The sequence below is a fragment of the Halobacillus sp. Nhm2S1 genome, assembly GCF_019599545.1.
Taxonomy (GTDB): Bacteria; Bacillota; Bacilli; order Bacillales; family Halobacillaceae; genus Halobacillus.
Genome location: NZ_JAIEZV010000005.1, coordinates 1 through 57,671, shown reverse-complemented (window position 1 = coordinate 57,671; position 57,671 = coordinate 1). Strand labels below are relative to the sequence as shown.

Genomic DNA, 57,671 nt, shown 5'->3' with positions numbered 1-57,671 from the left:
TCGACGTACCGACAATGCCTCGGAACGACCTTCTCTGATCAATCATGTTCAGCCCGGCGATTTGCCCTTGTTTATTGGCATGGGTGCCTAATGGAATATAGTCATCCTTTTTCTTGATCCGGTGATATTGGGTTGCACAATCCCCGGCAGCAAAGATATCCAATATGCTTGTCTCCATAAAAGCATTCACGGCGATTGCATCGTTCATCCCTTTGTACACACCCGTATTTTTCATGAAGGATGTATTGGGTGTTACTCCTACGGCGACAAGGACTAGATCTGATTCATATTCTCCTTTATCCGTGATGACCGATTGTACATGTTGATCCCCTTTGAATCCTTCGACTGACTCTCCAAGATGTAGTTCCACACCGTTTCGTTCGGCTTCCTCATGGACCAGCTCTCCCATCTCCTCATCGAAAATTTTCGCCAACTGAGGACCGCGGTCGATCAATCGTACGTTCTTTCCAATCGACACAAAGCTTTCGGCCATTTCAAGCCCTATGTAACCACCGCCGATGATGGTCACACGTTCCTTATCCTTGGTAGTTGCTGCAATAATCTCCTTAATGTCAGGAATGGTCTTCAGCGTATAAATCCCTTCAAGCTCACGTCCTTGCCACGGAGGCATGACTGGTGCTGCACCGGAAGCGACAAGCAGACGATCATAGGACAATTCAAACCCCACGCCCTGGTCATCTTTTCCGTAAACAACTTTATGATCACAATCTACTTCCGTTACCGTGTGATAGGTTCGCACATCGATGCCGTATTTTTCACGAAAGGTTTCAGGATCGCGCGCGATGAGGTCTTCTGTAGACTCGACATCCCCACTTAATACATAGGGCAGGCCACATTGTCCATAAGATGTGATCCCCCCCTGTTCCAACACAGTAATGGAATGCCCTTCACTGTTCCTTACAATTTGCATGGCTGCACTCATCCCGGCAGCATCTCCTCCAATAATAACGAAATCCATCCGAGTCACTCCTTTTACATGCCTTCTATTCTCTTATTCTTTGCCTATATGGTTCCCACTCAAACTTCTCTCATGTTAAACTAACCATATTATCCTTTTGTACGACTTTTCAAAAAAATCACTCGAGGTGAAGGACATGAAGCATTTCCAAACGTCCAAAGCCATCCAGCGGCTTCCGGACCAATTTTTCGCAACTATGATTGATAAGTTAAATCTATACAAAAAACGTGGATATGACACCTTGAACTTAGGCCAGGGAAACCCTGACCAACCTACCCCCTCCCACATCGTGCAGTCCCTACAAGAGGCGGCAGAAAATCCAGACTTCCACAAGTATCCTCCCTTCCACGGTTATGAGTTTTTGAAGGAAGCGGTAGCTGAATTCTATAAGCGTGAATATGACGTGGACATTGACCCTGAAACAGAAGTCGCTATTATGCCCGGAAGCAAAACAGGTCTCGTTGAGCTTAGCCAATGTTTCCTTGACCCAGGAGATGTCGCGCTTGTCCCCGATCCTGGTTACCCCGATTACTGGTCCGGCATTGAAATGGTCGGCGCAGATATGAAGTCGATGCCACTCCGGGAAGAGAATGGCTTTTTGCCTGATTATGCAGAAATTGATGAAGAGAGCTGGGAGAAAGCCAAGCTCATGTTCTTAAACTACCCCAACAATCCGACAGGGGCTATGGCTGATGCGGACTTTTTTGAAGAAACCATCCAAGAAGCAGAAAAAAACGATGTTTGTGTCGTTCATGACTTCGCCTATGGGGCCATTGGGTTTGATGGGAACAAACCGCTCAGCTTCATGCAATTCGATGGTGCGAAAAATGTGGGTGTTGAGGTTTATACGATGTCCAAGACATACAATATGGCCGGATGGCGGGTCGCTTTTGCTGTCGGCAATCCAAGCGTTATTCATGCGTTAGAAGTCATACAGGACCACTATTTCTGCAGCATTTTCGGCGGATTGCAAAAAGCATCAGCCACCGCCTTACTAAGCTCACAACAATGCGTCACAGAGCTTGCCGAAACCTATGAAAAAAGACGTGATCTTCTCGTCCGTGGGCTGGAAGAAGCGGGCTATCATGTCGCTCCCTGCCAAGGTTCTTTCTTCGCATGGCTGCAAGTACCTGAGGGCTATACGTCTCAAGGTTTTGCGGATGATCTATTGGAAGCGACAGGATTGTTTGTCGCCCCTGGGATCGGCTTTGGTAAGTATGGAGAGGGCTATGTGCGCATCGGATTGAACAATTCGGAAGAAGCATTGCAGGATGCAGTGAAACGATTTAAAACATTTAAGCAGAAGTAAAATGAAGGGCAGCATTTCCAACTCGGAAGTGCTGCCCTTTTTATTTTTTCACTATAACACCTACTCGCTTGATCAAGATGAGCACCGCAACCGTATATCCATATCCTTTCCTGTCGAAACAAGTCTGTTTGTTGGACAATTTTTATGAAAATAACCATTGAATACTTATTCAAAATGTATTTTAATTATCTTATACAAATATCCTACAATGACTATACAGGAGGGGTTCATAATGTATGCACTTATTAGGAAAGATGATCGTTTATTAGAAGTTTTAAAAGACCCTATTGATCGTCGAGACAGGGTTTTCCCCCAAAGAAAAGATGCTGTGAAATATGCGGAGAAATTAAATGGATATATACAATCCGGCCCGAAATGGGAAGTACAGGAATATTTAATAAATAAAAGCAGAAGCTCTATTTCTTGAGCTTCTGCTTTTTCCTATTCTTAATTAAAATGGAAACTCTCGATAACCGTTCATCACGCCGATCCATTTGACGGTCGTAAATTTATCCAACGCCCATTGGCCACCGAAACGTCCAAGGCCGGATTCTTTTTCACCACCAAAAGCGACGTGTGCTTCATCATTAACGGACTGATCATTCACGTGAATCATCCCCGTCTCTACACGTTTGGCTACTTCCACTCCACGATGGACATCACGAGTGAATACAGATCCACTTAGTCCATATGGAGAGCTGTTCGCCGCTTCGATCGCTTCTTGTTCTGATGAAACTTTGATTACGGAAGCAACTGGGCCGAAAACTTCATTTTTCGCTATCGGCATCTCGCTCGTTACACCCGTCAAAACAGTGGGCTGCATGACACTTCCATCTGTTTCCCCGCCGGTGAGGATTTCAGCGCCCTGACCAACGCTTTCTTTCACATCCTCCTGAATCCGTTCAATGGCATCCTTATTGATAAGAGGTCCAATGACGGTATCTCTCTCCGAAGGATCCCCGGCTTTCAGACTTTCAACCTTCTGTTTGAATTTCTCGATGAATGAATCATGGACCTGTTCGTCGACGATGATTCTGTTCAAAGACATACAGATCTGCCCTTGGTGAAGGAACTTTCCGAAAGCAGCCGCTTCCACGGCTTGATCGATATCCGCATCTTCAAGGACGATCATAGCGTTGTTCCCGCCAAGCTCTAGAGCTGTCTCCTTAATATACTTCCCGGCAAGTTCACCAATATGGCTTCCGACTTCGGTTGAGCCAGTAAATGAAATCAGTTTCGCTGCCGGGTGTTTCACAAAAGCATCTCCAATTTCTGATCCTCGACCGACCACCACATTGATAACTCCCTCAGGGAATCCGGCTTCTTCGAACAGATCAGCGATTAACAAACCTGAAGTGACCGGGGCATCAGACGCAGGCTTTACGACAACCGTATTCCCTGTCGCCACCGCAGGAGCGATGGATCTCATCGCTAAATGGAAAGGAAAATTCCAAGGTCCGATAACACCGATGACACCTTTTGGAGAACGATACACCCGGTTTTCCTTTCCTGGCGTGTTGGACGGTAAAATCTGCCCGCTCATCCGTGTCGGAAAACTGGCAGATTCCCGGATGATGCCGACAGCCGCCTGAAATTCAACCTCCGCTTTGACAAGCGTACTTCCCGCTTCTTTCACGAGCCAATCAATAATTTCATCTTTCCTCTCTTGGACCACTTTCAACAGTTGGTCAAAAGACGCCTGCTTTTTAGCAGGGAGAGTCGTCATCCACGACTCCTGAGCATTTACGGCTGCCTCATACGCTTCGTTTAAATCATCCTCATTTGCAGAAGGGATGGAAGCAATCGTTTGCTGTGTATAAGGATTGACGTTATCTACATATTTCTCACTGGAACCGTTTTTCCACTGACCATTGATGTATTGTTTAGTAAATGTTTGCGGACTCATTTTAAAACCTCCATTCGGAAACTTTTCACAAAGCTATCATTCCCGGTTACAGAGGAAACGAAACGATTCAGATTTCCATGAGCATATCCACGTGCGGAATTCCATCCTCAAGGTAAACCTCTGATACCTCTTTGAATCCAAAAGAACCATAGAAATGACGCAAGTGCTCCTGACCGTGCAGCCAGATGTGGTTGACCTTATACTCTTCTTTCAACACTTTGATTGCCCGTTCCATCACCTGACGGGCATAGCCCGAACCTCGATGCCCTTCTTTGACGAGCACGCGACCGATACTGTGGTATTGTTCCCCATTCTCTGGCGGGACGATGCGGCAGTAGGCCACCATTTCCTCTTCTTCTTCCATCCATATATGTAAGCAATCTTCATCTCTGCCGTCGACTTCAGGGTAAGGACATTCCTGTTCAACGACAAAAACCCCGACCCTTGTCTGCAAAATCTCATACAATTCCTTTTTGGAAAGTTCAGCGAACGTTTTATGTACCCACACCATGATGAATCCCCCTTTTCAACGATTATCTTCTCAATATACCTCACCATTCTTAAACTGACAAAGACTCCGTTCAATATGAACAAAACCCGACTTCCTGATGACATCTCATTCGATGGATTGTTCGTAATATGAGAGTTTTTGTAGAAAAATATCTTATTCTCGTTTTATTGATTCGAACGAAGGGGAAACTACGATTACAATTCTTGCAAGAAAGGGGGATTCTTATGTTCTTAAAATTGTTACCTGTATCTATACAGAAATATGTAAAGATGTCTAAACGGCAAAGAAAGCACGAAATGCAAATGACCTTATGGTACATGCCATTTTTCTATATATTATTGTCCATATTCTTTGTTGTAGTCACCCTGTTGTTGGATATCGTTTTCCAAATCGAGCAGTACACATTCGAATTTTTCCGAATCAATGCAGAAATCACCCGTATGCTGGTCAGTACACTCATCGGTGGTATTCTGACACTGAGCGCTTTCACGTTGAACTCCTTACTGGTCGTGTTGACGACATTCAGCGGTCAATTTTCTCCGCGGATGCTCCTCAACTTTGTTTCGGACCGCAGGACGCAGCACGCGCTGGGGATATTCAATGGGAATTTTGTCTATGTGCTGCTCGTCTTCTTATTTATTGGAAACACGCGGCACGAATTTTTCGTAGCCGTGCCGATCGTCACGATATTCCTTGCCTTTACGTCCTCTGTAACATTCATTTATTTTATCAACCATGCAACTACATGGATGCAAGTGCACAACATCACCGATACTATGAAACACTCGTCTGAGCAAATCATCAACCAGACCCTTAGGAAAGACCTTGAACAGTACCGGACTGAAGAACCGGGAGACTTAATGGAAGAAAAGCGCTCCAAGGCGCAACCGATTGGGGCCATTAAATCCGGATACATCCAGCTTGTGGATTATAGGAAGATGATTGAAGAAGCAAGAAAAGATGACATCATCATCCAATTTCATGCCCAAGTGGGAGATTATATTTTGAAAAACAACAATCTGATCAGCTACTGGGGGCCCGGGTCTTCAGACATTGATGAAGAGAAGTATTGCAAGATGATCATTATTGATTACAAAGAAACAGAACTGCAGGACATCCAAATGGGAATGCACAAGCTCGCAGAAATTGCGATTAAATCTCTCGGAAATGATGACCCGAAAACCGCAACCAACACCATCCACCAGATGGCCGAGTTGATGCTTACTGTAGAGGACTACATTACATTCACTCCTTACTTGATGGACAGCGATGAACAGGTCCGAGTAGTTCTTCTCTCCGAATCCTTCGAGTCCTATATTTACCGGGGATTTGGCTATATCCGGCACTACGCCCGCGACAACCACTTGATAATTACGGAGCTCGTTGATTCCATTGCCATGGTAGCCGAATCCATCGACAGCTCTAAGCACCAGATGCTATGGGAATTTGCATGCAATACGATCGACCATATTGAAACAAAAGTCATCTATCAGTTGGACAAGACCTTCCTGTTAGAGGCTCTGGAAAGATTATCTAAAGTGACAGGCAATCAGCTTGATTATTACTCGATTTATCGTAGGTTCTATCCGATCAACTAAATCAATGCATGGGGAAAGTTCAGGAATCATGTTCCTGAACTTACTCATGAGCTTCAATGGACGGGAACAGGGATCCTTAATCAGGTAACACTAAAAAGGTTTGACAATGCTCTTCATATTTCCTATGTTATATATATGAACATATAATCATATAAAGAAAAAGAGGTGAGCATATGGGACACCATCACCACCATCATATTGATTCAACAACTGGTAAAATTAAAACCGCTTTTTTCCTGAATCTCTTTTTTACGATTATTGAATTGATTGGTGGACTCCTGACCAATAGCATGGCCATTCTTTCTGATGCTTTACACGACCTTGGGGACTCCCTTTCTCTCGGACTCGCCTGGTTTTTACAAAAGTTTTCCCGTAAAGAACAATCAGATCATTTTTCATTTGGATATCGGCGTTTCTCGCTTTTAGCTGCTTTGATCAACAGCGTGGTTTTGATTGTCGGGTCTGTTTTCATTTTGACAGAGGCCGTACCCCGCCTCTTGAACCCTGAGCAGCCCAACGCAGGAGGAATGATTGCTCTATCCATCTTAGGAATACTCGTTAACGGTGCAGCGGTCTTCCGGCTTAAAGGCGGAGACTCCATGAACCAAAAGGTCATGACCTGGCACCTGCTTGAGGATGTCCTTGGCTGGGTAGCCGTCCTTGCCGTCAGTATTGTTATGCTGTTTTTTAATGTGCCGATTTTGGATCCGATCGCATCCATCGGGATTACCTTATTCATCTTATATAATGTTGTGAAAAACCTCATACAGACCATGCGTCTCTTCCTCGAGGCTGTACCGTCCGGGGTTGACCTTGAGGATCTTTCCCAACAAATTAATTATTTGCAGGATGTTCAATCCACACATCACACCCACCTCTGGTCTATGGATGGTGAAAATCATGCCTTTTCGACTCATATCGTTGTGCGTGCAGAAGCGACAAAGGAAGAGATATGTAAAGTCAAAGAAGAGGTGAAAGAAATCTTACACCCGATTTCACTCGAGCACATTACTATTGAGATTGAATATGAAGATGAACCTTGTTCCCTTCAATAAAAAAGTGGTCAGCCTCAGCAGCTGACCACTTTTTATTTTACATATCAAGACGTTCCGGGGTGTCTTGCCCTTGATTCATATAGCGTATACTTTCCGGGAGGATTTCAAGCACGACATATTCCGGATCTTCCTTGCCATCAAACCAGCGGTCCATATGATCGTTCCATAACTTATCCTTGATCTCCTGGTCTTCACGGATTTTCGCCTGTCCCTCGACTTCTAAATACGTATCCCCATAGCCTTCTCCTTCATACCCGAGGAGGATATGGACATGTGGATTTGCATCGATTTCATCCGCTTTATGTGTCTCTCTGTTCGTCGGTGTATAGAAAGTGAACTCATCATCATTCCAAAACGTCATATAGCGCGTGTGGGGCTTATTGTCTTTCACCGTGGCAAGTGTTCCAACTTTATGCTGCTCCATGACTTCGTGAATTTTCTTCTTTAATTCTTCTTGATTCAATGGAAAGCTCCTTTCCGTAATCCAATCTTTTTACAATTTCAGTTTTCCCCGAAAAATGGGAGATAAACCCTTCGATGTCCATTGACAGGTCCGGGTATGCTAATGATATGTTCGACACATTGTCATTCTTTTTTCATAAATATACCAGGAAGCGCCACGCGTTACCCGTTACACTATTCATAGATCTGTTTTTCAGGAGGAAAACGTTATGCTATGGAAAAAATGGGCACCGATCTTGATGGGCTCCCTTCTGATCGGGCTGCTCTTTTTTATGATCAACTCAAGACCCGGAAGTTCTGAACCCGTCGATCGTGAAGACCTTGTACCCACACTGTTTGTGCATGGCTACAAAGGCGGACCGCGAAGTTTTGAAACGATGATGGACCGGATGCAGAACCTGCAGTGGGGACAGAAACATATGACGGTTTATGTCTCAAGCCGCGGGCATGTCACCATTCGAGGTGGCTTTGCTGAAACGCACAACCCATTCATTCAAGTGCTTTTCGAAAACAATCGCGCAAGCATCTATAACCAGACTCATTGGCTTTCTGAGATCATGAGGCGGTTAAAAGCCGATTACAACATCCAACAGGTAAATCTCGTCGGCCACTCGATGGGAGGTCTGGCTTCGGTGAATTACATGCTGAGTGAACATCACTATTCTGTTCCCCGAGTAGAGAAGCTATCGGTCATTGCAAGCCCCTTTAAGGGCATTGAAAAAGAAGGCTACTTCGCATCCAATTACGGAGAGGCGACGACTGACCTGCGACCGAGATCTGAAGCTTTAAAGCAAATGGTACAAAACAAAGATCAATTCCCGAATGATGTGGAAGTGTTGGCTATAGCTGGTGTGATTAATGGCGATGACCCTGAAACCGCGCATTGGGACGGACTTGTCCATGCCTCGAGTGTGAGTGGATTGGAAGCCATTGTCCCCTTTGGCCAATATGAGGAAAAGCGCCTCTACAACCCTTTGGCCACCCACTCCGGCCTCCACGAACTCGAAGAAGTCGACCAACTAATCAAAGAATTCCTCTGGTCCGATAATGGGAAATAACGGATGACCTTGCCATACATTTATTTCCAAATATGTGTTTATCCGGTGTACCAGGTCATACATTTATTCCCAAAACAACAAAAGCACCCGCATAACGGGTGCTTTTGTTGTTTATTGTTTTTCGAAGATGAAAATCCACATAAAGGTTAAGGCTTGTTTTAATTCTTCATCCAGCTCCGCGATATGGTGTTCTTCCACCCCGCGTTTATATACTCCTTGCCCTTCTACATAGGCCCAGCCAGTTTCCTCTGCCATTTTTTGCAGTTCCCATGGCATCATCGTATTACAAATGACCTCTTCTCCATATACCCTGCGATAACTATTGATGCGTGGCATCGCTGTAGGTCCAAGTAGGCCCACACATAACCGGCCTCCCGGTTTCAAGATCCGCTTCATCTCTTCCAGGCCCTTGTACGGGACTTCTGTCCATTCGAGTGAATTGATCGCCATCGCGGCGTCAAAAGATTCATCCTCAAACGGCAGGTCTGTCAAATCCCCTTGAACAAATGAGATGCGCTCATCATTCACTCGCTCATTTGCGCGCATAACCATGTCCTCAGACAAATCAAGTCCCGTGACGTCAAAACCTGCTTTGTAAAGCAGATACGATCCATAACCATCTCCGCATCCTAGATCAGCCACCTTCCCTTTCGATATATGCTTCGTCATAAAAGGAATGATTGTGCACCTGCTTCCATCATCCCACATCTCTCTACTTTTTGAATTCCACATTTCAGCACGATCATTCCATTGCTTCTCCGCTTCTTTATGCCAATTAAACGTTTGTGCCACACCATCATCCCTTTCAAATTTATTTCCTACCCTCCATTATAGCGGATCATAACAGAGAGGATAGCTCTATTCTTGTCGAACTCTAATAAAAAAGAGTTGCATGATTCCTCCTTCAGCGTTATGATAGAAACACAAGATAAGCTAATTTAAATTAAAATAAACACTATATATAGTATCTACGAACAGAAGATGCCACAAGGCTTAATAGGGAATCCGGTTAGAATCCGGAGCTGCCCCCGCAACTGTCATCACTCGCGAAATGGACATTCCACTGTGCTTTGCACGGGAAGGACCAGAGTAAGATCGAGTGTCAGCCAGGAGACCTGTCTTCGTTCGTCGCAGTTTCAACTTCTTCGGGGATTGAGAAGATGAAGCGATGGAACGAAGGCCCACGTGTCTTCTCTTCGTTTCATGGTTTCATCCGCTCAATTTTCGTTGAGCGGATTTTTTTATTTTTCCGAATACTGACTTTTAATGAACATACACCTTCATTTTCAAGGAGTGAAAAAGAATGGAAACCATAAGAAGAAACACGTGCTGGCAAAAGAGAATTCAAGAATGGGAAGCAGCCTTTCCTCATTTGGATGTACAACGACTCATCCAAAAGTCTCCCAGCTTTATGAATGATAAACATGCATTCATCCTGGGGTGCCTTGCAGAAATCGACGAAACAAGCCCGGATTGGACGTATGTTGCGAGCCGCATCCACCTGGAAGACCTGTATGAAAAGTCCTCGTACAACCGATCCACATCTGCAGCTTATGAGGACTTCTACGGACTGATTGAAACATTGATTGAGAAGAACATCTACAGCAGGAAGCTCCTTACATACTACACAAAGAAAGAAATAGAAGAATTAGAGGAATCTCTCGTCCCTCATCGCGATCAACTCTTCACCTATATAGGTTTGAAGACGTTAAGCGACCGCTATCTTGCGAAGAGCAAAGAGAAGAAAGTCTATGAACTTCCACAAGAACGTTTCATGATCATTGCCATGGTGTTGATGGCTGAGGAAAAAACATCGAAGCGTCTTTCTCTCGTTAAAGAAGCGTATTGGGCACTGAGTCACTTGTATATGACGGTCGCTACTCCTACCCTCGCCAATGCAGGAAAACGGTATGGGCAGCTGAGCTCCTGTTTCATCGAAACCATTGATGATTCCTTACAGTCCATCTACGACAGTAATACAGATATCGCCAACTTGAGTAAGCATGGTGGGGGTATCGGAGTCTACTTAGGTAAAATCAGAAGCCGCGGCAGTGACATCCGTGGATTCAAAGGTGTCTCGTCAGGAATCCTCCCATGGATGAAACAGCTTAACAACACGGCCGTCAGCGTAGACCAACTGGGTCAACGGCAAGGAGCTGTGGCCGTATATTTAGATGTATGGCATAAAGATATCTTCCCTTTCCTCGACAGCCGTTTGAATAACGGGGACGAACGCCAGCGAACTCATGATCTTTTCATAGGCGTATCCATCCCCGACCTCTTTATGGAGGCGGTAGAAAAACGTGAGGACTGGTACTTGTTCGATCCTCATGAAGTCCGTAGGATCATGGGCTATTCACTGGAAGACCACTTTGATGAAAAAAAAGGATCGGGATCCTTCCGGGAGAAATATGCCGAGTGTGTCTCCCACCCCCACCTTTCTAAAGAAAAAGTGCCGGCTATTGAAATTATGAAGCGCATCATGATCGGTCAGCTGGAAACAGGAACACCTTATATGTTTTACAGAGATGAAGTCAATCGTATGAACCCAAATAGTCACGCAGGGATGGTTTATTGCAGCAATCTTTGCACAGAAATTACCCAGAACCAAAAGCCGACCATTCAGGATGAACAATACGTGGAAGACGGTAAAATCATTTCCGTGAAGACACCAGGTGATTTTGTCGTTTGTAACTTGTCGAGCATTAATCTCGGACGTGCTGTTCCAAGTGGTGTTCTGAAGCGCTTGATCTCCATTCAAGTTCGCATGCTCGATAACGTCATCGACCGGAATACCATCCCTGTTTTACAAGCACAACTCACGAACCAAACTTATCGCGGCGTTGGGCTTGGCACTTTCGGTTGGGCACACCTTCTTGCTAAGAAAAAAATCGATTGGGAATCTGAGGAAGCACTCGACTATACCAAGGAAGTTTATGAAGCCGTTGCCTATCATGCCATTGAGGCAAGTTCTGATTTGGCTGTTGAAAAAGGGAGTTACCCTCTATTCGAAGGATCAGACTGGCAGACAGGAGATTTCTTCATTAAACGAACGTTTGACCAAGAAGGCACATGGAACTGGGAAGCCTTGCAAGATAAGGTTTCCAAGAGTGGAATGAGAAATGGATATTTGATGGCCGTAGCACCGAACTCAAGCACCTCCCTCATCGCGGGAAGTACAGCCAGTATTGATCCGATTTTCAAAAAGTTTTATTCCGAAGAGAAGAAAGATTACAAGATTCCTGTCACCGCCCCTGACTTAACCTATGAAACCTATGGATACTATCCATCCGCCTATGATGTCGATCAACACGCATCCATCAGGCAGAACAGCATCAGACAAAAGTATATCGATCAATCCGTCTCATTTAACCTGTATGTACGGAACAACATACAAGCAAAAGAACTGTTAGATATCCACTTGACAGCCTGGAAACATGGATTGAAAACGACCTACTATACGCGGTCGACATCCAGTCAGGGAGAGTTTGACGAATGTGAAGTCTGCTCATCATAAATAAGGAGGAAGGTAACGATGCCAGCATCCATACAAAAAAGAAAGCTCGTCGATTATGAAGCACCGAATGCCTCGACAGGCATAGTCAACGGTAAAAGTTCGAACATCTTAAATTGGGATGACACCCGCTATTCCTGGGCATACCCGATGAATAAGACCATGCTTGCAAATTTTTGGATACCCAATGAGATCAACATGAGCAACGACTTGAAGCAGTGGCCGGGTCTTTCAGAAGAAGAACAGACGGCCTTCAAAAAAATTATTGGGCTGCTGGCATTTTTGGATTCTATACAGACTGATTATTCAGGAAAAGTCGCAGACTATTTGACCGACTCAAGTCTCTCTGCCTTGATGCAAGTCCTCGCTTTTCAGGAAGTTGTCCATAACCAATCTTACTCCTATGTTCTATCCACGCTCGTGGATCAAGGAGAACAGGAAAAGATTTTTGATTATTGGAAGCATGATGAAGTCCTTAAAGAACGCAACACGTTTATTACCGATGGATATCAGGCATTCGCTGATGATCCTTCGTTAGATAGCTTTCTGAAGTCCATTGTTTATGATGTCGTTCTTGAAGGTCTCTTCTTCTATGCCGGATTCGCTTTTTTCTATAACCTTGCGAGGAATCAGAAGATGGTCTCTACAAGTACGATGATCAACTACATTAACCGTGATGAACAAATCCATGTCAGCTTGTTCGGGCATATCTTCAACGAAACACTAAAAGAAAACCCTGAGTTGGATCATGAATCCTACCGGGCGTTTGTAACCGATACATTCCAACAAGCAGCTGAACTTGAAATCAAATGGGCAAACCATCTGATCGGCAACCAATTCCCAGGGATTCCAATTCAAGACCTTGAAGACTATATCCGTTATATCTCTAACAAACGATGCAGGCTCCTTGGAGCAGAAAAGCCATTCCCTTCCTATACAGAAAATCCATTAAAATGGATCAGGGCTTACCAAGAAGTCGATGAAGGAAAGTCCGACTTCTTCGAACAAAAATCACGCCAGTACACCAAAGTATCCGAAACTAACGGCTTTGACGATCTTTAACGTATCTATCGATCAAATATCACCGATCACCCGACCAGGTCATCCATATTCTGGATGACCTGGTCTTCCTTTTTATTAAAGAAAGCGCTTTTATGTCAAGTTATCTGACATATTATCAAAAAGTGTATTGATTTTTCAGAATATTTATTTTATAGTTAGGTTTAATTACTTACTCAATGTGTAAGGAAACCTAACACATAGGTAAAAGGAGGACTATAGTCATGAAAAAGGTGGAGGCAATCATCCGTCCTGAAGCATTTCAGGAATTGAGGCAGAGCCTTGACGAGCTAGGCGTGAAAGGACTAACGGTGTCCGAAGTGGCCGGGTGTGGTCAACAAAAAGGTCAGGAAGGAATATTCAGAGGCAGCCGTTTCGAAATTAAGCTTTATCCAAAGGTAAAGGTAGAAATGGTCGTGGAGAACAGTGAATTAGGGTCAGTGGTTGACGTCATCATCAATACATGCGCTACAAATGAAGTCGGGGACGGAAAGATCTTTGTTTCTACGATTGATGAAGTGTTCCGTATCCGAACAGGCGAAACTGGCAAAGAAGCACTAATCTAATACTTTATTTCGAAAGGAAGAATTCATTTATGAAAAAAGTCGTTCCTTTGTTCTTATTCGCTCTCCTAGGATTTCCAGTTGTTGCGAGCGCTGAAACCGCAATATCTGCAGAAACTGTTCTGCAATCTGTCGACATGGTCTGGGTCATGATTGCCGCTTTCTTAGTATTCTTCATGCACGCAGGGTTCGCTATGGTCGAATCCGGTTTTACTCGTTCGAAAAATGCACTGAACATCTTAATGAAGAACTTCATGACGATGTCCATCGCTGCCGTCCTTTATTTTGTCGTTGGGTACGGTATTATGTTTGGTACTTCCGGCGGGGGCATCATCGGAATTGATGGTTTCCTTTTAAGCGGCCAGGAAGACCAGATCGGATTCTTCGTGTTCCAAGCAGTATTCGCAGCCACGTGTGCAACGATCATTTCCGGAGCCGTCGCTGAACGTATGAAACTAGGCTCTTATCTGCTTCTTACTGTTGTTATGACAGGTTTCATTTATCCAGTCGTTGGTCACTGGGTTTGGGGCGGAGGATGGCTTTCCGAGCTTGGATTTGTTGATTTTGCCGGTTCAACTGTCGTCCACTTAACAGGTGCGCTCGGCGCCATTGTCACAGTCATGTTCTTAGGCCCCCGCCTTGGTAAATACAGTGGCAAGAAAGTGAATGTTATCCCAGGTCATAACATTCCTTTAGGTGCACTTGGTGTCTTCATTTTATGGTTCGGCTGGTTCGGTTTTAACGGCGGAAGTACGCTTGCTGCTGACCCATCTCTTGTTCCTTCTGTTATCGCGACAACTCTATTATCTGCATCCGCAGGAATTATAAGCTCCGCTTTTTATTCTTACGCTAAATTCAAGCGTATTGACGCTTCCCTTACATTGAATGGCGCTCTTGCAGGATTAGTGGGAATCACCGCAGGAACAGCCAACGTTTCCTTAGTTGGTGCACTGGCCATCGGTTTGATCGCAGGTATCATTTTAGTAGAATCTGTTCAGTTTCTTGATCGAGTTGTTCGCATTGATGATCCTGTCGGCGCTATCGCTGTTCATGGAATTTGCGGCATCTGGGGCACGCTCGCTGTAGGGCTTTTCGCCGTTGAAGGTGGTCTCTTCTACGGTGGTGGCGCAAGCCTTCTAGGTATTCAGGCGATCGGCGTCTTGTCTGTCATTGCATGGACGATGCTGACCACAGCAGTCGTTGTCTTTATTGTCAAAAGCACTGTCGGCATCCGAGTTTCTAGACAAGAAGAAATATCCGGCCTTGATTTCTCCGAGCATGGTTCTCAAGCTTACGAAACAAGCCGTGGAATTTTCAATGAGAACATCAACCCAAGTACAGGTGGCGATTTCGGAGTCGGTTTGCTCCACCGCCTGGACGGTTTGAATTCTGATTCTGAAACAAAAACACCTACCGAAACGAAGACAGCGCAATAAAATATCACTCGTGGATTCACCTTGGTTCCCCCTATTAACCCAAGGTCAATCATATAAAAAAACTCCGGCTTACCATCTCGGGTAAGCCGGAGTTTTTTAGTTCCTTCTGTCTATTTTACGAACACACGTTCTTATTTTTCGCAAAATATGGTATCCTTATAGATAGATACCGTTCCCTATTATAAAAAAGATTGTGATAGAAAGGGTGTGAGGCCATCGATGAGCACATATGAATCTCTTATGATCATGTTCGCGTTTGGAACGTTCATCATTACGCTCCTTGCGCTCATCATAAAAATGAACAATAAAAAATAGACCTCCACACGTAGTGAAGGCCAGAATCCATGATATGCGAACGGTATCCTGGCGACAGTTGCAGCTGTCGCCGTTTCATTTTTATTATAGCATAAATCCGTAATAACTGAAGAGGAAGCTTCTGCTATTCTATATAGTAGAATTCTGTTCAAAGATCGACAGGAAGATCCAAGTTCCACGTGAAACATTTCCCAGCAAGCTAATCGCTCTCAGGCACCATTCGACGGGGCTTACTTACACCTCTCCATGCAAAAACAATCAACCACGAAAAGAGCAAGGCAGAAAAGAATCCATACGGTGGAATGGTGGCAAGCATCCCTACACTACTCAAACGACCGATACTCAATCCCTTCCACAACGCACTGCCAACGATACTGAACCCCATGAGGCTCGTCAAAATCAACGCCGTCTGTACCCATGGCTTAAACTCAACCGATAACCAGAACCACCACAAGCACATCCAAACAAGTAAAAATGAAAAGATGACGACTGAAAGAATGATTGCTTCCGTTCCATACAAGAGACTGAAGAAACCAATTACGGGACTGATGAGAACCATAATAACTAAAAAACGGTAAGGTCGATCGACTTGCTTTTTCGACTTAACCACCATCTCTTTTCGGTACCGACCGAAGAACCCAGTGATCACGGCCAATAAAAAAACAACTCCGTGAAAAAACAACGCCAAAACAATCCATTCCCGTGTCGAAAATGAGCCGAAATTTTTTATAGGCAGACGGGAGAAGAAGAGGAAGAGACCGGCGAAGGATAAATATAGAAAACCGGCATCGATACTTAACTCTTCCACCCTCGTCCCTTGACGCAATCGAAAACGCCAGACGCCTCCCACTGCCACGGATAATGTATAAATGAACCAAATGAACCCCCACGCGGCTGCTTCCCAACCCGCCTCCATGGATAAAGACAAGACCCCTGATATAGAAAATGGGAGCAGGCATACCAGACACTGCCACAACCAATGTTCCGCTCGATCTTCCCGAAAATCTTTGACTGCTTCTTCAAGTAAAAGTGGAACAAGAACAAATAAACTGAAACCTATCGAAAATTCCAGCCATTCAATAGAAAAGGAAATTTTCCATATCAGCCATAAGAAAAATCCCGCAACAGCAAGCCAACGCCCAGGTCTTTGCATTCCATACCCCTCCGATAATCATAGAGGACCGCATACATCCACGACCCTCCCTCTTTTTTAAAAAGGAAAACGGTGATTTCTATCGAATACATAGATATGCTCATAAGAAATAAAGCAAAGTAAAAACTTATTCTCGGGGAGTGTCGTCTAAACAGATGAGGTGGGAAAAATTGATACGCAACCAACGCTCACAATCTACATATGAACCCGAAGAACATGATGAGGAACAGCTGGAAGAGTGGATTCAAGAATACGGCCATGATTTAAAATGGCTCGCTTATTCATATGTAAAAGATTATGCGCTAGCTGAAGATATTACTCAAGAAACGTTTATTAAAGCATACCAGAAATATGCCAGTTTCAAAAAAGAATCTACGATAAAAACATGGTTATACAAGATTACCATTAACTTGTGTAAAGACCATTTAAAAAGCTCATACATGAAAAGAGTCGTTAAAAAAGGTACGGAACTATTTCGTTCCATCCCTTCAACAAAGGAGACTCCGGAAGAATTCGTGCTGCAGCAGGATGAAGATGAGACCCTGCTGACTCATGTGCTGAAGCTTGAAGATAAATACAGAGAAATCATCATTTTATATTACTTTGAAGAGTTCGACATCAATGAATTGGCGAATGTGCTGAACACAAGTCCGAACACAGTGAAGACTCGTTTAAGACGCGCACGTCAACTACTGCAAGAAAGGTTAACATCGGAAGGGAGTTCCCAGAGTGAGTGATTTGATTGATCGTAAACTAAAAAAAATGGACCAGAACGTGAAATATGACCAGGTCCCATTTGATGAAAGACATATGAAGAAGATGGTCTTGAAATCTTCCCACATAAAGAAACAAAAGAAATCACACGCGGGCAGGAAGTCCCTCCTCCTCCCAACAGCAACCCTCCTCCTGTTTACAGGATGGCAACTCTCACAAAACCACCAGCCACCGGAAACAGCGGGTTTGCTGATGACCAAAGACACCGTACCTGAGCTGAAGACAGCAGCTGTAGAGCCACCTTCCACATTTGTTAAAGCCGATAACTCACAGAAGCACAAAACGTCGATGATGGTCAGGGAAACGTACGTCATTCATGAGGATGAGCAGTTTTTCCAAACAGCAAAAAGAGTCTCACCCAAGGAGCTCGGAGATGTCATTGGAACCATCAACCACAAAGAACCAGGCGAGGGTTCTGACGCATTGGAGAGTGTGACCGCTTTTCTCCCTGAAACGAAAATTTACAGAATCAAAGGAGATGACGACGAAAATCGAATCGCCATCCGTAGCTGGAGAAGCACAGGCTTAGGAGCTGCAACGGCCAGTACACAGGGCTACTTTGTCTTTGAAAAGGTTCAGATGAACCAAAATGGAGACAGTTAACTCCTTAGACGGAGAACCACCTCTCATGGTGGATCTCCTTTTTATTTAAAATATATGTCCGCTGAAGGTAACAATAGCCTTACTCCTCTTCACGCTCTAAATAATCTTTCAACCGATCAAGTGAATGATAGATATCTTCCTTGATTTTTGGATTATAGAAAATAGCCGCTGGATGATAGAGAGGAACGACCGTATATTCTTTCTCCGTCTCCCCATATCCTCCACCCTCTTCCCTTTGTATACGGGTGCGGATGGCTTCACCAATAACATCACTAATTTTCCCCTTATCACCGGTCAGCCGCTCATATGCGACTCCCCCAAGAGCGATAATGATCTCAGGTTTCATTTGTTCGATTTGGTAATCGAGCAGCTTGGCATGAGCATAAATTTCTTTTTGGTTTGGTTTACGGTTGGCTTTCCGCTTCCCTCCTGATCCCTTCTTGTTCGTATTCACCCATTTGTAGGGACGACTTCTGACTACACTGGTGATGTACACATCTTCCCTTGATAAACCGAGATAGTCGAGTTGTTTGTCCAGTTCATCGCCTGCCCTTCCAATAAAGGGCTCACCTTTAACCGCCTCATTTTCACCAGGTGCCTCACCGACGATCATGACTCTGCCACGATGGTCGCCTTTCCCTAGAACGAAACCTTCCACATCATAGGGTTCTATCCTTTTTTTCGCTTCGTTCACTAAACGTTCCGGCCAATCCATCCACTCACCTCCTTCACTTCCTTCACCCAGTACCAAGAAACTTCAATCCGCTGGATATCAACCACTCCCCGACTTTTAAATGGGAGAGCATGCTTTTCATTTCATCTGGAACGCTATATAAGTAGTGACAAAATAGCTCACAATAATTAAGAATGAAGGAATCAAGTAATTCCATGCGCGGACATTTTTTCGTGTAATACTATAGATGATTAATAGAATGAACACGATGGACGTCACCCCTGTGACCATGTTTGCAGGAGACGATTGCTGAAGAAGATTCCCTTTGAAATAAATAAAATCTGTAATGGCAAGTATCATCAGGTTGAACGCATTACTTCCGAGTAGCGAACTGATTCCAAGGTTGAAATTCCTGAGTTTGAGCGCCGTTCCTACACTTACAGCATCAGGTAATGATGTACTGATGGCTACCAAAAAAGCTCCAATGAACGAGGCACCAATGCCTGTAATCACGGATATACGCTCCGCCGTGATGGTCAGCACACTGCCAATAACCATAATGAGAAAAGCATATAAAATGAAGCGCCAAAGCACCTGCTTATAGGAGAAGTCTTTGTATCGTTCATTTTGTCGTTTCACTTTTCTACCCTGGTACTCTGTCCGGTCATTAATGAACTTGGAACCAACAAAGTAGAGAACCACAATGACAATGGATGTATAACTAATGTGGAAAATATGGGTCGGCAGGGTCAAACTAAGACCGGCCATGACAATGAGTGTCATCAAAATCACAAGCCAGCCATATAACTTACTCTCAACAGTGGCATGCGTCAATATTTGATAGCGGCGATAGACAATGTCAAAAATCGCAAGCCCCATGATGTTGAATAAGTTGCTTCCGATCAAATTCCCAACAGCCAAGTCAGGGCTGTCGATGACGATCGCCGTAACGCTTGATGTCAATTCAGGCAGCGAGATAGCTATACCAATGATCGCTCCCATGAAAGCGGAAGATGCTCTCGTTTTTTCTTTCACCGCATCTCCAAATATCGCAAGTCTTGATGCTATGAAAAAGGTTAAAATTCCTGATATAAAAAACAGAGCAAAAATCATCCAGTCGCTCATAAAAAAACTCCTTCAACTCGACTTCAGTATGGCATTTTTCAACCATTCCCTTCCCTTCACACAGGTAAACAGTAAATGAATGGAACCCAAGAATAAAGGTCTGTCTCTCATACAAAAAGCTCAGTGCCTCGACGGCGCTGAGCTTTTGTTTTATTGGTGAACGGGTTCTGTTTCCTTCTCTTTAATCAAGTCGGCAGTCAGCTGTCCCGACAATGTGACCATCGGTACACCTCCACCCGGGTGGGTAGAGCCACCGACAAAATAGAGCCCATCATAAATTTGACTCTTGGAAGGGATCTTAAATCCACCATTGGACTTGCGGTCAGCCGCTATCCCATAAATCGATCCACCGTTTGGACCATATAAGGCCTCAAGGTCTTCAGGAGTAAAACGATACTCAAACTCGATAGAATCGCGCAGACCTTCCATACCCATACGCTCCAACTTATCCAACACCGTTTCACGATAGGCATCCCAGTCAATTGGCTTACGCTTTTTGTTTTCAAGCGGTGGAACGTGTGTAAGTACAAAGAGATTGTCTTTCCCTTCAGGCGCTTGTGTTTCATCAGACCTTGCTGAGATTCCGATATAGATGGTCGGATCATCCGCCGGCTTACCTTCTTCAAAAATCTGTTTGAATTCTTTTTCCGGATCTTCAGAGAATAGAAAATTATGATGCTTCAAATTCTCGAACTTGCGATCTGTACCAAGTAACAGCACAAGCCCTGATACGGTAGGATCGAATTTTTTCTCGAGAGCTTTAGTTTCTTTCTTCACTTTGGATGTTTGCGGGGCTAGCTTCCGATATGCTGGAATGACCTCAAGGTTGGAGACGACTACATCCGCTTCGTGAACCGTTCCTTCTGCCGTTTCTACACCGATGACACGATCACCATCAACGACAAATCGCTGGACCGGAGTATTCAATTCCACATCGATACGCAGCTCTTCCATAAGACGCCCCATACCCTCGGCAATTTTGTACATACCGCCTTTAACATAATGAATGCCAAGCCCGAGCTGAACATAGACGAGCTGGTTTAAAATAGCCGGTGTAGCATAAGGATTAGAGCCTACGTACATCACAAAATAGTTGAACAGCTGTTCCAGGTATTTGTTATCAAAGTGCTTGTGCGTCGCTTTCGCTACCGTATTCATCGGATCCATCTGGAATAGTTCACTCAATTTATGATGTTTCTTCAAATCTTTCAGGTCTTCAATACTATATTTATAAAAACTCTTCATACAGAGTTCATACATATCCTGACTGTAGGACAAGAAGTCTGTCAGCTTTCGATTCGGCCGTTCGGTGACCTTAGCCATCTCTTCCAGCATGTTTGGCAGGTCACTCGTTACATCCAGTTGTGTACCATCTTCAAAAAATGTACGCCATTGAGGTTCAACACGTTCTACAGTAATGTAGTCCTCAAGACGACGATGTACACTTTCAAAAAGCTGCTCCAGCACCCAAGGCATCGTCAATATGGATGGTCCAGTATCAAACGTAAACCCTTTTCCTTCCCTGCGGTTCAGCTTTCCACCTATGTTGCTGTTCTTTTCAATGATTTTCACATCATAACCATCTGCCGACAGTCGAATTGCTGCTGACATACCACCTAAACCTGCTCCCACTACAACCGCTGTTTTCTTTTTCAATCCATCCACCTCCAAAATTAATAGACAAAAGGAATCAGCCGGTACCTCGAGCGGCACCATCTTTTGTATCGGTCCCCATGCTGCTCCACGAGCATCGCTTCTTCGAGCTTAATTCTATGTAGTAATGCGATTGTCATGAAAATTCCACATATGAGGGCTGCATACAGGTTACCAAGTCCTGAACAAAACCCAATAATGATGAATAAAAGCCCCGTATAAAGAGGGTGTCTGAGTAAACGATAAGGACCACTACTCACGAGGCGGTCTCCTTCTTGAACGGAGACGTTGCGTGTAAATTGATCTTTCAGATGGAGAATTCCCCAATATCTCAGGCCTACTCCAATGGCGTACACCACCAATCCTATCCACCAGATTCCTCGATGATGAATAATCCCAATGTCCCATTCCTGCATAAAGAGAGAAAATACGAGCGTCACGACCACGGCCGCGAGGATCAGCAGAAAAGAGCGGCGTTCATGAGAACCACTTTCTCCCGTCCGATCATTTCTGAATATAAAAAACTCTGCCAGCCAAAAGGCCGTCACTACTAAAAACAATCCATCAAACAGGGTCATGGAGCACCCATCCTCTCTGGATACTATCTTCCATTGTTCCCTTTACAACCTGCGGATAAACCGCAGCTATACACTCATTGCCAAACATTCCACCCTCTCCTCTTCCTCGCATAATTGTTCCGTTTCCATTACAATAGCAACAATAATGAAGAAAGGGGTTAAAGGAGTTGGACATATTTTATAGTGTTTTTATCATTTCCGCTGTCATCGCCACGTTTTTCGTGATCTTCAAAAAAATTACGAAGGCCACGTATTGGACCATGGCGATTGTAGGCGTCTTATACATAACCATTCTATTATTGAGTTTTTTCTATGATTTCTCTTAAAGATTCTTGTTTTGTTTATTGATGGCTTCACGGATATGATAGAGTTCCGCGTACATGGCCGTCGCATAAACACTGATGATACTCAAGAACATAGAAAGGACGAAAACGGATCCATCAAGACCGAATCCCAGAACAGACGAAAATCCGATGATGGCCCCAATAATGACACCGATCCCTGTTAGAAAGATTATTTTTTGTAATGTCACTGAATAAAACATCGTATCACCTCTTCTAAATGATCTATCTGTTACTATACCCATCAAAGGCCTCGGATACACGTCACCCCTCTCCTATTCTTTGTTACTAATATTCTTCTTTCTCATACGAAAACCTTTGTGTCCATATAACAAATTCATTTGCTTTCCATAAAAAATCCGACTGCTTCAAAAGCAGCCGGACACATCATCCTTTTATTCCCTACCCTTCCACAATCCTGCCATTTAGTTTAATAACCTATAAGAAAATGGGGCATTTGGAGAGATAGATTTATATGAAAATAAAAAAGTGCAACCAAAAAGGTTGCACTTTCGTTTATTATGCTTTATGCTTCCATACGTTTGGCATCTTCATCGATGCCGTATTTCCGCTCTGATTCAGCAACTACGACAGCACATGCTGCGTCACCCGTGATGTTCAAGGATGTACGTAGCATATCAAGCAGTCGGTCGATACCGATGATGAGAGCAATTCCTTCGACTGGCAGAGAGACTTGGTTAAGAACCATCGCAAGCATAATCAATCCTACACCCGGGACCCCTGCAGTACCAATACTTGCAAGAACCGCCGTCAGGACGACCATAACCAGTTGCGCAAAGGAAAGGTCAGAACCGTAGACTTGAGCAATGAAAATTGTCGCTACACCCTGCATGATCGCTGTACCATCCATGTTGATGGTTGCACCCAAAGGCTGAACAAAACTGCTGACAGGCTTCGGAACATTCAAGTTTTCCTGGGCTGTTTTCATGGAAATTGGCAGTGTTGAACTACTGCTTGATGTACTGAAACCGACCGTCATCGCAGGGAAGAACCCTTTGACAAACTTGATTGGATTCATCTTTCCTAGGAATGCAACAGCAGACCCGTACGTCACGATTCCATGGATGATTAATCCTAGGATGACGACGAACATGTACATAGCCATCCCTTTCATACCGTCGATTCCCATCGTTCCAATCGCAGAAGCAAGGAGACCGAAGGCACCATAAGGAGCAAAGCGCATGATCAAGTTTACAAGGAACATCATAATTTCATTTCCTTGTTCGACAAGCTTGTAAATCCCTTCCGTCTTCTTACCAAGCATCGCAAGTGCGAAGCCGATGAAGATCGCGAAGGCGATAATTTGAAGCATGTTCCCTTCCGTCATTGCCTGGATAGGGTTTGTCGGAATAATGTTTGTAAATGTTTCGACAACACCAGGTGCTTCCTGAGCTTCATACTCTGCCCCCGCTGGGTTGATGTCAATATTCCCAGGCTGGAAAACGTACGCAAGAGAAATCGCAATACTGATCGCAATCGTCGTTGTGACGAGGAAGAATGCAATGGTCTTTCCACCGATTCTACCTAATTTCTTTGGGTCACCAAGAGAAGCGGTACCTAGTGTGATAGAGAAGAACACGATTGGTACAACTAGCATTTTAATAAGATTTAAGAATACCGTACCTAAAGGGCCAAAAACATAAGCATCTAACGTAGTGAACAAATCAGGCGCAGCTAAATGCAGACCTAAGCCTACAATAGCACCAAGAATTAAACCTATAAAAATCTTGGTTGTTAGTTTCATGAAGTAACCTCCTACAACATTATGAAAACGCTTACTTATTATTTTGTTTAAAAAGTGAAAATACTTAAAGGCGACATGTTCCCTGCCATGTCAAAAAGCATTAAAAAAAGACTTACTTACAATATAGAATTCGGTACCTTCGAGCCTTGATATGGTTGTGTTTCAGGCTCTTCATAGATGGTTGCAACCAGTGCGGGTGTAAATGTGCTTTATAAATTATAACACAGAATGATTGAAAATTGAATAGAATTTGCTGGTAGTTTCTTATACAACTATGTACCAAACGGTGCTGCATAACTTTCAATGGCCATTGAAACCGCGAGATTCATAGTTATTTCTACATTATGAGAATGTTTAGAATTTATTACATATTCACAAATCCCCCTCTAGCCATGCATATAATATTATCCTGTTGCATAAAAAAACGGCCACTTATGTGACAGCCGTTCTTTATCAAGAATTAGCACTTTCCCGCTTCTTCAATTCCCTCCGCAAAACTTTCCCGCTGATCTGTGTTTTCGGAAGTTCTTCTATAACTTCAATTTCCCTTGGAGCACAGTGGGCAGCGAGCTCGGTTTTCACAAAATGTCGTAAATCTTCCAAGAGACCTTCCCGCTGCTTGTATCCATCATGAACAACAATAAAAGCTTTTACTATTTCTCCACGTACTGGATCGGGCTTTCCAATCACTCCCGATTCTCTTACAGCTGGGTGCTCAAGTAATTTGCTTTCCACTTCGAAAGGACCAATACGCTCTCCAGAAGAATTGATCATATCATCACTTCTGCCTTGAAAGAATACGTAACCTTCCTCGTCCCTATAGGCTAAATCTCCAGCCAAATACCACTCTTCACCAAACGGGAAATAGGAAGAGAATTTACCCGGGTTCTTCCACACTTCTTTCATCATGGAAGGCCAGCCGGATCGAATGGCCAGATGTCCTGTCTCATATGGAGGAAGCGGCTGCCCATCTTCACTAAGGATTTCGACTTCAATTCCAGGTATCGGACGTCCCATGGAGCCAGGTTTGATCGGGCGTGTGGGAAGATTAGCAATCAGCTGCGCTCCAGTTTCTGTCATCCACCATGTATCATGTATCCTCAAATTCCACTTTTGATATGCCCAGTGAATGACTTCTGGGTTGAGTGGTTCTCCAACACTTAAAATATGACGTAGAGAAGAAAGGTCATAGCGGGCGTGCATATCTTCACTCTGGGATTTCATCATCCGAAAGGCGGTGGGGGCACTGTACCATACAGAAACTTTAGCCTTCTCCAATACTTCATACCACGCTTTCGCAGAAAAGCGTCCTCCGTGAATGACTGTAGTCACTCCGTTCAACAAGGGGGCGAATACTCCATAGACTGTACCTGTCACCCATCCGGGATGTGCTGTACACCAGTACACATCGTCTTCTTTCAGATCCAACACCCAACGTCCCGTCTGATACTGCTGGATCATGTTTCGATGGGCATGGATGATTCCTTTTGGTTTCCCGGTCGATCCACTCGTATAATGAATGTTGAGCCCGTCATCGAGGTCCACCCACACCGTGTCCAGTTCGTCACTCGCTTCTTCTGCTTCCTTTGTAATGGAAGGAATGGCTCCACCCGTTTGATTCGTAGTGAAAATCGTTGTCAGGCTTGGAATCTCTTCTCTGTTCACTCGATCCATAAAGGAATCGTCTGTAATTAGATACTTGCCCTCACAGTCATTGATGCGGTCTTTTACCGCTTCTTCCATAAAAGCTTCAAATAAAGGACCGACCACCGCACCAATTTTAATGGCGGCCAACATCGCAATGTGACAGCGGGGATGTTTTGGTAAAAAGACGAAAACGAAGTCCCCTTTTTTTACACCATGTTGAAGGAGCACATTCGCCCAGCGGTTGACTTCACTCTTAAGCTCAGCGAAGGTAAGGGTCCATTCTCCCTTCTCCGATACGTAGTGTAATGCGACCCGGTTCCCTCTTCCTTCATCGACATGTCTGTCCACACATTCGTATGCCATATTCACCTTACCAGTCACATTCCACGTAAAACGATCGTTTACGGCAATCCAATCAAAAGGCTCTCCTTCCATCCATTCTGCTTCTATATTGTATTTTGCAGGTTGTGGTGGGATGATCGCTGCTGTCATGATCTAGCTCCTCCTTATGGTTTGGTGAAATCCAATTCCTTCAATATTTCTTCTTTCAACTCAGCCAAGCGGTGGTCCCCTCGTTTTCGAGGTTTGGAACGATTGATGAAGATTTCTGATGCGATCTGCCCCGGCTGACCGCGCATGATTACGATTCGGTCACATAAATAGAGCGCCTCATCAATGTCGTGGGTGACGAGCAAGGTCGTCGTCCTACGCTTTTCCCAAATGGACAATAGTAAGTCTTGCAGCTGCATTTTTGTAAAAGCATCAAGAGCACTAAACGGTTCATCCAGGAGGAGGATGTCCGGTTGACTGAGCAGAGATCTGGCAATTGCTGCTCGCTGGGCCATTCCACCTGATAGGTCTTTGGGATAATGTTTTTCAAACCCCTGCAGTCCCACCGTTTCAATTAAGTCCAACGCCTCTGACTTCTTTTGCTTTTTAGAAAAGCCGAACGTCACATTATCCAAAACGGTTAACCACGGCATGAGTCTCGGCTCTTGGAACATCATTCCGAAAGCTTCTTCCGGGCGTTCCGCCTCTGTGCGAATGCTTCCTTCAAATTGCGGATCCAGACCTGAAAGAACACGCAGTAGTGTACTTTTGCCACAACCACTCGTTCCCAGGACACCGACAACTTCTCCTCTCTGCAACTGCAAATTGATATTCTCAAATCCTGCTTTCCCATTTTGAAATGTGCGCGATACTTGATGGACAGCTAACATAGACACCCTCCTTTATGAGGCATTTTCCAGATTGTCCTGCCATTTCAACGTTTTGGTCTGAATTCTCTTCAAGATTTCATCTGTGATTTTTCCAAAGATGGCAAACAGTATAATGCTTCCAATTACGAGGGATGGAGCTGAGGTATTCTGACCGTACACCATCAAATACCCAAGACCCTGGCTTGCGCCGAGCAACTCTGCTGCGACCACGAACATCCACCCGAGACTCAGTCCACTCCTTAAGCCAACGATGAAAGATGGCAAGGCGGCTGGAAGAATGATTTTTTTGATTTGCTGAAGACTTGTGAAATTGTATATTCTACCAACTTCAATCAACTTACGATCAATTCCCTGTATGCCTGAAGTCAAATTCAAGTACACCGGGAAGAAGACACCCACAGCCACAAGGGTGATTTTAGAAGCTTCTCCAATACCGATCCACAAAACAAATAATGGAACCCAAGCGAGGGACGGAATGGCTCTCAATGCTTGCAGCATGGGGTCGAGCAACTGATGAATGACTTTTACATAACCTGTCGCTGCTCCGAGAAGAACCGCCGCTATTGCACCTGCTAGAAAGCCAGCAAAAACTCTGTAAAGCGTGATGGTGATATGCCCCAAAAGCTCTCCCCCCTGAGCCAGTGCCGCCATTTCATTCACAACGGTCGTTGGAGAAGGAAGCAAATGAGGAGCCACCCACCCCGACCTCGAAGCATACTCCCACAAAAGGATGATGAAAACAGGAAGGATCAGACCGAGCCAGGAACCAGATAGGTTTCTCTTCACCGCACGAGCTTTATTCACCCGGGCTGCCGGTCTGACGGTCGTTTCTGTACGACTGGACATAAACGTGTTCCCTCCTTTTTACTTAATCACTTCTTCCGCATATTGCGGATTGATAAGTGCTTCTGTAATTTTCTCAATATCCACGTCTGCTTTAATGACTTCTTCTTCCTGAAGCACTTGACCGGCTCCTAGAACGGTTTCCCTCAACGCCTCTCCTGGTACAGGGTTCGAGAGATCATTCCGTTCCAAACTCTTCTTGGCTACTTCTAGATCCAATCCCGCTTCTTCAGCAAGGATTTCTGCTGCTTTCTCAGGGTTCTCAACTGTCCATTCTCTTGCTTTTTCATAAGCTTCAATGACCTGTTTAACGATTTCCGGATGTTGTTTGGCATAGTCCGACCGAACGTTCAGCGTTCCGTAAGTATTGAATTCCGGCTTACGGTAGAAGAGTTCCGCCCCGCCTTCTAATTCATTGCGAGCCATATGAGGATCGAGCCCGGCCCACGCATCGACGTTTCCATTAGTAAGTGCAGATGCTCCTTCAGGGTGCTGCAAATTCACAAGCTCAATGTCATCCGTGGAAAGCCCGTGATCTTTCAGTGCGCGAACTAAGAAAATATAAGGATCTGTCCCGAGCGTTGCCGCTACCTTCTTTCCTTTCAAATCTTCCACGGACGATATTCCACTATCAGGGTTCGTAACAAGTGCCGTCCATTCGGGCTTGGAATACAAATAAACAGATTCTACGGGAGCGTTATTCGCTTTCGCCATCAGGGCCGCAGCGCCGGCAGTCGAACCGAAGTCTACACTGCTTGAATTCAAGAATTCAAGGGCTTTGTTACTTCCCTGGCTGAGAACCCATTCCACTTCGATCCCTTCATCTTGGAAAATTTCTTCAGCGAAACCCTTCTCTTTCAATACTAGACTCGTCGGAGAATAATACGCATAATCGAGCGTTACTTTATCTAGTGAGCTGCTTTCCCCTTCTGCATCTCCCGAACAACCTACAAGCCCCAATGTCGCAAGTAACCCTAAAGTGATGAACGTTTTCTTTAGTTTCATTTTCCATCCTCCTCTATTATTGGTTTCTAGATTTCACATGCATAGGTATCAATGGTTCCTCTTAACCGCTGGGCTTCTTTATAGGTACAACGGTTATGCACCACTTCAAGTCCAGCTTCACTTGCGATCTGGGCCGCCTTCGGGGCGATGACCCCTTCTTGCAGCCAGAAAACGTCCGGTCGGATCTCTGCTGCTTCCTTAGCAATTTCAATAGCTGCTTCTGGGCTCCGGAATACTTGCACAACATCAACTTTAAATGGAATCGATCTCAAATCTGGGTATGCCTTCTCTCCTAATACTTCTGTTTCTCTTGGATTTACAGGGACAATTTGGTAGCCCAGTCTCTGCATTTTTCTGGCTAGACGATGACTCGGACGGGAGGGCTTCCCGCTCAACCCGACCACCGCTAAACGTTTCGGTCGTGTGTCTCCACCTTCTTGGGTTTTGGAGGAGCTCAAGGCCCACTTGATGACACCTTCATCATTTTCTGTAATGGCCGTGCGGTCTGTTTCTCTTCCTGTCGCTTTTGCAATGGCACGATCAAGGTCGTTGATCAAGTCTTTGCTCGATTCAAGTCCTATGGATAAGCGAATTAATTCCTCCGTCACTCCACTTGCAGCAAGATCCTCAACGGACAATTGCTGATGTGTCGTTGAAGCAGGGTGGATGATCAATGATTTGGCATCTCCGACGTTTGCTACATGAGACCAGAGCGAAATATTATTGATCACACTTCTTCCAGCTTCCCGTCCACCTTTGATGCCAAAGTTTACGATCGAACCATACCCTCCATCAAGGTAACGATTGGCTAGTTCATGAGCTGGATGTGTAGGGAGCCCTGGGTACGAAACCCATTCCACATCAGGATGTCCTTGTAAGTATTCTGCGATTTCCTGTGCATTGTCCCCGTGGCGGGCGACACGCAAATGCAGCGTCTCTAATCCTTGCAATAACAAGAAAGCATTATGCGGGCTCAAACAAGATCCAAAATCACGAAGCAATTGAACACGCAGTTTCGTTATATAGGCAAGGGTTCCAAAGTCAGCGGTATAAACGATCCCGTTATAACTGTCATCAGGCTCAGTGAATACGGGATACTTGCCGTTCCCCCAATTGAACTGTCCTCCGTCTACGACCACTCCTCCAATAGCCGTTCCGTGACCCCCAATCCATTTCGTTGCGGAGTGGATGACGATGTCGGCTCCGTGCTCAATGGGACGGCACGTATAAGGGGTGGCGAATGTGTTATCGATGAGAAGTGGAAGGTCATGCTCATGAGCAACAGCCGCCACCCTTTCAATATCGAGCACGTGGAGGCTCGGATTTCCGATCGTTTCAGCAAAAACCGCTTTCGTTCGGTCTGTAATGGCTTTACGGAAGTTTTCAGGATCCTCCGGGTCAACAAAATGAACTTTAATGCCATATCGCGGTAAAGTATTAGCGAATAAATTATAAGTCCCACCATAAAGATTTGCCGCAGCAACCACTTCATCTCCGGAGCCTGCGATGTTCAAAATTGATAGTGCAATGGCAGACATTCCGGAAGCCGTCGCTACAGAAGCCACCCCTCCCTCCAAGAGGGCCATTCTTTTTTCAAAAACATCAACGGTCGGATTTCCGATACGGGAATAAATATTTCCAGGTTCGTCTAGGGCAAAGAGACTCTGGGCATGTTCTGTGTCATGGAAAACATAGGAGGTCGTTTGGTAAATCGGGACTGCACGAGATCCTGTCGTCGGATCGGGTGACTGTCCTCCGTGTAAAGAAATCGTATCAACATCATAGCTTTCAAATGAATTCGTCATGTTTATTTCCTCCTCAAAAAGATTGATTCCTATTCTTATAGATATAGTTGGCTTTAAGCATACGAATAGTCCATGGACCTTTTACCGAACAGCAAAAAACCCTCTTCTAAATAAGAAGAGGGTTTGTTATTTCGATTCCTCCTCTTATCTACCAGATCAATCTGATCTGTAGGACTTGGCACCTTTTCAAACCGATGTTTGAAGGTTGCCGGGCTTCACAGGGCCTATTCCCTCAGCCTCTCTTGATAAGAGATGTATGCAGTTGATTGATTATGTTGAGAATTATAACGGATAACAATCAGAAAAGTCAATTATTTTAGAAAATTTAATTTTTAGAATCTGCGAGCGCTTTTTTCAGCTGTTTTACAATATCTTCATGATCTTCAATGCCAATCGACAGACGAATCACATAATCATTGATGCCAATTTTCTCACGTTCAGTATTCGATAACGCACGATGAGAGGTACGGACAGGATAAGAAACCGTTGTTTCCACACCTGCGAGCGTAGGGGCGATTTTCACCCAACCGAGTGAACGGAAAAACGCCTCTACATCAATCGAATCATTAAGCTCAATGGTCACAATGGCTCCGTTCCCTCTTTCCGATACCTTTTCAGGATAATAGACGGTACGGACGGCATCATGTTCACCCAGGGCTTTCGCTACCTGTTCTGCATTGTATGATTGTTTTTTCATTCTAAGACCTAATGTTTTTGCCCCCCGTTGAGTCAGCCATGCTTCGAACGGGCTCAGATTCGCACCAAATGTGACAATCTTTTGAGTAGCGGCCTGAACCAGATTTTCATTTCCGACCAATACCCCGCACGTCACGTCACTGTGTCCACCAATATACTTTGTCCCACTATGGACAACAAGATCCACTCCATGCGAGTACGGCTGCAATAAGTATGGGGTAGCGAACGTATTATCAACCATCGTTTTGACATTCTTTTTACGAGCAAGGGCGACTAAACCTTCTAAATCTTCCACCCTTAAAAAAGGATTGGAGATCGATTCCGTATAGAGAAGCTTCGTTTGATCCGTGATCACCTCTGAAACTTTCTCAAGATTTGAAAAAGAAACCATCGTGACATCAATACCGAACGTGGACAGCTCTTTGGTGATCAGCTTGTGTGAACCCCCATAAACATCCTCTGCGGCAACGATATGATCCCCTGGTTTTGCAACCGCTAGAATACCGGCAAGAATGGCTGACATTCCGGATGAAGAGGCCACCCCGGCTGGCGCTTCCTCCAGTTCCGCAACGGTCCCCGCAAGTTCATCTGTATTGGGGTTCCGCTCTCTTGTATATAAATAAGGGCTGTTTCCCTCATAATAACTTTCTAAATGATCCAAGTCTTTGAATGTAAAGGCGGACGTCTGGTAAATCGGCGTGCTCTTACTATTCGGCACAAGTCGCTGATCCGCTTTATGGTGTACGATTTTCGTATCAAATGATGTATTCGTCATCGTTCGTCTCCTCTCTCTATCACTTAATGAGAAATTATATAGAAAAAGCAGGAATATTGTCAAAGTTTTGCGACATATTCACGAATCACATGAAAGATGTACCGCTCATATCCTTTTTCATGAGGGACAAGGTTGTTACGAGTCACTGCTTTCTCATTTCCAGTAAGAATAGAGAACCCCTTTACGCTCCCTTGTTTATCCATTAACTCTTCCAAATCATCCAGTGGCACAGAAACGATATCCTTCACTTCTTCTCCAATTTTAAAAGACCTATCACTTGTCCATGGTAGAAGGTAAATATGACAAATCTCACGGTCTAAGAGTGTCCCTTCCTTCAATTCTTCCTTGAAATCGCCTTGATAGGCCAACTCCCCCGGGGCCACCTTAAAACCAACTTCCTCTTCGATTTCCCGGACGCCAGCCAGACGTACATCCTCCCCTGCTTCTATATGTCCGGCAGCTGTAATATCATAAAGGCTCGGGAAATCCTGCTTATGATCCGCTCTTTGTTGCAGCAGTAATTGGATATTCTCACCTTCCATGTGGAACATCCAACAATGGAAGGTTTCATGCCAATCCCCATCCTGATGGACATGATCTCTTTCTTTCACACCAATCGGATGCCCTTTTTCATCAAAAACCGTCAACATTTCTGCCATATGTAATCCCTCCTCAACCTTATTGTTCCAACATTCTACCTGAAAAAATATACAGAAAAATAGCTCAGAGAGTGACACTCTGAGCATAAAACAACCTTAATGGGATGTAGAGTATTACACCAAAAAATAACAAAAAATCAGCGCGCCAGTCCATAATGAACATCCATCCCCATCCTTTTCAGTTGAGCACGAGGCTTGCCGGCACTGGCTTGCTAAAGTAATACCCTTGATATTCATAACAGCCTTTCTGCTTTAAGTATGCCATATGTTCACTGGTTTCCACACCTTCAGCAATGACCTGAATCCCAAGACTTTTCGCCATACTGATAATGGCATTAACAATCGGCACTTCTTCCCCTTGCTCTCCGATTTGATTGATGAACGATCGATCGATTTTTATCGCATCAACAGGAAGACGATTCAAATAACTGAGGGAAGAAAAACCAACGCCGAAGTCATCCAAATGGACTTTGATCCCTTTTTCCCGCAACCCGTTCAATGTATCTGTGCTGCGTTCAAAATCCTGAAGGACCATTGTTTCCGTAATTTCAAGGATCAGGCTGTCAGGAGGAAGCTTTGAATCTCTAAGAGCTTTGAGCACTTTTTTTGAAAGATTGAAATCCTTGAACTGCTGGGCAGACAGATTCACTGAAATTTTCAAATCCGGCCTTCGGTCTTCCACCTGCCATCTTTTTGCTTGCTGACAAGCTTCGTTCAATACCCATTCCCCAATCTCTATAATCATCCCCGATTCCTCAGCAAGGCTGATGAAATATTGTGGAGACAACAAACCATAATCCGGATGGTTCCAACGAATGAGTGATTCATGCCCGATCACCTGTGATGTTCTTCCACACACCTGAGGCTGATAATGTAGCTCAAACTGATGTTTATCAAGTGCATGATGGAGGGATTGCTTCAAATGGAGCTCTTCTCTCATCTGCTCACTCATTTTTTCTTCATAAACAGCATAGCGATTTTTTCCGCTTCTCTTAGCTTCGTGCATCGCTGCATCCGCATGGCGTAAAAGAGTTTCTCCACTATATTGATCTCGGAGGCGCTCCGGGGTGAATGTAACACCAATACTGACGGTATTATAGAACTCTTTTTCCCCAATAAGAAAAGGGCGTCGCATCGAGTGAATAACGTGATCACTGATCCCCCTCAGCTCTTCGATGCTTTGGACATGTCTGAGAAGGACAACAAATTCATCACTGCTGATTCTGGAGATCACAGCATCATGATGTGCGAAGGTCTGCCTCAAGTAGCGGGAGAACTGCCGAAGCAGTTCATCCCCTTTCGTGTGTCCCCAGGAATCATTGATCATTTTAAAATTATCAATGTCGATGAGTAAGAGAGCCATATAGTGTTCTTTTTCTGCCGTGGATTGAATTTCACCTTCCAGGATTCCTAAAAGATAGCTTCTTGTAACAAGCCCCGTCAAAGGATCGTATTGAGACAACATCTCCAGCTTCTTTTCTGCTTGCATCCTGGAAAGCTCATTTGCTGTCCGATCAGCAAAGATTTGAAAAAGAGCCTTGCTTAATGGCCCGCTCGTCTGCGTCCGGTAATCCATGATCGCAAGGATTCCGATGACTTCACCATCCGAGTTAAGCAAAGCTTTCCCGTGATAACTCTCCACTCCATAATCCTTAATCGTTTGATCTTCAGGGAAAAGTGTCCCTACATCATTCGGATAATAACATTCATGAAACCTCGTTACTTGCTCACAAGGGGTGTTTTTCAACGCATAACGCAAGCCCGAACTAGTGATTCCTTTATGAGAAAAGGAAATCGCTGTCACTTCATTTTTAGCTTCTCCAGTCAATTCTCCGACCAGCACGGTTTCCACATCAAGGACGGAGGATAAATACTCTACAAGAAAATCAAAGAATTCTTGTCCATTGTATGAAAGAAAAGCATCACCAATCTCCACAATGGCTTCCTTAATCCGACCTAATTCTTCAATGTAAGCAGAATGCGGAGCGGACATACCTGTATATCCAATGATGTTTCCATCCTCATCAAAGAAAGGCGTGACGATATCCTTCATCCATTCGTACTTTCCATCGTTCATCAAACGGTAATTCATATAAAAAAAATGACGATTCTCTTTCGTCATCGTTTGATGGTCCATATATGCCAAGTCATCCTTAGGTATGAGCTGCTGTAAATCCCAACAACTCAATAGGGTTGAATCCAGCTTCCATTTACTCTTCAGCCTTTCACTCACATAGATGTTCTCTTTTTCAATATCGAAGAACCATATAGGGATGGAAAGCTGCTTAAGTGTATTCCAAGGATGTTCAATGGTCCGAGCCATTCCGTTCACCTACTCCAAAAAATTTTATTCCCTCTTCCTAAATATCGGAAAATTAGAACTAAAGTTTAATCCTTTTTTCACGAGGAAAACTACCTAAAAAGGAGGAAAATTATATGAAAAAGAAAAAACAAAGACGAGGTACTGTGGAGCAGACCAATGAAATGGCACAAGTGTTCAATCGAAAGTTGAGCTACAACCAATCCTTTTCCCATCAAGCGGATGATGATGAAGTCCATTCTGAAAGCGAAGCTCTCTACCACTATTATTCGGATGATGAAGATTAAAAAAGTGATCTCGATTGTGAGATCACTTTTTTAGTTCTTATCTCTCATAATGACCGAAAATTCTGTTATCATATGAGTGGAACACCTGCAAACCTCTACAATAATCTCCATAACGCTAAGACTTTTAAGATGGTTTATAAATGAATATGGCAGGGTTTTTGAAGACTCTATTTCGAGATGTTCTCGTGGGTCGTTGCCCGGGTCGAGCGTCAGGGGTGCCTGGGAAGCTACTCGTCCAACTCCATCGTCCAGACACTCCCGTCATAAGTATAGAGATTCTATAACAAATTTACAGCATCCAGAATGGCTTCATTGGGAGTTATTCCCCGTAGCCCCCATCTATTCAACAAAAGCCTCGATACTGAATCTTTAAATATAGGCAGCTTTAGTTCGAAACAGGATGGAGATTTAATGAAGAAGATTATCACCAAACACCAAAAGAAAGGGTTATTTACATATGAAGAAAGGCACCAATAAGAGCAAGTGGATTTTGATCATTGTTTCTCTGATGGTTTTAGCTATAGGGGCATATGTTTACACAGACAGCAGTGAAGAAAAGTTGGCTTTGAGCACAGACTCCAAACCAATGAGAAAAGCAAAATCAGTGGACCTTGAAGAATTTCCGCTCCAATGGCGTGAAGTTGATACATTTGAACAGGTGAATGATTTTTATGAAGAACGTGTTCACAATTTATCACTAGCCAGGAAAAAAGGTTTAACCGTCCGGCCTCAGGAGTCTACTCCAATTCCTGATAAAGATGGTCGGATGCAAATCAATGAGGTGTGGCACAGCGGGACCACTATCCATGTTTTGTACAGCATCGACCTTTCCGCCCTGACGAGGAAAGAAAGCGATGACGAAGAATCCAAATACCTCGTTCAGGCACCCTCTGTGGAGAGCATTAACATTGAATCCATGAATGGAAACGACAAGCAATCGTTCCAGCATCACTCCCAACCTCTTAACCCCCGGGACACGGTGGTGTTTGAGAATCGAGTGTACGGTCTCATCCAACTTCCTCCTATTACTGAAAAATGGGGGTATAATTTCGACCATACCGATATCAAGGATTATGATGAAGAGTACATGACTTCGTTCAGTTTGCGGATTGATCATCGTACGATTAAAACCGATGGAATGCCTGTCCGCTATGTTCACGACCCAGATAAACACGTGCTTCAAAGATATACCACAGACGAGGTGTACTCCGGCGACCTGGTCACGGTGGAACCGACATCCGTAAACATTGGCGTGGCCTCAAGCTATGTAAAAATGAAGGTGGAAGCAGAGGGAAAAGAAATTGGACAGTCTATGCATGCGGTCATAAAAACGGACGAAGGATCTGATTACCCTGTCGCTCTGTATCTAAATGAAACCGAAGGAAAGAATGTGTATGAAGCATGGTTTCAACCCCCATCAAATGAACTTTCAGGAGCTGTCAGTTTAGAGCTGCAGTCTCTTCACATCCAAGACGATACCCCCTATTCGTTCACAGTAGACATGAATCAGTTTAACGATCATTCAAACGAATCTGTCGTTCTGAATGAAAAGGTGGGAGAAGCTTACAACACAGACATCATCCTGGAGCAAGTCGATTCATTTTCCGGAACCAATATGAGTCTTCAACTCAAGTATGACCCCCATGAAGTAGGGCAAGAGGAAAGATTGGTCGGCGCGCAATTGGGGCAGATGAATAGCCTTCCAGAAGATCGAGAGGAATATGTCGAAGTCGTCACAAATGAAGGCGAAACCACAAAAGCTAATATTTGGGGCCACGATAAGCGAGGAGACATCCATTTCCAGTTCCCAGCGCTAAGAGATGCAAAAGAAATCACCGTCACTGTGAAGAAAATGATGTACGCTCACAAATTGGACCATACATTCGAATTAAACCAATAAGAAAAAAGCAGAGGTTGAAGATCCCTCTGCTTTTTTAAATTTCTCCCTGCACAAAACGGATGACAGCGTCATTGAAACGATCATAATGAGTGGCAGGCGTCTGATGATAAGCGTGTTCGATCACTTCCATCTTTACATTAGAGCAAGCGCGGTAGTAATGAGCATGTTCATTGATCCAGAATTCTTTATTGCCGTATACGAGCAATAAAGGTTGAGTAAGTCTGTTCAATCGCCCGCTGCAATCAAACGAGAGGGCGCGGTTGTAATAGGTGTACCAGCATTCCGAATCGGACTTCGCCATGTGCTCATTTAATTCACGCTTAATTTCGGCATCCTTAAAGTGTGAATGGCTGAGTAACTTGGCAAGTGTCTCAGGGCTTTTATTCACCCAGTACATCCCCCCTAAAAATTCAAACCGAAGTCCACCTGTGGCTACCTTCGGGAAACCGCCGGCAAGAATCACTGCTTTCGTCCGTTCAGGAAAGGTGAGAGCGAATTCCTGGGCGATCATCCCTCCGCATGAATAGCCGATGACGACGATTTGATCGAGATCTAAATGATCGATGAGCTGGACGACCTCCCTTGCGTACATGGATACATCAGGCGCATGAGAAATTACATCAGAATCCCCGTTCCCACTGAGGTCTGGAAAAATGACACGAAATTCCCTCGCGAGGGAGTGCTGCATTTTGAATACTTTCCTCCCCATTCCAGGAGGATGGATAAAAACAAGGGCTTCCCCGTTCCCTCGGTCATCATAAAATAACTGCGCCCCGGATTTTTCTGTAAAATAAGGCATGGCTCTTCATCCCCTAACCGATATTCATGGAACCTTATCATTCCCAGAGAGACTGAAATTATGTCCATTTACCGAATATATTAAGGTTCGATTGACCTTACTCTCATGCAGGCGTAAACTAGACCTGTATCATAATGTCCGGAAGGGGAAACAAAATGAAACGTTTTCTATTACTTAGTCTATTCGCAGGAATTGTCGTCTTCTTGGCTGCTTGCGGATCGAATGAACTTGAGAATACGCTGGATTGGGAAGTCCAGTCTTTCGAAGGAACGACACAAGAGGGAGAAAGCTTTTCCACCGACGATATGGAAGGAAAAGTTTGGCTTGCCAATTTCATCTTCACCAACTGCAATACGGTCTGCCCGCCCATGACCCGTAATATGGTGAAAATTCAAGAGCAGTTAAAAAAAGAAGACATTAATGCTGAAATTGTATCCTTCAGTGTAGATCCGACGGTGGATTCGCCTGAAGTATTAAAAGAGTTTGGTAAGAAATACGGCGTTGATCATAGCAACTGGTCGTTTATTACGGAATACACACAGGAAGAAATCTCCACGTTCGCTCAAGAGAGCTTCAAAACTTCCGCAGTAAAAACAGAAGGGAACGACCAGGTCATTCATGGAACAGCCTTTTACCTGATCAATGAAGAAGGATTGGTCTTGAAGAAATATAAAGGAGACACCGAAGTCCCGTTTGAACAAATTGTTGAAGACACCAAAACTATCGCTAACTAAAAAGAACCTCCCGCTCCAAATCAGAAGCGGGAGGTTCTTTTAAAAATGTACATCAGGCCATTTGAAGTTTACTCAAAAATATCACTAGTTGAATAGGGAATTGATAAAGTTACTTAAGGATTTGAAAAAGTTTTGTACGGCATTCCGCAAGCTGTTCCAGAATCCATCGTCATTAATTAGATCCTGGATACTTCCTGTCAGGTCTTCCAGCTGGTTTTGAACCTGATCGAAGTTGATGTTCAAATTGCGCATTTGCTCGAACAAATCGATCAAACGTTGACGGTCTTCTTCACTCAATTCGATATTCAAGGATTGCAGTTGGTCTTGGACGATTTGCTCAATTTCTTCCCGCGTCGCTGGGTCCTGCTCAGCAATCTGCTTCTTGATTTCGGTCAGAAGCTTACTGATTTCATCCCGATCGACACCTTCTTCTTCTGCGATATCTGTGGCTATATCAAGCTCGTCACTCGCAACTTTCATACGATCTTCATCAAGCTTCACACCTTTAGCATCGTAAGCTTTATAGATGCCTGTAAGCGCAGAGTGGCCACTAACTTTGACAGAGGAAGCAACCAACACATCCGCATTCTCCACACCAGCGGTCAACAATGCGTTTGTGTACATTTCTTTCGTGACCTGTGTTATGTTATCAGGTGTTACGATATCAATATTCAACCCTTCTGCATGATCCTGATGAATGATTTTGACAGATGAATACATATTCGAATTCGGGTTGCCCCCGATATAGTTAGCAAGATCCTGGCCGTTGACAGTAAACTCATCGACCTGGTCATGCTTGTTGACTTCAAGCAGCTCCACCACATCAGTTTTCTGTGCTTCAGACAAGGCTTCTCCATAAACCACAATCGGCAAACCTAACTTTTCATTAATGCCCTGGTCCCCTGTCGAAGCGGAAATGCTCGAAGGCAAAGCAAATGCTGTAAACAAAACGGCAATCAACATCCATAGACTGACACGTGTTTTCATGTTCTCGACCCCTTGTAAAATGGTAGATTCCCACTTACGTTATGCGGAACCTCCCATCTATTATACCCGACGCATCGCACGCGGGTTGTCATAATAGACGTACGAGAGGGAGAAAAAGTTTCAAACTCAGTAAACATTTCTTTTCTACAGGCTCTGAGTGATTTTCATAAGAAGTTATTTTATTATATGGCAGGATGGTGGAAGACTCAGTTTCGAGCCTTTTATTGAGTGGTTGGGGCTACGGGGGGATAGCTCGTTTTCCAATCACCCCTGACACTCATTAAGGTGAACGAATTCCGGTTATCTCGAAACTGAGTCTTCAAGGACAGGGAGATTTTCCGCAACTTTTTTATAGGCTGATAAACAAAAGAAAGGACGGACGTTGTTATGAAGATTGCACGCCAAATCGGACTCTATGTATTTGCTATCGCTCTGTTTTACGCAGGAATCACCCACTTCATGTATGACCATGGCTTTGCCCGAATGCTCCCTTCCTGGGTACCGCTTAAATTAATCATTGTATATGTGACAGGAATTACGGAATGGCTCCTTGCCCTGCTCCTTGTTTTCCCTCAAACGCGGAGAGCTGCCGGGTTCGCTACGGCTGCTTTTCTTTTCATCGTTTGGCCTGCCAATTTTTATGCTGCCATTTACGGTATTCCGGCTCCCTGGAGTGAAGAAACAAATCAGACCGCTTTATGGATCCGACTTCTCTTCCAACCTTTGCTTATTTGGTGGGTGCTCATCGTTTCCAAAGATTCGAAAGAGGTGTAACCATCTGATAAAATGGGGATAGTGAAATGGACAAGGAGGTTGTATATGCGATTAGAAGGAAAGAAAGTCATCCAATTGGTCAGTAAGGATTTTGAAGATCTTGAGCTATGGTACCCGGTGCTTCGTCTCCAAGAGGAAGGGGCAACCGTCCACCTTGTGGGTGAAAAAGCAGGGGAAGAACACCCTGGGAAATATGGGGTTCCTGCTACAGCGGATTATGCATTCGAGGACATCAACCCAGCTGATTACGATGGAATTCTAGTTCCAGGGGGATGGTCTCCGGATAAGCTCCGCCGTTATGACAAAGTGATTGAAATGGTCCAGCACATGGACAATGAACGCAAACCAATCGGCCAAATTTGCCACGCCGGCTGGGTGCTTATTTCTGCTAACATCCTGAAAGGTCGAAAGGTGACGAGCACACCGGGAATTAAAGACGACATGATGAATGCTGGTGCAGAATGGTTCGACGAAGCAGTCGTCCAAGACGAACACATTGTTTCTGCCCGTCGTCCGCCTGACCTGCCTCCATATGCCAAAGCTTTCGCAGACTTACTCGCAGATGAATCATAGAAAAAAACCAGAGCTTTGAAAGCTCTGGTTTTTTAGTTGTCTTCCGCAATGGCTTGTTTAGCAAGCATCGACACTACCGCATCGTCCATTGGTGGATTATGCAGCCCAGCCCGTACATCACGGTAATATTTTTCAAAGGCATAGGTTTTAGATAACCCACGCCCCCCTGCAATTCGCATAGCTAGATCGACAACTTCATTAGCGGTATTCGTAACCGCCAGCTTGACAGCAGCAAGCTCTGCCCCCATCTGATCCCGTCGCTCTGGCTCTTCATCCCATTTTTTTGCAACTGAATATAAGAAAGAATGGGCTTGCAGCAATTTCCACTCCATTTCGCCAATCTTATCTTGAATGTGAGATACTTCAGAAATCGGTGCGTCCAGACTATTTGGTTGAAAGTCTTTAGCAAAAGCAATCGCATCGTTACGAGCGGCTACAGCAATTCCTAAATAACAGGCTGGAATGTGCAACAGCCATCCCTTTGGCGAGGATTTGCCCCCACTTTTCAGTTCTACAAGATCGGATTCCTGCAGCTCGACATCTTCCATCACAAGGTCATCACTCGCTGTCCCTCTCATCCCAAGGGTATCCCACGTTTTATCAACAGATAACCCTGGCTGATGGCGGTCAATTAAAAACCACCCAACCGTATCCTTGTCTTCTACATAAGCAGACACAATATAATAATCTAAATGCTCCGCCATTGAGGTAAACGATTTTCTTCCATTCAAAATGTATTCGCCCCCACGACGAACGGCTTTGGTTTCCGGAATTCCCCCCCGTGTTGGACTTCCGGTTGCCGGTTCAGTGGCAGCCCTGTTTACGACTTTTTGTTCGGAAACAACTTCATTCACAAGGCGATCATATGACTTTTTGTCCCACAACTGTTCCTGAGAAAGTTCCATCATGATGCCCATGTGCCACCCGATTGACAAAGCTACAGCACCATCACCTTCTGCAATTTTTTCCTGCATCAGCAAGAATTCGTATAAAGACAATCCTTCTCCACCTTCGGATTCTGGCAAAGACATCGATGGGTATTTCTCCCTTTTGATGACTTTCAACGTCTCATAAGAAAAAGACGCTTCACGATCCGTTTCTGAGATATGTTTGCGAGCCTCTTTTGCGATCCGATCCGCCTTTTCAAACAATTCCTGCTGCCGGTCATTTTTTATCCAACGTTTCCATACACCTGCCAAACCAACCACTCCCGATTCCATATTATATCTAAATCATACCTGACAACTCGGGATGAAGCCAATGCCTTGCTTGTCTGATTCGCTCCCTTACAACATACCCTATGTACAAGAAATCATTCTGTATCAGCATATATCTCTTCGTATGTAACTTTTGTCTAAAACGTCCGTTTAACAAATAATTCCCACGACATTTCCCGGGAAATGTCGAATTTATAGGTTATGAAGATAAAAACCATGAATCTAAAAACTCCCGCTAGTAAACCAATGGGCTTAAATATCCCCCTTTTACTATGGGAGCACTTACTAAATTCATTCTTGGATCCACTCCTTTTCTCAAATCGCCTTGCTTACAAAAATATTGTTGTTTTATCCGCCAACCTCCGGGGAAGAAAAGGGATATGAATAAAAGGAGGATTAACATGGTCGGAATAGCTTCGGAAAACAGTATTCAATGTGAGACCGAGTATTCGCCGTTGAAAAAAGTCGTGGTCGCCAAACCTTCTTATATGAAAATCGCTGAAATCATCAACGAAACCCAAAAACATTATCAACACCAGAACATAAACGTCAAAAAAGCCCTTCAGCAACATAAACATTTCGTTAGTATTTTAGAGGATCATGAGATTGAAGTCATACAACTTCCAAGTCAGCCGAACCTTTATGAACAGGTGTTTACAAGAGATATTGGGTTTACCATCCATCATCGACTATTTATCAGCACTATGAGTGAAAAGGTCCGGAAAGAGGAAACGGATGTCCTCCGGAGCTGGGCAAGACAGAATAACATCAAGGTAGAAGAGGAACTACCTTCCTCAATTGAAGGCGGAGATGTTGTGGTAGACGGGACCAGGGTGTGGGTTGGAGAAACACAAAGGACATCCCGACAAGCGATCCGTGAACTTCAATCACGCCTTCCGGATCATCAGGTTATACCTGTTCCTTTAAGAAGAGATATTCTCCATTTGGACTGCGTATTCAACATGATCGATGAATCTACTGTTATCCTCTATCCTCCTGCATTTACAAAAAACAGTTTGAAAGCCATCACTGCACGTTACAAAGTGATTGAAGTCATCGAGCAGGAACAGTTTACGATGGGGCCGAACGTCCTTTCAATTGGAAACCGTAAAGTAATCAGCCTCCCTCATAATGAAATCCTAAATGTACAGTTAAAGGAAAATGGGTTCCATGTGATTCCTGTCGACCTTTCTGAAATTATTAAATCCGGTGGGTCGTTCCGGTGCTGTACATTGCCATTAAAACGAATATAAAAGCAGCCCGCTTCTTTTGGAAGGGGCTGCTTTTTTGTATAAATGGAATAAATAACACAAGACCTCGAATGGGCTTTTTAAAATTTAATGATTTGCTATCAAACCACTAAGTGTCTGTCATCGAAACGCCGGTCTGCTTTTTCGATGCTCCTTCCTGAATGGAGCCGTTTCATACAATCGTTTGTCTTCCTCTGTCTCAGGTATGATGGATGGGACTGGTGTCGGTTTGCCTTCAACATCTACAGCGACCATCGTTAGGAATGATTCTGTTGTCATCACTTTTCGTCCTTGAAGAAGATCATCAGCAAAGACTTTCACATACACTTCCATAGATGTGCGTCCTGTGCTCGACACACAAGCTTCTAACGTCAATGCATCCCCTACTTTAGCAGAAGATAAAAAGTCCACCGAGTCGATTGAAGCCGTAACAACAACACAGTTTGAGTGCTTCATTGCCGTGAGTGCCGCAATTTCGTCGATATAAGAGAGAACTTTGCCACCGAAAATGGTATCGAGGTGATTCGTATCTGGTGGCAGCACTAATCTTGTCTGTGTCATTCTAGAATAATGAACGGGTAAAGGTTCCATGAATGGGTTCCTCCTTTTTTAATATGGATCGTCCCTAATGGGAGAGATACAAATAACGATTCTCCCTTTGATTCATGGAACCGAAAAAAGCTCTTGATGGGTGCAATACACGTAACATCCTCCTATCTCCCGTAGGAATTCATGTTCTTCCTTATGGCAGGTCTCCTGGCTCAGGTTCATCAGTACATAGCCCTTCCCATTTAAGAAATAGTGGGTCATCCATCTATGCACCTCCCCATTACAGTGGCGGGACCGCGTTGGTTTTTCACCAAACTTCCCTTTTCAGCTTCTATGAAGAAGCCACCATAAGGCGATATCAACTTTTTAATAAAGAGATAAACTCTCTTCTCATCCACTATCTCCCAAATAACCAACCTTGTCAACACGAACAAAATCGATCGATTCAAATTTAAAATCATTAAATAGGGGTTGATTACGAACAATAAACTGTTATACTATCCATATCATTCGAATATTAACCTTCATATAATCGCGGGGATATGGCCTGCAAGTTTCTACCGGTTTACCGTAAATGAACCGACTATGAAAAGCGTACAAGGTGCCGGGACTTTCCTGTCCACGGTTTCATTGTTGTTGTCTTCGTCCAGCACGAAAAGACTTGCTTTCCATAGAGGAAACAAGCTTTTCGTGCTTTTTTGTTTTTAAAGCTCTCCGAGCTCAGAAGTACGTGAGCGAAAATAAATACTTAATCTCGAAAGGTGTGTTAAATATGGATCGTTTGAAAAAGAAAATCTTAGAAGAGGGGAAAGTTTTATCACCTTCTGTCATTAAAGTCGATGCGTTCTTAAATCACCAACTAGACCCTGTACTTATGAAAGGTATTGGAGAAGAGTTTGCGAAGCGTTTCAAAGACTTGGGGATTACGAAGGTACTGACATTAGAGTCATCAGGAATCGCACCCGCTCAAATGACAGCACTCAGCCTTGGTGTTCCTGCAATTTTTGCAAGGAAGAGAAAATCATTGACTATGAAAGATCACCTCTACACATCAAAAGTGCACTCATTTACAAAGCAAGAAACAAATGAAATCTCCATATCAAAAGACTTCATGAATGATGATGATCACGTCTTGATCCTTGACGATTTCCTCGCAAATGGTCAGGCGGCGAAAGGCTTGATTGATCTTGTGGAACAATCAGGAGCCTCGATTGCCGGTGTAGCGATCATTATTGAAAAAGGGTTTCAGGATGGAGGACGCCTCTTACGTCGTCAAGGAATAAAAGTAGAATCCCTCGCCATCCTTTCATCACTTGAGGACAGTACGATCACGTTTGAAACACAGGAGGTATCTTCATGAAGACAACAGCCTTAGCCCTTCAACATTTGTTGGCGATGTATGCCGGAGCTATTCTCGTTCCTTTAATTGTCGGTGGAGCGCTTGGACTAAATTCAGAACAACTCACCTATCTTGTTGCCATTGATATTTTAATGTGCGGAGTGGCTACCATTTTACAAGTCGTCCGCAACCGTTTTTTCGGAATCGGTCTTCCTGTCGTTCTTGGTTGTACATTTACAGCCGTCGGTCCAATGATCGCCATTGGGGGTCAATACGGGGTTTCGGCCATCTACGGGTCCATTCTCGTTTCCGGGTTGTTCGTCATATTGATCAGCCGCTTCTTCGGAAAACTTGTCCGGTTCTTTCCACCTGTCGTCACAGGGACGGTTGTAACGATCATCGGCATTACATTGATTCCTGTTGCTATTAACAATATGGGAGGTGGGCAAGGAACTGATGATTTTGGTTCAGCTGTCAATCTTGCTCTTTCCTTTGGTACACTTTTATTTATTATCCTTCTCTATCGTTTCACAAAAGGATTCATGCGTTCCATTGCCATCCTGATTGGTATTTCAGGAGGCACTCTTGTCGCTGCACTTTTTGGAAGGGTCGATTTCTCAGCTGTCTCTGAATCTGGTTTCTTCCATATGATCGAGCCTTTCTATTTCGGGACACCTAGTTTTCATTGGTCTGCCATTCTGACCATGATTTTAGTTGCCATGGTGTCACTCGTTGAATCTACTGGCGTTTACTTCGCATTAAGCGAAATGACAGACAAGAAATTGGATGAAAAAGATTTAGCCAGTGGTTATCGTGCAGAAGGAATAGCCATTCTATTCGGTGGTGTGTTTAATGCTTTTCCCTACACCGCCTTTTCTCAAAATGTCGGCCTCATGCATATGACAGGTGTAAAATCCCGGCGTGTGATTTTAGTTATGGGAGGCATGTTGATTGGACTTGGCTTCATCCCTAAAATTGCTGCCTTCACGACCATCATCCCTACCGCTGTTTTAGGTGGGGCGATGATTGCAATGTTTGGAATGGTCATCTCTCAAGGTATTAAAATGCTCAGCCGTGTCATGACCGAGTCTCATGAAAATTCAATGATTGTCGCTTGTTCCGTCGGGATGGGTTTAGGGGTTACGGTTGTCCCTGAACTATTCGCTAAACTTCCCGAAAGCATACAAATCCTTACAAGTAACGGCATTGTTGCAGGCAGCTTAACCGCAATCGTGCTCAACATCGTCTTCCATATGCTCCCGAAACGCAGAACCAACGAAGTTCACCTATTACACGAAAAGAGCGCTTAGTGCCTGACCAGGTCATACAGATATTGGAAGAAACATCTTTTCTCTTCACACAAAAAACAGCGCCGACCAATGAAGGATTGGTCGGCGCTGTTTTTCTTTTATGATTGTTGCCTTAATACTTTTAAGGCTTGCTTTACTGTAGCGTATGTCTGAAGCGATAACTCACTGAAATCTGCGTAAGGAGCGCTTTGTATAGCAAAAGATGGTTTGATCCCTGTAATTACGAGCTTTGTTCCCATCAGATCCAGCAGCTGATTCATTTGGTAGATCCCCATATGAACCGCTTCGTTATACGAGTGCACAGCAGACATGTCCAGAATCAAGTAATCTTCTTTCGTTTCTTTCACATGATGACTGACTGCTTCCAGCATCTGTTGAAGTCTGTCATCATCAATGGTCCCGACAAGCGGAAGTACAGAAATATTATCTTGTACAGGAACAATCGGCGTTGATAATCTTTTCACCTCTGACAAATAGTGCGCAATCAGTTCTTCCTGTTCCCGGCGCTTTGTCACATCTTTTTGCACGCCAACGAAATACACCTGATCCATCTGCTCGATGTACACCGGAAAGATATGTAGTTCATTCCAGAACATCGTACCGTCCTTACGATAGTTTTTTATTTCTACTTGCACAGGCGTTTGTTGAGAAAGACCTTCCCGAAGCCGTTCCACATGTTTGGGGTTTGTTTCATCCCCCTGCAGGAAACGACAGTTACGTCCTAGAATCTCCCCGCGTTCATAACCAGTAAGGTCCAAAAAACCCTGGTTGCAATAAATCATCGGGTTATCTTCTTGCTCTGGATCCGTTATGACCACTCCAGCCCCAACATGATCGATCGCTGCTTTTATAAATTCATTTTGTTGAATCTCTTCTAATCTAGCAAACATGAGCTCTTCCGACACGGTAGAACATCCCCTTCAAGATTGGAATGAATTACTTTAATAATAAAATGAATTCTACCAATCATGCAAGTGGCATCCTCTTACCATGGTAGAATCGATAGCTCCGGCCAGCGTTCCTTCCACTTTTCAGCTTTATTCCAATAAACTTCTTTTGGTATCAAACGCTTATTCGGACGAACGATCCCTTGAAAAAGATCCTCTAAACCGAAAGGAGCATAGATGTCATATTCTCCATTACGGTTTCGCTTGACTCCTATAGAGGAAGCAGTCGTCGGCCACGTAACAATGGCATCTTGGACAGATGTGTATGGTTTGATCTTCTGATTGAACTTTTCCTCATACCACAGGTGCACAAGGGCTTCGTTCGTGACATCAATCGAAAAAGGCAGGTCCATACAAGCAGCATTCCATTGATTTTCGAGATTCTCCTCTTCAGCAAGCGTCCCGGAAGCGTCAAAATAAAGTAGATCTGCATCGCCAATCCCATAGGCTGCAGGATAGCCGAATTGGTGGTTCCACACGCTTTGAGTGATTATACCAGCACCGATCCAACATTCCTTGGTAGACGACTGACCCAATTCGAACAGCGGGCGGACATAGGGGCTCCACTCATCGATGATGGCGACCAGTTGTTTTTCCCTCTTATTCATCCACTCACCTCACTTCGAATGTGATTAAGAAACGCTTCGACCTGGGGTAATGCTCTACTCCCCGATTTCACACAGGCCCAGGTTTCCCGGGCCATTGCTTGCCCCTCCTTCTCTAGTGGCAACCAACTGTAGGTGTCCTTTTCTTCATGAATAATGCTTGCAGGCAGAACCGTCATGCCGAGCCCACGCATCATCATTTGTTTAGCTGTTTCAAAGTGATCGACCTTAATTGAACGTTTGACCAAGATGCCGCGATCCCTTGCCATCCAGGTTTCAATGAGTTTCTGAAAGCCCGGATCACTCTTGAATTCAATCAAAGGACGCTCTCCTTTTCCTATGGGCACGGTATCTAAGAGAAAAAGAGGATCACTCCATAGGTGGAAGGATTCGTAGTCTTCTATTGGTTCTCCTCTTACTATGGCAATATGAAAGGGGGAGGCGGCTTGTCGTATTTCTTCACTTACTCCTGTGACAAGATCAATGGTTACATCAGGGTAAGCTTTTGTGAACGATTGAAGCAGGTCAGGAAGAAAGTGCTGGCTGTATAAGGACGAAGCACCGAGCGAAAGTGTACCGGCTACTTTCCCCTCGACTTGCGCCAACTTCTCTTGCAACATATCCTCCTGATCCAGGACATTTTCCGCATGAGTCAAGACAATTTCTCCGAAAGGCGTTGGAAGCAGTCCTTTCGGAGTACGGAGAAAGATCTGCCCGCCCAGATGCTCTTCTATGTATTTCAGACGCTGGGTGATCGCCGGTTGGGATATTAATATAGACTTTGCCGTTTTTCGGATGGTTCTACATTGATTCAAATCGAGCAGTAGCTGATAGTCCTCAATTTTCATGAACAGTCCCCCATAAAAATTTCTTATCACTTATAATTATAATGCAATATTATCCAAATCACTAAAAACCGAGTACGATAAATGTAGATAGAGGAGGTAGAACATGAACAAAACGAATATTAGAAGACTGATGGGCGGATATTTCTTATATGAGAGTGGTCGGGCGATGTATTTCGTTCTCATTACATGGTTTTTATATCAATGGACGGAAGATGCTTTGTACACCGGTTTGTTCGTGAGCTTTGGATTCATCCCTGGTCTCTTTTCGAACGTCATTTTTGGGGTTCTGGTTGATCGAAGCAACCGTAAAAAGCTTGCGCGCCTGGCAGGCATGATCAGCATCATCTGTTTGGTGTTGTTAACGGGGGCATTTGTGGGAGGTTTTGAACATCCATGGCTTATGATTACCGCCCATATGATTATGCAAACGGCTGGATCATTATTCCGTCCGTCCTTACAAGCTCTTGTGGCTGAGGTATTTCCGAAAGATTCGCTCCCTCGAATCTTTTCCTGGTCCGGATCAGCTACGGTTACTGGAAGTTTAGCGGGAGCAGCTGCGGGCGGGGTTTTGGCCGGACTTCTTTCCGTTGAAACCTCCCTGTTTATCGTCATCTCCTTATATGCAGGGGCTACAGCAACTATCCAGATGATTCGCTACACTCCGGTTGATATGAAGAATCGCAGGAACTCCTCCTCCTTTTGGGATGAGATGAAAGAAGGATTCATTTATGTACATCAGAACCAGATGCTTTATGGATTGTTCGTCATGCTTATGCTTGGACAACTCACCTTCCACACGACTTTGGGGTTTTTAAGCGTGTATACGAGTTCACATTTAAAGGAGACTGCGCTCGTCTATGGAATGCTCGACAGCACGTTTTCCATCGGAGGTATCTTTGCTGGGCTTATTGGTACATGGTGGTGGGCAAAATGTCAGAACCGAATAGGCGTCTGGTCGCTCCTGCTAACCGCTGCTGGGCTTGCAATCGTTAGTTTCACCACTCTCGTCCCTTTAGCTTTCCTCGGCTTTCTTTTGATCGGGCTGGGTACATCTTTTGTCCGTGCCCTTCTACAGTCCGTGCAGCAAATGGCAACGGATTCCCGTTTTCATGGCCGTATGTCCAGCTTGCGCATGCTTTGCAATCAAACGTCTGTCGTGGTGACCGGCCCACTCTTCGGTGTTCTTGCTTCTTCCTATGGAGCCCCTGTCGTTTTCCTCTCCCTGCTCCTTCTGGTTACAGGTGGTGTGATATGGGCTCATATTCAGTCCAAACGGCCGACGTTTAAACAGATCATAAAATCGGCTTAAAAATGCCCAGCAAAAAGGTATGCTTCTCTATGTAGGAGCATACCTCGAGTGGTGTTATTTAGCTCTGCTTATCTCGTCTCTTCCTTCGGTGCGCGAGACACCTTCTCGACCTCAACTCCCAGCGTCTTCAAATAGTCGACAATCTGGTCTAGTCTCTTCATTTTTTCACCTCAGTATTTGAAATAAGATTTGGCACAGAAACACATCCATCTTCATTACGAACGGGACTACACAAACGTTTCAACTTTTTCTATAAAAGACGATACCCGTAGTTCCTACTACTTATGCACCTTTTTAAACATTTGCACATTTTTTATCGATATTCCTCGAATCCATTTGACCTGTTCCTTCTTAATGGCATATCCTCGCTTCTGAAAAAATGGTCTCGCGACAGCACTCGCTTCGGTCGTGAGCACGTTCACACCATCTTTCTTTGCCTGTTCCTCTAAAAGGTAAAGCAACTGAGTGGCCACACCTTCCCTTTGCCTGTCTGCGGCTACGTACAAAAAATCGATGTGGTCTCCCACAAGGCTGGCAAAACCTATGATGTGATGGTCAGCGTCCTTTGCGACGAGTGAGTAAGCGTTCAGAAAACGTTGATGAAAATCGGGTTGATTGTTGACCCCTTCCACCCAGGCTGTCAATTGCTCTTGATTATAAAACCGGGGGGATATATTCAAAATTGATGTTCTGACCATTCCAACCACATAGCGAAGATCTTCTTTCTGTAATCTTTCGATGAACCAAACCAAACTTCCCTCTCCCTTCTATCATAACAAAGCCTCGTCCAAATGAATGTAATGGTTTTATGACAATTCATACAATTTCATGACGTGCTGAATGAAGACTTGAGCATCTTCCGTAATTTCCTCTTCATTGGATGGGGTGACGATGGAAAAGGATCGCGTTGTGGAGTGGATATAAGGAAGTTGCATGATTAACTCCGCAGCGTCCGTATGTTCCACAACCGTTTTTGAAATAAAAGAAAGCCCCAGACCTTCCTTCACTCCTTGAACGACTCCGTGATTGCTTCCAATCGTGATTGTCTTTTTCGGTCGGATATTTGATGACTCCAACATATAATCCAGCATAGCCCTCGTCCCCGATCCTCCTTCACGTGTAATCCATGTATGGTCTTGTAAATCTTGAAATGTTATCTCGTTATACTTTCTCAATGGATGAGTTTCAGGAACAATCACGACCATTTCATCTTCCATGAATGGAATGGAACTCAATCCCTGCTCCGTCACTTTTCCCTCTACAAGTCCTAAATCAAGTTCGTGCTGCTGAACTTCCCGGTTGATTCGTTTAGAATTAGCAATTCGCACCTGCAACTCAAACGCTGGATACCGATCATCAAAAGTTTTTAAAATCGAAGGAATGATATATTCTCCCACCGTGTAACTCGCACCAATATAGATGTGCCCGCCTACCTGTTCATGGAATTGCTTCACTTCATTCCTGGCTTTATCCAGCAGCCCCAGCACCTGTCGAGCCCTTCGATAAACCATCTCTCCTGTAGCTGTCACTTCGAAATGTTTGGGTGAACGATCAATTAACGACGTTTGAAAAAAACGCTCCAGATTCTTGATGTGCGCACTAACCGTTGGCTGCGACAAATTCAAAAGCGTAGATGCTTTTGTGAAGCTTTTTTCGTCGATAGCGGTGATGTAAGTTTTCAATGCTTCTAGATCCAAAAGAACCGCTCCAATCATTAGTTTTTTCTATGATTAACATTATAAAGTTTTATTTTACGAATAACTACCCGGAGCGTATGATAGATAAAGGAAACAAAGGAGGTCCCATCGATGAACGACACTTATAATCAACCTCTTCTAAAAGGAATCGGATTTACAGCCATCGTTGCAGCTGTCGGATTTCTACTCGCCATGCTTCCACTGTTGAACCAGGTCGGTCCTCTTGCGACCGCCATTCTCCTAGCCGTTTTATACCGTCATTTTTTCGGTTATCCAGAGACCATGCGCACAGGAATCCAATTTTCAGCAAAAAAATTATTGCGTCTAGCGATTATTTTGTTCGGATTAAAATTAAATATCAACGTCATTCTTCAAGAGGGCTTTCCTCTTTTATTAAAAGGAACGGTTGTCATCGTATTTGCCATCGGACTTATGCTCTTTTTTGCCAAACTTTTTGATGCCGATCGATCGATGATGGCACTTCTCGGGATCGGAACAGGTATATGTGGAGCATCTGCCATTGCTGCCGTCACGCCCATTTTAAAAGCAAAGGAAGAAGATACGGCCATCAGTGCAGGTGTCATATCCGTAGTCGGTACGTTATTCGCCATTGGGTACACCCTTATCCGCCCCCTTCTACCGGTGGATGCAGAAGCTTACGGAATGTGGGCGGGAATCAGTTTACATGAAGTGGCGAACGTTGCTCTTGCCGGAGAACCTGCTGGAGACGATGGCCTGGGAATGGCGCTTGTCGCCAAGCTCAGTCGTGTCTTTCTGCTTGTACCGTTCAGCCTGCTGCTGATCTGGTTTATGAAAAAGAAAGGAACAGAAGAAAGCCGTTCCTCCATCACTTTCCCGTGGTTCCTTATTGGTTTCGTCCTGATGAGCTTATTCGGAAGCTTTGTGAATGGAACCATACTTACGATTCCTGCAGCAGCCATGAATGCCGTCTCGACGCTAACTTCCTTCATCTTAACGATGGCCATGGTTGGTCTCGGTCTCAGCGTAAGTTTACATGATGTCAGACACCGGGCATTAAAGCCCATGCTCTTATTGATTGTGACATCCATTTTGCTCTCGCTTCTCACATATTGGATCATTTAAAAAGTCTAAGGATTCCTTAGGCTTTTTTTTGTCCGTTTCCTGTCTAATGATCAGAGTATTCGTCGAAAAAGTATCGTTTCCAAATCATTCTGTTACGATAGAATAGAAGATTGGAGGCTCATGCTTGTCCTATTCCCGCATATAGTGAAGGGAGACTATATGAAGAAAGGACACGGTCTATGAGTTCTTCATCGCGAATCGGAGCTTCGCTCTATGCATTCCTCTCCATAACCTTCTGGGGTGTGTCTTTCGTTTCCACCAAAGCCGTTTTAGAAAAGTTAGATCCCTTTTCACTGCTTGTCGTCCGGTTTGGAATTGGGGCGATCTTTTTATTATTGATGGTACTTCTATTCCGCTACCCTTTGAAAATACATATCAAGTATCTTCCACATGTACTCATCTTAGGAGTCCTTGGAGTATTCGTCCATCAAGTGATTCAGGCGACCGCCCTGCTGACCATCCACGCATCCGATGCAGGCTGGCTGATTTCATTTTCCCCGGTATTTACAGTCTTTCTGTCTTTTATTTTCTTGCAGGAGAAGCTTACCTTTAAAAAAATTGTTGGCATTACGATTGCCGTCACAGGTGTTTTCATGATTACGACTATCGGGAGCGGCCAGACCTTCAGCTTCTCCTTGAGTCTTGGTTATATTCTTATGATTGCAAGCACATTGAACTGGGCCGTCTATTCCGTCCTTTTGAAAAAATTATCCGTCCCTGTACCTTCTCTTGTCCTGACCTTTTATATGAGCACCACAGGGTTCTTTTTGACCCTTCCTTTCTTCATCAGGAACCATGGGGTGGACCAATTACGTACACTCTCACCCGAGCACTGGGCCCACCTGCTTTTTCTCGGCATTTTTGTGTCGGCCATCGCCTACTGGTATTGGGCAAAGGCATTAGAGGTGATGCAGGCAACGCAGGTATCCGTTTTTCTCTATTTCGAACCGCTCGCTACACTCATCGCTGCCATCATCCTGCTGAATGAGAGATTCATTGCCTCTTCCCTTTTTGGAGGACTTTTGATCATCACAGGTGTCATGCTCGTCCAGGGAAGATTTTCATTTAGAAAACATGTTTAATAAGGAGGATTTCTATTATGAAGATGATCACACGAGTAAAGGAAGCGTTCGAAAAACTTGATGACCATTCCCCCGAAACACTGAAAAAGACATTGATTGATCTAGACGTCACTTTAGATGAATTAGCTCCCTTTTTAGATGACCCTGAAGGGAAGCCCTATTACCGCCAAATGATATACGAAGATGATGATGTGGAAATGATTGTTATGAATTGGGCAGATATTGAATGTGCGCCTCACGATCACGGGCAGTCCGCGGGCTGGATCCAAGTAATGAATGGAACAACCAAGCAAACGGTCTATCAAGCCCATGGTGAAGCTTTACCTTTTCCTCTCTTCACAGAATTCAAGGAGAATGGAAGTCTCTTTTTCGCTCCTCAAAAAGGGATTCATAAAATGGGCAGAGAAGGAACAACACCACTTGTGACCCTGCACCTCTATTCTCCACCTATCCGTGGCATGCGCGTCTACGATCTCGAAACCTGTGCCGCCTGTGTCGTATCCAGTGATTGCGGAGCATGGTGGCCGGAAGAACAACGGCAGCGTTTGAAAGAAATCAAATTACAAAAATAAAGAAGGAAGTGGGCGCAGCCACTTCCTTCTTTATTAAATTTTATATTGATTTTCTTCCTCCACAAACCGGTTATACCGCTTTTGAAACCAGTAATAGAGGTGAGATACGACCACCTTCAAAATCGCATAGCCTGGAATAGCTAAAATGATGCCGACGATTCCAAATAAATGACCCGCCGTCAACAACACGAAGATAATCGTGACGGGATGAATATGCAAACTCTTCCCCATGATTTGCGGGGATATAAACTTCCCTTCCAGCAACTGTACAATCGTCCAGACAACGACAAGTTTCACAACCATAAAGGGGGACGTCACAATCGATATAATCAATGCAGGTGTAATCGCTATGACAGGCCCTAAGTATGGAACTACACTTGTCACACTGGCAATTGCAGCAAGTAACAAAGCATACTCCAGTCCAATAATTAGAAAGCCGATGTACATCATAAGGCCGATACAGAAGCTGACGATGATCTGTCCCTGAATATAAGCCGACAATTGGTGATCAATGCCTTTGAAGACACTGGATACTTCCGGACGGACCTTCGGCGGGAACATCCTTATGATAAAAGAAGGGAGACGATGCCCATCTTTTAACAAATAAAAGAGAATGAACGGCAGGGTTACAAGCGCTACGACTACATTCGTCACCGTTGAAATGATATTCGTAATCCCTTCTACGGTCTCAGAAGCGTAAGAAGAAATATAATCAGGAATCTGATTGATCATCCCATCTACATCTTCAAATAAATTCGTGTAGTAAGCAGAAAAAATCGAATTCCTCAACCATTCATCAATGGTATTAATCAAATCTTGTAAGTAACGGGGCAGCTCTTCAGCCAGACTGATCAACTGCTTTTCTAGAAATGGAATAATCAGGACCACAAGCATGGTGATGATCCCTACAAGCGCTAGTAGGGTGATTAAAATCCCCCAAATCCTTTTGATTCTCCAGGATTCAAGTAAATTGATAATCGGTCGCAGTAAATAATAGACGACAATAGAAAGAATTAACGGCAAAGCTACCGTTTTAATAAAAACTAAGAAAGGATCGAAAATGAATCCTACACTAGAAAAGACAAGGATGTTCAACCCTATCAGCAGGAGTACTCCTAAAATGAATAAAAGTTTCCGACCTCCGAAAAAGCGGATGACCGGCGTGGAATCCCATCGGTTCATAAGCATTTCCCCTCAACTGCATCGTTAGTCACATTCTATCACACTCAAAAAAAACGAAGCCTAACTAGCTTTCTTCCCTACTAAGGAACGCGTCACACGTTTCTTTCTCGTAGAAAGATATACACCTGCAAAAATCACACCAAGACCTATGAGCAACTGACTTGTAACCGGTTCTCCAAGAAGCAGGTGCCCCCAAAAAAGAGCGGTCACTGGAACAAGATAAGTCACCATACTTGCAAACTCCGCACTCCCCCGATCGATCATATAATAGAAAAGTAAATGAGCAATTCCAGAACCTACGCACCCTAAACCGATCACGCTGATTATAAACGTAACGTTCATATTTTGCCCGATAGTAGTAAACACTGTGGGTTGTGTCCATAGAATGCCGGTCAAACCAACCACCGCTCCTACAAGCAGGGCAACAGCAGTCAGAAGAATTACATCAAATCCCCGCAAATGCCTTCTTGTAAAGTGTGAAACAAATCCATAACATGAGGTTGCAAGAATCATTGTTCCGATACCAATGAAGGGGCCGGAATGGATGTTTTCAAACTCAAAACCGGTCAATACCAGAATGCCGATAAAACCTACCACGATCCCTATCCACTGCCATTTATTTAATAAAACCGAGAAAGCTAGAAATCCAATCAAGCCTGTCATAATAGGAGTCGTGGCATTAAGAACAGCTGCGGTATTACTAGTCAACACTGTTTGACTTAAAGCAATCAACCCCCAGGGAAGACCCGCATTGAACACGCCTATGATAATCAATACACCCCACGGAATCGTTCGTGGTAGCTGATGCTTCCTCCACTTATTTAAAACCAACGGAAGAAGAATCACAGCTCCAGCAAGACACCTTAAAAAGACAGTCCCCCACACCCCGGCTGTGCCGATTAATGTTTCTATAAAAACAAAAGATAGCCCCCATATTAAACTTAAGGAGAGTAAAGCACCGTACAGCTTCATTATGTTGACCCCCATCCGTTCATGTCAATATTTCTATACTTTACCAAATCCCAACGGAACGTACAATACAAAAATAACCCTCCAGGATTATTCCTGAAGGGTTATGAAGTGATGTGGCGGCGTCCTACTCTCACGGGGGTAAACCCGACTACCATCGGCGCTGAAGAGCTTAACTGCTGTGTTCGGCATGGGAACAGGTGTGACCTCTTCGCCTTCACCACCACATCAATATAA

General features: G+C 44.3%; 56 protein-coding genes, 1 rRNA gene and 4 riboswitches (1 of these 61 running past the window's edge). Of the genes, 25 read left to right on the top strand and 32 right to left on the bottom strand.

Annotated features, from left to right (window positions below):
• A protein-coding gene (locus tag K2225_RS18265) for an FAD-dependent oxidoreductase (protein WP_220586075.1) crosses the window boundary here: on the bottom strand, nt 1-979 show its 5' portion. The gene continues 350 nt to the left of window position 1, outside the view; 979 of the gene's 1,329 nt are visible here — the first part of the coding sequence; its start codon is at nt 977-979; the stop codon falls past the left edge of the window.
• A 136-nt stretch (nt 980-1,115) separates the two neighbouring features.
• On the opposite strand from K2225_RS18265, the gene K2225_RS18260 reads away from it, so the two are divergent.
• Nucleotides 1,116-2,288 carry a pyridoxal phosphate-dependent aminotransferase gene (locus K2225_RS18260; RefSeq protein WP_220586074.1) on the top strand — a complete coding sequence of 391 codons (1,173 nt, stop codon included), beginning with the start codon at nt 1,116-1,118 and terminating at the stop codon, nt 2,286-2,288.
• A 232-nt stretch (nt 2,289-2,520) separates the two neighbouring features.
• A complete protein-coding gene (locus tag K2225_RS18255; RefSeq protein WP_220586073.1) occupies nt 2,521-2,715 on the top strand; it encodes a hypothetical protein in 195 nt (64 codons plus the stop codon).
• Nucleotides 2,716-2,739: 24 nt separating this feature from the next.
• Here K2225_RS18255 and K2225_RS18250 read toward each other — a convergent pair whose 3' ends face one another.
• Nucleotides 2,740-4,194, bottom strand: coding sequence for an aldehyde dehydrogenase family protein (locus tag K2225_RS18250; RefSeq protein ID WP_220586072.1), 1,455 nt, complete (start codon nt 4,192-4,194; stop codon nt 2,740-2,742).
• 67 nt (nt 4,195-4,261) lie between these two features.
• Nucleotides 4,262-4,705, bottom strand: a complete 444-nt coding sequence (locus K2225_RS18245) for a GNAT family N-acetyltransferase (protein ID WP_220586071.1) — start codon at nt 4,703-4,705, stop codon at nt 4,262-4,264.
• A 224-nt stretch (nt 4,706-4,929) separates the two neighbouring features.
• Here K2225_RS18245 and K2225_RS18240 point away from each other — a divergent pair, with 224 nt between their 5' ends.
• On the top strand, nt 4,930-6,303 hold the full coding sequence (locus K2225_RS18240; protein WP_220586070.1) for a DUF2254 domain-containing protein: 1,374 nt from the start codon (nt 4,930-4,932) through the stop codon (nt 6,301-6,303).
• A gap of 173 nt (nt 6,304-6,476) precedes the next feature.
• Complete coding sequence (locus K2225_RS18235) at nt 6,477-7,358, top strand: cation diffusion facilitator family transporter (protein WP_220586069.1); 882 nt, start codon at nt 6,477-6,479, stop codon at nt 7,356-7,358.
• Between the two features lie 37 nt (nt 7,359-7,395).
• Here the strand turns inward: K2225_RS18235 and K2225_RS18230 are convergent, their stop codons facing one another.
• Nucleotides 7,396-7,821: a pyridoxamine 5'-phosphate oxidase family protein gene (locus K2225_RS18230; protein ID WP_220586068.1), complete on the bottom strand. Its 426-nt coding sequence runs from the start codon at nt 7,819-7,821 to the stop codon at nt 7,396-7,398.
• A gap of 208 nt (nt 7,822-8,029) precedes the next feature.
• Between K2225_RS18230 and K2225_RS18225 the strand changes: the two genes are divergently transcribed.
• Complete coding sequence (locus K2225_RS18225) at nt 8,030-8,878, top strand: alpha/beta hydrolase (protein WP_220586067.1); 849 nt, start codon at nt 8,030-8,032, stop codon at nt 8,876-8,878.
• 111 nt (nt 8,879-8,989) lie between these two features.
• Here K2225_RS18225 and K2225_RS18220 read toward each other — a convergent pair whose 3' ends face one another.
• The gene (locus tag K2225_RS18220; protein ID WP_220586130.1) at nt 8,990-9,610 is read right to left on the bottom strand and encodes a class I SAM-dependent methyltransferase; all 621 of its coding nucleotides are present in this window, start codon (nt 9,608-9,610) and stop codon (nt 8,990-8,992) included.
• Between the two features lie 230 nt (nt 9,611-9,840).
• Nucleotides 9,841-10,014: riboswitch (cobalamin riboswitch) on the top strand.
• A gap of 167 nt (nt 10,015-10,181) precedes the next feature.
• On the opposite strand from K2225_RS18220, the gene K2225_RS18215 reads away from it, so the two are divergent.
• The 5 genes from K2225_RS18215 to K2225_RS18195 all read left to right on the top strand — a co-directional run bounded on the left by K2225_RS18215 (nt 10,182) and on the right by K2225_RS18195 (nt 15,765).
• Nucleotides 10,182-12,395: a ribonucleoside-diphosphate reductase subunit alpha gene (locus K2225_RS18215; protein ID WP_220586066.1), complete on the top strand. Its 2,214-nt coding sequence runs from the start codon at nt 10,182-10,184 to the stop codon at nt 12,393-12,395.
• Between the two features lie 18 nt (nt 12,396-12,413).
• Entirely contained in the window at nt 12,414-13,454 is a 1,041-nt protein-coding gene (locus K2225_RS18210; RefSeq protein ID WP_220586065.1) for a ribonucleotide-diphosphate reductase subunit beta, read from the top strand.
• Between the two features lie 221 nt (nt 13,455-13,675).
• Nucleotides 13,676-14,017, top strand: a complete 342-nt coding sequence (locus tag K2225_RS18205; protein WP_220586064.1) for a P-II family nitrogen regulator — start codon at nt 13,676-13,678, stop codon at nt 14,015-14,017.
• 29 nt (nt 14,018-14,046) lie between these two features.
• A complete protein-coding gene (locus K2225_RS18200) occupies nt 14,047-15,450 on the top strand; it encodes an ammonium transporter (protein WP_220586063.1) in 1,404 nt (467 codons plus the stop codon).
• Between the two features lie 219 nt (nt 15,451-15,669).
• Complete coding sequence (locus K2225_RS18195; protein ID WP_146818406.1) at nt 15,670-15,765, top strand: putative holin-like toxin; 96 nt, start codon at nt 15,670-15,672, stop codon at nt 15,763-15,765.
• A gap of 199 nt (nt 15,766-15,964) precedes the next feature.
• On the opposite strand, the gene K2225_RS18190 is transcribed toward K2225_RS18195, so the two are convergent.
• Nucleotides 15,965-16,918 (bottom strand): YndJ family transporter, encoded by a 954-nt coding sequence (locus K2225_RS18190; RefSeq protein WP_220586062.1) that lies wholly within the window; start codon nt 16,916-16,918, stop codon nt 15,965-15,967.
• 170 nt (nt 16,919-17,088) lie between these two features.
• Here K2225_RS18190 and K2225_RS18185 point away from each other — a divergent pair, with 170 nt between their 5' ends.
• On the top strand, nt 17,089-17,655 hold the full coding sequence (locus tag K2225_RS18185; RefSeq protein WP_255574692.1) for a sigma-70 family RNA polymerase sigma factor: 567 nt from the start codon (nt 17,089-17,091) through the stop codon (nt 17,653-17,655).
• Complete coding sequence (locus tag K2225_RS18180) at nt 17,648-18,295, top strand: hypothetical protein (protein ID WP_220586060.1); 648 nt, start codon at nt 17,648-17,650, stop codon at nt 18,293-18,295. Before K2225_RS18185 ends, K2225_RS18180 begins: the two co-directional genes overlap by 8 nt.
• A gap of 79 nt (nt 18,296-18,374) precedes the next feature.
• Here K2225_RS18180 and K2225_RS18175 read toward each other — a convergent pair whose 3' ends face one another.
• From K2225_RS18175 to K2225_RS18160, 4 genes are all read right to left on the bottom strand, one after another.
• Complete coding sequence (locus K2225_RS18175) at nt 18,375-19,010, bottom strand: uracil-DNA glycosylase (RefSeq protein ID WP_220586059.1); 636 nt, start codon at nt 19,008-19,010, stop codon at nt 18,375-18,377.
• 96 nt (nt 19,011-19,106) lie between these two features.
• Nucleotides 19,107-20,093: a sodium:calcium antiporter gene (locus tag K2225_RS18170; protein ID WP_220586058.1), complete on the bottom strand. Its 987-nt coding sequence runs from the start codon at nt 20,091-20,093 to the stop codon at nt 19,107-19,109.
• A 150-nt stretch (nt 20,094-20,243) separates the two neighbouring features.
• Nucleotides 20,244-21,749, bottom strand: a complete 1,506-nt coding sequence (locus tag K2225_RS18165) for a phytoene desaturase family protein (protein WP_220586057.1) — start codon at nt 21,747-21,749, stop codon at nt 20,244-20,246.
• A gap of 17 nt (nt 21,750-21,766) precedes the next feature.
• Entirely contained in the window at nt 21,767-22,324 is a 558-nt protein-coding gene (locus K2225_RS18160; RefSeq protein WP_220586056.1) for a methyltransferase family protein, read from the bottom strand.
• Nucleotides 22,325-22,491: 167 nt separating this feature from the next.
• On the opposite strand from K2225_RS18160, the gene K2225_RS18155 reads away from it, so the two are divergent.
• Nucleotides 22,492-22,650: a hypothetical protein gene (locus tag K2225_RS18155; protein ID WP_220586055.1), complete on the top strand. Its 159-nt coding sequence runs from the start codon at nt 22,492-22,494 to the stop codon at nt 22,648-22,650.
• On the opposite strand, the gene K2225_RS18150 is transcribed toward K2225_RS18155, so the two are convergent.
• The 10 genes from K2225_RS18150 to K2225_RS18105 form a co-directional block, all read right to left on the bottom strand.
• Nucleotides 22,647-22,868: a hypothetical protein gene (locus K2225_RS18150; RefSeq protein WP_146818422.1), complete on the bottom strand. Its 222-nt coding sequence runs from the start codon at nt 22,866-22,868 to the stop codon at nt 22,647-22,649. The two genes, K2225_RS18155 and K2225_RS18150, sit on opposite strands and share 4 nt — an antisense overlap.
• Before the next feature lie 323 nt (nt 22,869-23,191).
• Nucleotides 23,192-24,430: a dicarboxylate/amino acid:cation symporter gene (locus tag K2225_RS18145; protein WP_220586054.1), complete on the bottom strand. Its 1,239-nt coding sequence runs from the start codon at nt 24,428-24,430 to the stop codon at nt 23,192-23,194.
• A gap of 453 nt (nt 24,431-24,883) precedes the next feature.
• On the bottom strand, nt 24,884-26,569 hold the full coding sequence (acsA, locus tag K2225_RS18140; RefSeq protein ID WP_220586053.1) for an acetate--CoA ligase: 1,686 nt from the start codon (nt 26,567-26,569) through the stop codon (nt 24,884-24,886).
• A 14-nt stretch (nt 26,570-26,583) separates the two neighbouring features.
• Nucleotides 26,584-27,297, bottom strand: a complete 714-nt coding sequence (locus tag K2225_RS18135; RefSeq protein WP_220586052.1) for an ABC transporter ATP-binding protein — start codon at nt 27,295-27,297, stop codon at nt 26,584-26,586.
• Between the two features lie 12 nt (nt 27,298-27,309).
• On the bottom strand, nt 27,310-28,143 hold the full coding sequence (locus tag K2225_RS18130; RefSeq protein ID WP_220586051.1) for an ABC transporter permease: 834 nt from the start codon (nt 28,141-28,143) through the stop codon (nt 27,310-27,312).
• 18 nt (nt 28,144-28,161) lie between these two features.
• A complete protein-coding gene (locus K2225_RS18125) occupies nt 28,162-29,145 on the bottom strand; it encodes an aliphatic sulfonate ABC transporter substrate-binding protein (protein WP_220586050.1) in 984 nt (327 codons plus the stop codon).
• A 26-nt stretch (nt 29,146-29,171) separates the two neighbouring features.
• Nucleotides 29,172-30,950 carry a PLP-dependent aspartate aminotransferase family protein gene (locus tag K2225_RS18120; protein WP_220586049.1) on the bottom strand — a complete coding sequence of 593 codons (1,779 nt, stop codon included), beginning with the start codon at nt 30,948-30,950 and terminating at the stop codon, nt 29,172-29,174.
• A gap of 141 nt (nt 30,951-31,091) precedes the next feature.
• A riboswitch (SAM riboswitch) is annotated at nt 31,092-31,202 on the bottom strand.
• Nucleotides 31,203-31,275: 73 nt separating this feature from the next.
• Complete coding sequence (locus K2225_RS18115; protein ID WP_220586048.1) at nt 31,276-32,421, bottom strand: trans-sulfuration enzyme family protein; 1,146 nt, start codon at nt 32,419-32,421, stop codon at nt 31,276-31,278.
• 59 nt (nt 32,422-32,480) lie between these two features.
• Complete coding sequence (locus K2225_RS18110; protein WP_220586047.1) at nt 32,481-33,080, bottom strand: NUDIX hydrolase; 600 nt, start codon at nt 33,078-33,080, stop codon at nt 32,481-32,483.
• Between the two features lie 178 nt (nt 33,081-33,258).
• Entirely contained in the window at nt 33,259-35,403 is a 2,145-nt protein-coding gene (locus tag K2225_RS18105) for a GGDEF domain-containing phosphodiesterase (RefSeq protein WP_220586046.1), read from the bottom strand.
• Nucleotides 35,404-35,516: 113 nt separating this feature from the next.
• On the opposite strand from K2225_RS18105, the gene K2225_RS18100 reads away from it, so the two are divergent.
• Both K2225_RS18100 and K2225_RS18095 read left to right on the top strand, forming a co-directional pair.
• Nucleotides 35,517-35,687, top strand: coding sequence for a hypothetical protein (locus tag K2225_RS18100; protein ID WP_220586045.1), 171 nt, complete (start codon nt 35,517-35,519; stop codon nt 35,685-35,687).
• A gap of 457 nt (nt 35,688-36,144) precedes the next feature.
• The gene (locus K2225_RS18095) at nt 36,145-37,587 is read left to right on the top strand and encodes a hypothetical protein (protein ID WP_220586044.1); all 1,443 of its coding nucleotides are present in this window, start codon (nt 36,145-36,147) and stop codon (nt 37,585-37,587) included.
• Nucleotides 37,588-37,621: 34 nt separating this feature from the next.
• Here the strand turns inward: K2225_RS18095 and K2225_RS18090 are convergent, their stop codons facing one another.
• On the bottom strand, nt 37,622-38,386 hold the full coding sequence (locus K2225_RS18090; protein WP_220586043.1) for an alpha/beta fold hydrolase: 765 nt from the start codon (nt 38,384-38,386) through the stop codon (nt 37,622-37,624).
• A gap of 155 nt (nt 38,387-38,541) precedes the next feature.
• Here K2225_RS18090 and K2225_RS18085 point away from each other — a divergent pair, with 155 nt between their 5' ends.
• Nucleotides 38,542-39,120: an SCO family protein gene (locus K2225_RS18085; protein ID WP_220586042.1), complete on the top strand. Its 579-nt coding sequence runs from the start codon at nt 38,542-38,544 to the stop codon at nt 39,118-39,120.
• Between the two features lie 84 nt (nt 39,121-39,204).
• Here K2225_RS18085 and K2225_RS18080 read toward each other — a convergent pair whose 3' ends face one another.
• Complete coding sequence (locus K2225_RS18080; RefSeq protein ID WP_220586041.1) at nt 39,205-40,107, bottom strand: DUF1002 domain-containing protein; 903 nt, start codon at nt 40,105-40,107, stop codon at nt 39,205-39,207.
• 387 nt (nt 40,108-40,494) lie between these two features.
• Between K2225_RS18080 and K2225_RS18075 the strand changes: the two genes are divergently transcribed.
• Both K2225_RS18075 and K2225_RS18070 read left to right on the top strand, forming a co-directional pair.
• Complete coding sequence (locus K2225_RS18075) at nt 40,495-40,881, top strand: DoxX family protein (protein WP_146818807.1); 387 nt, start codon at nt 40,495-40,497, stop codon at nt 40,879-40,881.
• Nucleotides 40,882-40,926: 45 nt separating this feature from the next.
• Nucleotides 40,927-41,454: a type 1 glutamine amidotransferase domain-containing protein gene (locus K2225_RS18070; RefSeq protein WP_146818808.1), complete on the top strand. Its 528-nt coding sequence runs from the start codon at nt 40,927-40,929 to the stop codon at nt 41,452-41,454.
• A 32-nt stretch (nt 41,455-41,486) separates the two neighbouring features.
• Here the strand turns inward: K2225_RS18070 and K2225_RS18065 are convergent, their stop codons facing one another.
• Entirely contained in the window at nt 41,487-42,653 is a 1,167-nt protein-coding gene (locus tag K2225_RS18065; RefSeq protein WP_255574689.1) for an acyl-CoA dehydrogenase family protein, read from the bottom strand.
• A gap of 419 nt (nt 42,654-43,072) precedes the next feature.
• On the opposite strand from K2225_RS18065, the gene K2225_RS18060 reads away from it, so the two are divergent.
• Complete coding sequence (locus K2225_RS18060) at nt 43,073-43,924, top strand: dimethylarginine dimethylaminohydrolase family protein (protein ID WP_220586039.1); 852 nt, start codon at nt 43,073-43,075, stop codon at nt 43,922-43,924.
• Nucleotides 43,925-44,041: 117 nt separating this feature from the next.
• On the opposite strand, the gene K2225_RS18055 is transcribed toward K2225_RS18060, so the two are convergent.
• A complete protein-coding gene (locus tag K2225_RS18055; protein WP_220586038.1) occupies nt 44,042-44,512 on the bottom strand; it encodes an acyl-CoA thioesterase in 471 nt (156 codons plus the stop codon).
• Between the two features lie 138 nt (nt 44,513-44,650).
• A riboswitch (cobalamin riboswitch) is annotated at nt 44,651-44,835 on the bottom strand.
• A gap of 139 nt (nt 44,836-44,974) precedes the next feature.
• A riboswitch (purine riboswitch) is annotated at nt 44,975-45,076 on the top strand.
• A 166-nt stretch (nt 45,077-45,242) separates the two neighbouring features.
• Here K2225_RS18055 and K2225_RS18050 point away from each other — a divergent pair.
• Together K2225_RS18050 and K2225_RS18045 are read left to right on the top strand one after the other, a co-directional pair.
• Nucleotides 45,243-45,830, top strand: coding sequence for a xanthine phosphoribosyltransferase (locus K2225_RS18050; protein ID WP_220586037.1), 588 nt, complete (start codon nt 45,243-45,245; stop codon nt 45,828-45,830).
• Nucleotides 45,827-47,119, top strand: coding sequence for a nucleobase:cation symporter-2 family protein (locus K2225_RS18045; RefSeq protein ID WP_220586036.1), 1,293 nt, complete (start codon nt 45,827-45,829; stop codon nt 47,117-47,119). Before K2225_RS18050 ends, K2225_RS18045 begins: the two co-directional genes overlap by 4 nt.
• Before the next feature lie 98 nt (nt 47,120-47,217).
• Here the strand turns inward: K2225_RS18045 and ytvA are convergent, their stop codons facing one another.
• The 3 genes from ytvA to K2225_RS18030 all read right to left on the bottom strand — a co-directional run bounded on the left by ytvA (nt 47,218) and on the right by K2225_RS18030 (nt 49,519).
• A complete protein-coding gene (gene ytvA, locus K2225_RS18040; protein ID WP_370632781.1) occupies nt 47,218-48,024 on the bottom strand; it encodes a YtvA family blue-light photoreceptor in 807 nt (268 codons plus the stop codon).
• 80 nt (nt 48,025-48,104) lie between these two features.
• Nucleotides 48,105-48,674 carry a nucleotidyltransferase family protein gene (locus K2225_RS18035; protein WP_220586035.1) on the bottom strand — a complete coding sequence of 190 codons (570 nt, stop codon included), beginning with the start codon at nt 48,672-48,674 and terminating at the stop codon, nt 48,105-48,107.
• Complete coding sequence (locus K2225_RS18030) at nt 48,671-49,519, bottom strand: LysR family transcriptional regulator (RefSeq protein WP_220586034.1); 849 nt, start codon at nt 49,517-49,519, stop codon at nt 48,671-48,673. The genes K2225_RS18035 and K2225_RS18030 overlap by 4 nt, the downstream gene beginning before the upstream one ends.
• A 103-nt stretch (nt 49,520-49,622) precedes the next feature.
• Between K2225_RS18030 and K2225_RS18025 the strand changes: the two genes are divergently transcribed.
• On the top strand, nt 49,623-50,828 hold the full coding sequence (locus tag K2225_RS18025) for an MFS transporter (protein ID WP_220586033.1): 1,206 nt from the start codon (nt 49,623-49,625) through the stop codon (nt 50,826-50,828).
• 278 nt (nt 50,829-51,106) lie between these two features.
• Here K2225_RS18025 and K2225_RS18020 read toward each other — a convergent pair whose 3' ends face one another.
• Nucleotides 51,107-51,580: a GNAT family N-acetyltransferase gene (locus K2225_RS18020; RefSeq protein WP_220586032.1), complete on the bottom strand. Its 474-nt coding sequence runs from the start codon at nt 51,578-51,580 to the stop codon at nt 51,107-51,109.
• Between the two features lie 54 nt (nt 51,581-51,634).
• Nucleotides 51,635-52,525, bottom strand: a complete 891-nt coding sequence (locus K2225_RS18015; RefSeq protein WP_220586031.1) for a LysR family transcriptional regulator — start codon at nt 52,523-52,525, stop codon at nt 51,635-51,637.
• A 111-nt stretch (nt 52,526-52,636) separates the two neighbouring features.
• Here K2225_RS18015 and K2225_RS18010 point away from each other — a divergent pair, with 111 nt between their 5' ends.
• The 3 genes from K2225_RS18010 to K2225_RS18000 all read left to right on the top strand — a co-directional run bounded on the left by K2225_RS18010 (nt 52,637) and on the right by K2225_RS18000 (nt 55,283).
• Nucleotides 52,637-53,629: a YeiH family protein gene (locus K2225_RS18010; protein WP_220586030.1), complete on the top strand. Its 993-nt coding sequence runs from the start codon at nt 52,637-52,639 to the stop codon at nt 53,627-53,629.
• Nucleotides 53,630-53,808: 179 nt separating this feature from the next.
• A complete protein-coding gene (locus K2225_RS18005) occupies nt 53,809-54,711 on the top strand; it encodes a DMT family transporter (protein ID WP_220586029.1) in 903 nt (300 codons plus the stop codon).
• A gap of 17 nt (nt 54,712-54,728) precedes the next feature.
• Nucleotides 54,729-55,283, top strand: coding sequence for a cysteine dioxygenase (locus K2225_RS18000; protein ID WP_220586028.1), 555 nt, complete (start codon nt 54,729-54,731; stop codon nt 55,281-55,283).
• A 33-nt stretch (nt 55,284-55,316) separates the two neighbouring features.
• Here K2225_RS18000 and K2225_RS17995 read toward each other — a convergent pair whose 3' ends face one another.
• From K2225_RS17995 to rrf, 3 genes are all read right to left on the bottom strand, one after another.
• Entirely contained in the window at nt 55,317-56,465 is a 1,149-nt protein-coding gene (locus K2225_RS17995; RefSeq protein WP_220586027.1) for an AI-2E family transporter, read from the bottom strand.
• 60 nt (nt 56,466-56,525) lie between these two features.
• Nucleotides 56,526-57,437: a DMT family transporter gene (locus K2225_RS17990; protein ID WP_220586026.1), complete on the bottom strand. Its 912-nt coding sequence runs from the start codon at nt 57,435-57,437 to the stop codon at nt 56,526-56,528.
• A 111-nt stretch (nt 57,438-57,548) separates the two neighbouring features.
• Nucleotides 57,549-57,662, bottom strand: a 5S ribosomal RNA gene (rrf, locus tag K2225_RS17985).
• Nucleotides 57,663-57,671 lie beyond the last annotated feature (9 nt).

Coding starts and splice junctions, on each gene's coding strand:
- K2225_RS18255 (WP_220586073.1), top strand. CDS start 2,521: ATGTATGCACTTATTAGGAAAGATGATCGTTTATTAGAAGTTTTAAAA.
- K2225_RS18195 (WP_146818406.1), top strand. CDS start 15,670: ATGAGCACATATGAATCTCTTATGATCATGTTCGCGTTTGGAACGTTC.
- K2225_RS18000 (WP_220586028.1), top strand. CDS start 54,729: ATGAAGATGATCACACGAGTAAAGGAAGCGTTCGAAAAACTTGATGAC.
- K2225_RS18045 (WP_220586036.1), top strand. CDS start 45,827: ATGAAGACAACAGCCTTAGCCCTTCAACATTTGTTGGCGATGTATGCC.
- K2225_RS18115 (WP_220586048.1), bottom strand. CDS start 32,421: ATGACGAATACATCATTTGATACGAAAATCGTACACCATAAAGCGGAT.
- K2225_RS18145 (WP_220586054.1), bottom strand. CDS start 24,430: ATGAAACTAACAACCAAGATTTTTATAGGTTTAATTCTTGGTGCTATT.
- K2225_RS18130 (WP_220586051.1), bottom strand. CDS start 28,143: ATGTCCAGTCGTACAGAAACGACCGTCAGACCGGCAGCCCGGGTGAAT.
- K2225_RS18210 (WP_220586065.1), top strand. CDS start 12,414: ATGCCAGCATCCATACAAAAAAGAAAGCTCGTCGATTATGAAGCACCG.
- K2225_RS18110 (WP_220586047.1), bottom strand. CDS start 33,080: ATGGCAGAAATGTTGACGGTTTTTGATGAAAAAGGGCATCCGATTGGT.
- K2225_RS18005 (WP_220586029.1), top strand. CDS start 53,809: ATGAGTTCTTCATCGCGAATCGGAGCTTCGCTCTATGCATTCCTCTCC.
- K2225_RS18260 (WP_220586074.1), top strand. CDS start 1,116: ATGAAGCATTTCCAAACGTCCAAAGCCATCCAGCGGCTTCCGGACCAA.
- K2225_RS18200 (WP_220586063.1), top strand. CDS start 14,047: ATGAAAAAAGTCGTTCCTTTGTTCTTATTCGCTCTCCTAGGATTTCCA.
- K2225_RS18025 (WP_220586033.1), top strand. CDS start 49,623: ATGAACAAAACGAATATTAGAAGACTGATGGGCGGATATTTCTTATAT.
- acsA (WP_220586053.1), bottom strand. CDS start 26,569: ATGACAGCAGCGATCATCCCACCACAACCTGCAAAATACAATATAGAA.
- K2225_RS18245 (WP_220586071.1), bottom strand. CDS start 4,705: ATGGTGTGGGTACATAAAACGTTCGCTGAACTTTCCAAAAAGGAATTG.
- K2225_RS18250 (WP_220586072.1), bottom strand. CDS start 4,194: ATGAGTCCGCAAACATTTACTAAACAATACATCAATGGTCAGTGGAAA.
- K2225_RS18105 (WP_220586046.1), bottom strand. CDS start 35,403: ATGGCTCGGACCATTGAACATCCTTGGAATACACTTAAGCAGCTTTCC.
- K2225_RS18170 (WP_220586058.1), bottom strand. CDS start 20,093: ATGAGCGACTGGATGATTTTTGCTCTGTTTTTTATATCAGGAATTTTA.
- K2225_RS18090 (WP_220586043.1), bottom strand. CDS start 38,386: ATGCCTTATTTTACAGAAAAATCCGGGGCGCAGTTATTTTATGATGAC.
- K2225_RS18050 (WP_220586037.1), top strand. CDS start 45,243: ATGGATCGTTTGAAAAAGAAAATCTTAGAAGAGGGGAAAGTTTTATCA.
- K2225_RS18100 (WP_220586045.1), top strand. CDS start 35,517: ATGAAAAAGAAAAAACAAAGACGAGGTACTGTGGAGCAGACCAATGAA.
- K2225_RS18070 (WP_146818808.1), top strand. CDS start 40,927: ATGCGATTAGAAGGAAAGAAAGTCATCCAATTGGTCAGTAAGGATTTT.
- K2225_RS18190 (WP_220586062.1), bottom strand. CDS start 16,918: ATGCAAAGACCTGGGCGTTGGCTTGCTGTTGCGGGATTTTTCTTATGG.
- K2225_RS18010 (WP_220586030.1), top strand. CDS start 52,637: ATGAACGACACTTATAATCAACCTCTTCTAAAAGGAATCGGATTTACA.
- K2225_RS18175 (WP_220586059.1), bottom strand. CDS start 19,010: ATGGATTGGCCGGAACGTTTAGTGAACGAAGCGAAAAAAAGGATAGAA.
- K2225_RS17995 (WP_220586027.1), bottom strand. CDS start 56,465: ATGAACCGATGGGATTCCACGCCGGTCATCCGCTTTTTCGGAGGTCGG.
- K2225_RS18080 (WP_220586041.1), bottom strand. CDS start 40,107: ATGAAAACACGTGTCAGTCTATGGATGTTGATTGCCGTTTTGTTTACA.
- K2225_RS18120 (WP_220586049.1), bottom strand. CDS start 30,950: ATGACGAATTCATTTGAAAGCTATGATGTTGATACGATTTCTTTACAC.
- K2225_RS18030 (WP_220586034.1), bottom strand. CDS start 49,519: ATGAAAATTGAGGACTATCAGCTACTGCTCGATTTGAATCAATGTAGA.
- K2225_RS18055 (WP_220586038.1), bottom strand. CDS start 44,512: ATGGAACCTTTACCCGTTCATTATTCTAGAATGACACAGACAAGATTA.
- K2225_RS18085 (WP_220586042.1), top strand. CDS start 38,542: ATGAAACGTTTTCTATTACTTAGTCTATTCGCAGGAATTGTCGTCTTC.
- K2225_RS18075 (WP_146818807.1), top strand. CDS start 40,495: ATGAAGATTGCACGCCAAATCGGACTCTATGTATTTGCTATCGCTCTG.
- K2225_RS17990 (WP_220586026.1), bottom strand. CDS start 57,437: ATGAAGCTGTACGGTGCTTTACTCTCCTTAAGTTTAATATGGGGGCTA.
- K2225_RS18035 (WP_220586035.1), bottom strand. CDS start 48,674: ATGAATAAGAGGGAAAAACAACTGGTCGCCATCATCGATGAGTGGAGC.
- K2225_RS18135 (WP_220586052.1), bottom strand. CDS start 27,297: ATGTTAGCTGTCCATCAAGTATCGCGCACATTTCAAAATGGGAAAGCA.
- K2225_RS18225 (WP_220586067.1), top strand. CDS start 8,030: ATGCTATGGAAAAAATGGGCACCGATCTTGATGGGCTCCCTTCTGATC.
- K2225_RS18240 (WP_220586070.1), top strand. CDS start 4,930: ATGTTCTTAAAATTGTTACCTGTATCTATACAGAAATATGTAAAGATG.
- K2225_RS18060 (WP_220586039.1), top strand. CDS start 43,073: ATGGTCGGAATAGCTTCGGAAAACAGTATTCAATGTGAGACCGAGTAT.
- K2225_RS18215 (WP_220586066.1), top strand. CDS start 10,182: ATGGAAACCATAAGAAGAAACACGTGCTGGCAAAAGAGAATTCAAGAA.
- K2225_RS18160 (WP_220586056.1), bottom strand. CDS start 22,324: ATGACCCTGTTTGATGGATTGTTTTTAGTAGTGACGGCCTTTTGGCTG.
- K2225_RS18205 (WP_220586064.1), top strand. CDS start 13,676: ATGAAAAAGGTGGAGGCAATCATCCGTCCTGAAGCATTTCAGGAATTG.
- K2225_RS18220 (WP_220586130.1), bottom strand. CDS start 9,610: ATGTGGAATTCAAAAAGTAGAGAGATGTGGGATGATGGAAGCAGGTGC.
- K2225_RS18125 (WP_220586050.1), bottom strand. CDS start 29,145: ATGAAACTAAAGAAAACGTTCATCACTTTAGGGTTACTTGCGACATTG.
- K2225_RS18095 (WP_220586044.1), top strand. CDS start 36,145: ATGAAGAAAGGCACCAATAAGAGCAAGTGGATTTTGATCATTGTTTCT.
- K2225_RS18150 (WP_146818422.1), bottom strand. CDS start 22,868: ATGTTTTATTCAGTGACATTACAAAAAATAATCTTTCTAACAGGGATC.
- K2225_RS18235 (WP_220586069.1), top strand. CDS start 6,477: ATGGGACACCATCACCACCATCATATTGATTCAACAACTGGTAAAATT.